The sequence below is a fragment of the Segatella copri genome (assembly GCF_002224675.1).
GTDB classification, from domain to species: domain Bacteria; phylum Bacteroidota; class Bacteroidia; order Bacteroidales; family Bacteroidaceae; genus Prevotella; species Prevotella copri_U.
This window is the reverse complement of the sequence record NZ_NMPZ01000013.1, coordinates 57,672-98,377: the sequence shown is the minus strand read 5'-3', so window position 1 is coordinate 98,377 and position 40,706 is coordinate 57,672. Positions and strand designations below refer to the sequence as shown.

Here is a 40,706-nt window from a genome sequence, read left to right as displayed (position 1 = left end):
AACTAGGTAATGTTATATATTCGTTAGAGCAACGAAATAAAGTAACAAACGGTGGAGGCTTATCAGTAGCCTTCACCGTTTCTTCTAGTTTATGCTTGGTAGAATCGAAAAGTTGGTGGGGTTCATCAGATGAAGGTCACCAAAACTAAATATCTTGAAAACAAAGACTTGCAAAATAGATATTGTGACATATTTCATGAATAAGAGCTGAGTTGCAAGTCGGGAAGTAATCAAATCTTATGATTTTTAACATAGATAATCACAATTATTGTTGTTTAGCCAAAGTTTCCTTCACAAAATTTGTGAATATCGAATTTATATATTATCTTTGCAACATCAAACTATTATAAATAATGTAGTTATGAGCAACGATAAAAAAACAATAAAGGAAATGCGGGCAAACGATATGACTCCGGCTTTTCCTACGCATCCTGGAGATGTTCTGAAGGATGAGATAGAATATCGTGGAATTTCTCAGCGACAGTTGGCTGAGGAAATGGGTATTGCCTATTCTGCTCTGAACGAAATTCTGAATGCACGTCGCCCTGTGACGGAAAAAACAGCTCTACTCTTTGAGGCTGCACTTGGAGTGAATGCTGAGCCTTTGTTGAAAATGCAGATGAGATATAATTTGCAATCTACAAAAAGTGATACTACTTTTATGGCTAGATTGGCTAAGGTAAGGAGGGTGGCAGTAGCCTTGTAAAAAAGCTGAAGAGAAGATATGAATAAGAAACAATCCACACTAAAAGTAGATGGCATACTGGAGTACTACGACAATCCTCAATTCTTTTAATCGATGGAGTCGTCTGGTAAAGGCTACAACGGAACAGTGCCAGAGGTTCTTTCTTAGGCGTTATGGAATTCCTTGGCCTGAACTAGATGAAGATCTTTGTTTCTCAGGTCTGTTTTCTGATGCTGGTCTTTGCAACAGCAAAGATGATGAGAATGCGATTTATTATAGCGCAAACTAATCGGATAGATTTTGTAAGCGTAGCAATAGTGGTATTATTAAAAAGCAGAAGTTATGAATAGTGATAATATTGATTTTGTAACATATTGCATAGGCAACTTATCTCGCAGATTGGGATTGAATGCTCGTGATGTATATCAGCGTCTAAAGACTTCTGGTATACTTACTGATTATATTATCCCAAGCTATGATGTGCTCCATACTTTTAGCAAGGAGTATCTGATGGAAGATCTTGTTGATTTCATGAAAGAGAAAGGAGTGCTCTAGAATGATGAAACTAAGTTTATTGGTTATATCCATGCTTGCTGCTATGGCGTTGCCGGCCTCCTCGCAGGAGGATAGCTGCAAGACTATACACCGCATCGCACTGGATGCGGTGCCATCTACCATCTTCCATACCAACGAGTTTCTGCGTGGAGGAAATGATGAGGCCCGGACGATGAATCACGACATGACTTTTACGCTGAAGTATGCCTTCATGAATAAGGAGGAGGTGAGACCTGGCTCCATCTATCAGGGGGCGTATCAGGGTGTAGGCTTGGCTAGACATGAGTTTAACCAGTGGCTGGCAAATCCGATATCCGTGTATCTGTTTCAGGGGGCACCGATTGTGAACCTATCCCGCAGGGTGTCGCTCAACTATGAGTGGAATCTGGGAATGGCGTTCGGATGGAATGCCTATGACGAGCTGAATAATCCTGAAAACAAGGTGATTGGCTCAAAGGCAACGGCATATATTGATGTTGATGTGTATATGAAGTGGATGCTCTCGAAATATCTCGATCTGAATGCCGGTATTTCGCTGACTCATTTCTCTAATGGCAACACCACTTATCCTAATATGGGACTTAACACAGGCGGCATAAGATTGGGACTGGCTTATTACATCAACCGACAACCATTGGCTGTGCCGAAGGTAGAGCGGGAGAAGTTGCCGGATAGGCGTGGACTTTACACGGATGTGGTATTGTATGGCGCATGGAAGCAGGGTATAGCACATGATGGTGTGTCGAGCTATCTGCTGGATGGCAAGTATGCCGTGATGGGCTTCAATGTCAACCCGATGTACCGGTTGAACCCGTGGCTGAGTTTGGGTGCTTCGCTTGATGGTGTGTACGACCGTTCAGCTAGCAGGGAGAATGATCCTTGGGGCGAGGATGTGAATCATAAGTTTAGTACCCAGGCTGGTCTGGGGCTTTCGGCTCGTGGCGAGTTTGCCATGCCTTATTTCAGCATCAACTTTGGTGCGGGAACCTATCTGCTTGGCAATCGCAACGACTTCAAGGGAGTATATGAGGTGCTTGCCCTGAAGATTCATGTGAGCCGACGTGCCATGCTGCACATCGGCTACAGTCTGGTGGATTTCAAGACTCCTAACAATCTGATGCTAGGCTTGGGATGGCGCTTTGGCGGCAAATAATGCCGCCATCTTCTCCTGCCATTCATTTATGGTATCTTATTTCTTTATTTGAATATATTTTTGATAGCATAAAGCGGATATACCCTGATGTCGTCATAACACGAAAAGTTTTCGAGTGATGTGCGGATTCCGTAGTCGATGCCTTTCTGTTGGAGGAAAATACGCATGCTTTGCATTGATCCTTTTATGCCCGACTTTACTTCAATAGGGCGTATCTTGTCGCCTAGTTGAACCACATAATCCACCTCTGCGTTGCTGCCGCTTTTTTCTCTGTGCCAGCAGTATAATGATCGCGGTTCGTAGCATGGTGATGATTTTATAATCTCATTACCTACAAAGGTTTCTGCAATAGCTCCTCGATTAATTACTTGCATATCAGTGGTAGCGATAAAATCGGCTATATTCAGTTCTAAAACGCTTTGTAGTAAGCCTGTATCTAGAAATATCATGCGGCGGTATTTCTCATTGATTTCTGCGCCTAAAGGAATTCCGTTGGCAGAGGTATGGGTGACTGGATATACAAGACCTGCTAAAATCAGTGTTTCCAGTGCAGTCTTGATTTGCCCACTATTACCATCGCAGTCCACCTTATTGTCTATATGTCTTTTTAGATATTTTTATAATTCGTAATACATTGATAATCTGGTGCAAAGATACTGGTTTTTCTAAAATTAGGGGCTAAGAATGGGTTAAATCTTCTAAAATTAGGGGCTAAGAATGGTATGAAGTGTCTTATACGTGAAACACAATCTTTCACTTTTCAATCTTTTTTGTACCATCAATTGATAAAGAAAAATCTCCTCTCTTGCAAAGACACAAGAGAGGAGAAAGAGTTTCATCCCAAATATTTCTCTATTTACCGCAAATCGAGCGAATCCATCCAAAAAGTTCGTTCAAGGCGTAATCACCTGAGTGAGGACGATTCCAAGGCAGCTTGAAGTTAACATCCTTACCCTTGTTTGCAAGCTTGGTAGCCAAGTTGATAGGAATAGGGAACGCCGTGTCTCTGTCTATGGCTCCATGACGGATGTACCAATGAGGTGCAATGCAAGAACCTTCTTCATCCATCATACACATCGGATTGAGCAACCTTACATTCTCTTCTATTTCCTTGCCAAGAACAGCTTTGGAATTTCCTGTGGCTTTTACCAACGAATAGGTGGTAAAGTTAACAGAACTACCCTTGCTATTGCCAAACTCCTCATTTTCTCCACTGGCCTTACTTCCTGCTACTCCTTTACTATCGAAAGCCGGCACACCTTTTAGGGCTGTCTTATTTGCCACATAAGAAAGATACTTATCCAAGTCAAGACCAGTGATGTATTCTCCCTTTGACTTATTTCTCATTGGCATCATCTTAGGACCATCTTTTGGCACATCCATTGGAAACTTCATTTCTCCCTGCTTCTTGCCACCATTCATAGGAGCAATGAACTTCATGCCTGAAGAGAATGAAAATCCAATACTATCTGGTATATCAGCACCATAATCCTTTGCATCCTGAGCACTTGTCATCAAAAGCTGATTGATATAATCACGATAGTTGTCTGCGTTCAAATCACTTCCGTCCTTTTTCTTTAGTCCCAAACTATTGATGTAAGCAGGAAATTGTGCAGCCAACTCCTTAGAAACAGCAACTTGCTCGCTCGTTACAGGTCGGATCTTTTCATCCACACCTCCATACAACCACTCATACGCCATATCCGCATGGTCAAGATCGATGATAGGGCAAAAACAAACTGCCGCAAAAACATCGTCTCTTGTATCAGCTGCTCCCATGGCTTTGAGCATAGGCTCATAAGAAGGATTATTGCCGGTGGAACCCAATAAAGACGACATAGCTCCACCTGCACTTGTTCCATCGGTAATAATATGCTCGGCATCACCCAGCATATCCCTGTCAAAGAAACGCAGATAGCGAACTGCCGCTTTCAAATCAAGCAGTCCCTTAGGAGCACGACCCGTATAAACTGTCTTTCCCTTCTGTACAATCATAGAGTTTCTACCTCTTGCACCAGGTATAGCTACAACATAGCCTTCTGCTAAAGCTCTACCTGATGCATCACCCTCATCTATCATCCTTGGAGCAGCTGCCATATAGCCACCCACATAATTGGGCATAAAGATAGGAGTGGATTGCGTTGCACCCTCAGGAACAAACACATTCATGTACTGATACGTAGAATCCTCTACATGAGTAACATAATACAAATTTGTGTAAGCAGTATAGTTGACCTTCTTCCCATTAGGAAGGGTAACAGACCCCGCCACGCCTTTCGAAGCATCAAACACCAACTTTGGTGTAGGCTTCTTCGCTGCCTGGGCACATACACAAAGTACCAAGGCCAGCGATGCTACGAAAAACTTCTTCATTGTTACTTGATATATTTGAACGATGCAAAGTTACTTAAAATCCTGAAGAAATAGAACAATTAGCAGTGAAAAATTACGATTTTAATAAATAATAACACTAGTGTTAGGGGCTAAGAATGGGTTAAATCTTCTAAAATTAGGGGCTAAAAATAGGTTGGATGGCGCTTTGGCGGCAAATAATTCTGCCACTTTCTCCAGCCATTCCTTGTCAATGTCATCAAAGGTATTGAGGTGTTCACTGTCAATATCCAGTACGGCGATCACCTCACCGTTTCGGATAACGGGTACAACAATCTCTGAACGGGAGGCGCTGCTGCAGGCAATATGCCCTGGAAATTTCTCAACATCTTTTACCACGATGGTTTCCGCCTTGTCCCAAGCCGTTCCGCAAACTCCCTTGCCCCGTTTGATGCGGGTGCAGGCCAGCGGTCCCTGGAAAGGACCCAGCACAAGAGTTCCGTCGATGACCCGGTAGAAGCCCACCCACCAGAAGTGGAAGGTGTCCATGATGCATGCTGAAATATTCGCCATATTGGCGATGATGTCGTTTTCGCCCTCTACGAGTGACTTGAGCTGTGGGAGGAGCGTAGCGTAAAGTTCCTCCTTCGTTTCTCCTTTTATAATAAGATGTTCTGCCATGATGTCTTTACTTTTCAATTCTGTCTATTATCTGTTTAGATATTCTATCTCTGCAAAAGTAACAAAAATAATTGGAAAACTGTCTTTTTTATAGAAATATTTCTATCCTTTCAATCTTTTTTCGTACTTTTGCACCATCAATTAAGATAAAGAAAAGTCTGATTTTAAATGAAGTAAGAAAATGGCTGATAAAGATATGAAATGGAAGACGCTCTCTCAGAAGTATCTGATAGAGAAGCCTTGGCTCACGGCACGAGTGGATAAGGTAGAATTGCCTACGGGTGCCATCATTGATGAATATTACGTGCTGGAATATCCTGATTGGGTAAATACCATCGCCATTACGAAGGAGGGAGAGTTCGTCTTTGTTCGCCAGTATCGCTATGCAATAGGGAAGACGGTGAATGAACTCTGTGCCGGAGTGATAGAGAAGGGCGAGGATCCGATGGTGGCTGCCAAGCGAGAGCTGATGGAAGAGACTGGATTCGGAGGCGGTAACTGGCAGAAGTGGATGACGATTTCTGCCAACCCAAGCACGCATACCAATCTTACCCATTGTTATCTGGCTACGGATGTGGAGCGCATGGATGTTCAGCATCTTGACCAGGCTGAGGATATCGAGGTTCGCCTCTTCTCCAGGGAAGAAGTGATGGATATGCTGGAGAAGGGAGAAATCTGGCAAAGCCTGATGGCGGCTCCGCTATGGAAGTATTTTGCGAAAGCAAAGTAAGCTGTATGGCTTCATTTATAAAAGCCAAGTAAATATTAGACATTAAACAATAAACATTATAAAGATGGTAATAGATTTCGAAAAGATTGCTGAGGCTCATTTGGAGGGCTTCAAGGGTGGACAGGGTAAACTCGATACTCGTAACTATGTGGATGACAAGGTGAAGATTATGTATTCTACCTTGCGTCCGGGTGCATCAACTGGTCTTCATACTCATGAGGGCAACTGCGAGATTATCTATGTGGTAAGCGGCACTGCTACTTTCCATTATGATGATACCGTGGAGGAGGTTCGCCAGGGACAGGTGCATTACTGCCCGATGAACCATGCTCATTATATGGAGAACCTCACCGACCATGATCTGGTGTATCTCGCCATTGTGCCTGAGCATCATTAATATCCTTGAAACATCATCAGGGAAACGCATCATATTCCTCAAGGAAAACGAAAAAAGAAAGTCCAACTCGGATGCCTCTCTCTCAGAAAGGCTCCAAGCTGGACTTTCGTCATTTATTATCTCTCTCTTATATTGCTATAGTAATCTGTTTTTATCTAAAAGCCAGCTGGCGGGTTATAGTTTTTCGCAGAATTCGATTTTCTCCTTGTTTGGCCCCTCAATGGTGAAGAACTTTACGCCGTTCTCCCAGAAAGGAAGACCATTTACCTGCTGATCCAGCATCTTGAAGGTGCCAGCTTCCTTCACTACCAGAAAGAGATCGTCTATGTTCTTTACATCGATGGCGATGTGGTCAACGGCACCATATTCCATCTTAGCCTGATGGTTCTGATAGGTCTCGATGATGAGATTGTGGAGCTGGAGGAAGGCTACTTCCTCGGTGCCGTTCACTGTGCGGAGGGCTGTTTCGAAGCCCAGGGCATGATAAAACTCAATGGTCTTGTTGATGTCGTTGGTAGGAATGCCGATGTGCTGCACGCCTGTTGTAAAATCTTTAATCTTCATAATGAATTTGTGTTTAGATGATTGTTATGATAAAACTGTCTGTGTTTTTTGAAGATTTAGAAGCGGATGATTTCTGCTCCAATCTGGAAATAGCTCTCGTTGCTCTGCGGATTCCACATGCCCTTGGCGTAAACCGGAACGGTGTAGTTGCCGAGCTTGAGATCGTGGGTGGCTTGCAGTGATACGTGAACGATGCCTGCCGTGGTTCCGAAGAAGTGGGCATCCTCGCCAGCTCTGTTCAGGGCGAAGGCTCCACCTACTCCTGCATCTACCTTCCAGCCATCCTTCTGGTAGATTGGATATTCCGCATAGGCGAAGGTGGAATATTTCTGCTCTGTATTGCTGCTGTTGCGGTCGCGTCCGAAGACTACCGTTGACCAGCTCAGGAGCAGTGGAAACTTTTCTTCCTGGAAACGGTAGCTCAATGTGGCATCGAGGAATCGGCCCGTGGTATGGGCTGAGTAGTTCCAGTATTCCTTATTATTATAGGTGGCACCAGGGGAGAAGTTGTAGGTGTCCCACAGGGCGAATCCCCAACCGCCAGCCTTCAGATTCAGATAATGGTTAAACTCCTTGTAGGAGCCTTCCGAGTTGCAGCCACCCCAAAGTCCCACGGTAACGTGGTCGTTGGCCATCGTATAGCTCAGGTCGGTGAGGAGGACGATGCCGTCGGAAACTTCCATGCCACGCCACAGATGATTATTCTGCACGTTGGCTTTCAGATGGAGCTGTGCCTGGGCATTTCCCAGACACGCTGCCATCATCAAAACAATAACTACAATTCTTTTCATGGTTTAACTACAAAATAAACTTTTTGAACCTAATTAAACTAATAACTTTTTGAACCTTATAAACCTTAACTAAAAATCAAAATTAACGAAACTTTATATTTGTATGAAAATAATCTTCGCAATAACTTTGGGCAAATGTGGCTTTACTTGGTAAATTCATCAGGCAAAACAGGCATGGCTCCATTCTGTGTACAGACGAATGCTGAAACCTTTACTGCCAATTCATGTGCCTCTCTGACGCTCTTGCCCTTCAAGATGCTTGCCACGAATGCACCTGTGAATGAATCGCCTGCACCCACAGTGTCTGCCACTTCTACCTTCGGAGTCTCTATAAACGAAACTTCGCCAGGGGTGAATACGTAGCTGCCGTTTACACCGCAGGTAAGAATGAGCATCTTCAGATTGTACTTGCCCAAGAGGAGCCAGCATTTGTTCTCCAGGTCGATGCCCGGATAGCCGAAGATGCGGCTTACGGTAATCAATTCCTCGTCGTTGATCTTGAGGATGTTGCATCGCTTGATGCTCTCGGTGATAATATCCTTATCATAGAATCCCTGACGGAGATTGATGTCGAAGATCTTGAGGATTCCTTCTCCCTTAGGCATGTGGTCGAGGAAGCGGTAGATGGTGTTACGGGAAACCTCGTTACGCTGAGCCAGCGAACCGAAGCAGGCTGCGGTGCAATTCTTTGCCAACTTCTCCAGGGTTGGCGTGTAGGGGATGTTGTCCCAGGCTGCTCCCTCCTTGATGTCGTAGCAAGGAATGCCGTTGGCATCGAGTGAAACCTGGACGGTGCCTGTAGGGTAGGCTACCTTATCTATCTGATAGTTGAGATGGTGATCGTTGAGTTCCTTCTCCAGTTCCTTGCCCAGCTCATCATCGCCCATTGCGCTGACCGCACAGCTATTGAGTCCGAACTGTGAAACATGGTAAGCAAAGTTGGCAGGAGCGCCACCTAGCTTCTTTCCTTCTGGAAGCACATCGAAGAGTGCCTCACCGATACCTATCACTGATTGTTTCTTTTCCATTGTCATTTTTACTTTAAGAATGTTAGAGATGTTACTTGATTTTTGTTGCAAAGGTAGCATTTTTCAGCTACCTTCGCAAAGAAAAATCATCTAAACTTTCTGCAAACGTTCCCGCAATCGTTTCCAATTTCTGCAATCGTTTGCAGTATGTTTCTTCTCTTCAATCCTTTACTTCTTCTCTCCAGGTTTCTGTTCGAAATCGATGAGAACCTTCATGCTGGTTTCGCGATGAGTGTCGATAAACTTGTAAGCATCATCGTATTCCTCGAAGGCGAAACGGTTGCTTACGAGTGGCTTGAGGTTGACGATGCCCTTGCTTACGTAATCGATGGCTGTGAGATAATCTTCGTGGCGATACATCATTGAACCGATGAGTCTCAACTCATGCTCGCCCAGATAGAACATGCTGAGGGCTGGGTCCTTGGCAAAGACTGCCACAACCACGATGTCGCTACCTTTCTCGATGGTCTCCATCAGCGAACGGATGGAAACTTCTACACCTGCTACCTCGAAACCTACCTGATAGCCTTCCTCACCGAAAAGTTCCTGGGCTGCCTCCTTCAAGGTCTTCTTAGTGATGTTGAGGGTATGCTTGATGCCGCACTCGCGAGCCTTAGCCAGGCGGAGGTCGCTTACATCGGTAATGAGTACATTCTTGGCGCCACGGGCAATGCAGAACTGAGCTATGAGGTTGCCGATGGTTCCTGCACCGCTCACTACTACATTCTTACCCTCCACATCGGTGCGGTTGCTGGCATGGGCACCAACGGCTGAAGGCTCAATCATGGCACCATAGTCGAGGCTCATGCCTTCCGGCAACTTAGCCACGCGGTCGTCATCTACTACAAAGAAATCCTGTGCAGCACCATCTGCCTGGAAAGCCTGAACACGCAGGTGCTCACAAACATTATACTGTCCGCGCTTGCAAGGGTTGCACTTGCCGCAAACCAACTGTGGGCGAGCGGTGATGTGGTCGCCAGGCTTGCAGACGGTAACTTCGCTGCCTACAGCCATAACCACTCCAGAGTACTCATGTCCCTGAACCACTGGGTAGAAGGTGGCTGGGTGAAGACCGTGGTAAGAGTGAATCTCGCTACCGCAGATGCCGATGCGCTTGATGTTGACGAGAACCTGATGAGCAGTTAAGTCTGCTGCCTTTGGTTCTGCTACTTCCTTGAATTCGATATGCTTTGGTTCTACCAATATTGCCTGTCTCATGATTATAATGTTTTAAAAATGTTATTGTTATGTTGGTGGGATAAAAGATCCCGGTTTATCTTTATTTTTTCTTTTTATTTCTTTTTGTTTTCCAAATCTGCCATAATCTGCTTGTATTGCTTCTTGTTGAGCTTGTAGAAGCAGAGGCATCCTGCGGTGATGATCCACAAGACTCCCGGAATGGTGCTGAAGGCGTGGTGCATGATGCTCAATACTTCCGGATTCTGCATGGCATTGCTTACGTATCCTGCGCTGCCCAGGGCAATGGCGAGAAGCGATGTGCCGAGTGCCATTCCTATCTTGTTACCCAGCGAGATGAAGGCGTATTGGAATCCGTCGTTTCTGATGCCCGTCTTCCACTCGCCATACTCCACACAGTCGGGGATGATGGCATAGATGGCTGTATTGAAGCCTGAGAAGAAGAACCACGACAAAGCTGAGAACAGATAGAACATGATGGCGCTGCCGTTAGGGCTGAAGAAGTACAGACCTATCATCGTAATACCGGTGAGGAAAGCGAAGATGGCTGCCGTGAAACCCTTGTTGCCCGTTTTTCTGAATACCAGAGGGAAGCAGGCTGCACCTATGATGCTTGGCACGATGATGGCCATGGAATAGTAAGAGAAGAGCGTTGCCGAACCTTCTACATAAGTGAAATAGTAGAGCATGTCGGCATTGCGTCCGTAGTGGATGAAACCGAAGAGCAACTGTCCTAAGAGGGCAAGCAGATAGGGCTTGTTCTTCATCACGGAGCGAAGCTGCACCTTTAGAGGGAGCTTCTGTCCCACAGGAACTTCTACCACTTCCTTGGTCTTATGGAAGCAGAACAGATGGCAGGCAGCGAAGATGATGCCGTAGAGTACAGCCACAGCCAGATAACCATATTTGGTATCGCCTGCGCCAAACCAGCTGATGAGCGGAACGGTTACGATGTTGATTACTCCGATGGCCATCATGGCGCTCACCGAACGGCTGGTGTTGAGCTTGGCTCTCTCATCGATGTCTTGCGTCATGGCTCCGCAGAGTGTGCCGTAAGGCAGGTTCACGCAGGTATATCCTAGCACCAGGATGCAGTAGGTTACTGCCATATAGATAATCTTGGCGGTCTGGCTCCATTCCGGATGAGCCCAGAAGGTGAGTATCAGTACCAGTGCCGTGATAGGAGCTCCGAAGAGCAGCCATGGGCGGAATCGTCCCCATCGGGTGTGGGTCTTGTCGGTAAGTGTGCCGATGATGGGGTCGTTGATGGCATCCCAGAATCGGGAAACAAGCATCAGGGTTGCTACGGCACCCATGCTGATTCCGAACACATCGGTATAGAAAATCATGAGGAAGTTGCCCACGAACATCCAACTGAAGTTGCAGCCTACATCGCCCATGCCATAGGCGAGCTTACTGATGAAGGGAACCTTTCCCTGTGAATGATTCTCTTGCGAGTTGCTCATTTGTGAAACATTCGCTTGCATATTGTCAGCTTGCGAACTGTTTGCTTGAAATTTAGAATCTTGTTCCATATTCTTTTTCTTAGGTTTGATTGTGATACTTAATGTTGTTTATTCTTTGTCTTGTGAAGGAATAGAGCGATTTGAGAAATCGTTTTTCCTTTTCACGCTGCAAAGATAGAATGTTTTTGCTGGAAAAACAAGAAAAAAATCGGCTGTTTTTTCGCAACCGTTCCCGCAACCGTTCCCATTTTCCGCAACCGTTCCCAAAAAGATTTCTCTGTTTTTTGTTGTGGCTTTCGTAGAAAATAAGTATCTTTGCAAGCACATTCATCAAGAAACGAAAAAGAAATATGGCAAAATATGTAACCATTATGGATATTGCAAGGGAGTTGGGAATTTCCAAGTCCACAGTTTCGCGTGCCCTGTCGGGAGATACGGGTAATGTGAAGGCGGAAACCTTGAAGAAGATATTGGAGACTGCAGGACGGATGGGCTATCATCGCAACGAACTGGCTGTGAACTTTCGCCAGCAGAGTACTCATAACATCGGTATCATCATCCCCGAAATCGTAACAACGTTCTATATGACCTTTATCAATGATGCTCAAGCCATCTTGCGCAAGCAGGGGTATAAGGTGATGATTGCCATCTCTAACGAGAATCCTGAGCAGGAGAGAGAGAACATTCTGATGATGGAGCAGCTGCGTGTGGATGGCATCCTGATGAGTGCATGCGATAAGGAGCATAATGTGGACCTATATAATAAGGTGATAGAAAGAGGCATTCCCATCGTGTTTTTCGATAGAACGGTGGAGAAGGTAAAGGCTTCACAGGTGCACATGGACGATTACATTATGTCGTTTTTCATGGTGGAGGCTTTATTGCGCAAGGGGTATAAGCATATTATTCATATTCCGGGACCTGCTTATATTCGAAACAGCTATGAACGATTGAGGGGCTATAGGGATGCGCTGGAAAAGTTTCATATAGAGTATCAGGCGCAAGATGTCTTGTCGCCAGCCTTGTCGGCTGAAGAGGGTAGTTGGGTGATGGAGCGGTTCCTGGAGAAGGATGTGCCCTTTGATGCGGTCTTTGGCTTTACGGAGACTGCTGTGTTGGGAGCCAAGAGTGCTATCCAGAAGCGTGGCTTGCGCATTCCGGAGGATGTGGCACTTTGCTGCATGTCGGGCACAGCCTTGGCTACCTTGGTTCATCCTCAGTTGACGGTAGTGGAGCAGCCTATTGAGAAAATGGCGCAGGAAAGTTGCCGACTGCTGCTGGAGCATATTGCCGATGGTTATAGAAGGATAGAGGAAATTGCATTGAGAGGTGAAACCGTGATAAGGGAATCTACATAAAAAGCGGGTATGTCATTGTATTTGGATGACACACCCGCTTCTTTTATCTTTTATCTCTAAGTATTAAGAGTTTAATCTTCTTCATTCTCCAGCAAGTCGGTGCCGAGGTGAGTGGTCTGTTCACGCTTTAAACGGTCGCGCACTTCCTTAGGCTTGGTGGCGTAGGTAATCATTCGGATAGAATCGTTATAGCTTACGTACTTCCAGAGCCAGTTGAGCATTACCATTACCTTGTTCTTTACGCCAAGGATAGAGCGGAGGTGAACTACCAGCCACAATACCCAGGCAAAGAAGCCCTGGCTGTGGAACTTGCCAAGCTCTACTACAGCCTTGTGTCTTCCGATGGTAGCCATAGAACCCAGGTTCTTGTAGCGGAAAGGCTTGAGCTGGGAATCAGCGGCTCCCTCTGCGATCTTCTGGATATTCTTAGCCAGGAGTGCTGCCTGCTGAATGGCTACCTGTGCCAATTGTGGATGACCGCCAGGATAAGCTGGGTCTGTGGTCTGGATACACTGGTCGCCGATGGCAAAGAGACCGTCCATGCCAGGGATGCGGTTGAATTCATCTACTACGATTCGGAAACCACGGCCCAGATGGTCGCCATCGATACCTGTGATAGGCTGTGCCTTTACACCTGATACCCAGAGGAATGTACGGGTAGGAATCTCCTGACCGTCCTTCATCAGAACCTTGTGGTCCTTGTAGTCGGTTACCATTTTACCAAACTGTACATCCACACCCATACTGGTAAGGAATTCGTATGCTTTCTTAGAAGAGTCCTGTGACATTCCGGCGAGCAGTCTGTCGCCCGCTTCCAGAAGATAGATGTGCATCAGAGATGAGTCCATATCAGGATAATCATAAGGAATCACGTAGCGCTTCATTTCAGAGAGGGCTCCGGCAATCTCCACACCTGTGGCACCACCGCCTACAATGACCACGTTCAGGAGTTCCTGTCGCTCCTCTTCTGTGGCACAGGTCAATGCACGCTCCAGGTTACTCAGCACAGCGTTGCGCAATCCCATTGCTTCAGAAACGGTCTTCATCGGAATTGCCCATTTCTCGATGTTGGCATTGCCATAGAAATTGGTGGTGGTTCCTGCTGCGAACACCAGGTAATCGTACTCAATCTTACCGATGGAAGTCTGCAGAATCTTCTTGTCTGGGAATACGGCTCTCGCTTCTGCCATGCGGAAGTAGAAGTTCTTGCGCTTGCGGAAAATTTGGCGGAAAGGGAAGGAGATGGAACTTGGGTCGATACCTGCCGAGGCAATCTGATAGATAAGCGGAGGGAACTGATGGAAATTGTTCTTATCGATCAACACCACCTGCAGGTTTGCATTGCAGAGGTCTTCTGCCAAACGAAGACCACCGAGTCCGCCACCTACGATAACAACTCTCTTCAACTGATTTCTCTTGATATTAATACTCATAACTACTGCTGTTTGTTTGGAATTACTAAATACATATATTTGCTGAAAATTCTATTCTTAGAAGGCATATAGCCTAGTCATCGCTGAAAATTCGACTGCAAAGGTACAACTTTTTTATGAGGTGGCAAAGGAAGATGGGTAGAAATATGGGATTGAAGTTGGTTGCAATCGTTCTCATTTTATATTCTTGCAAATGATGTTGCAGAATGTAATATGCAGATAGCATTTTGGTAGTTGTTCTTGTCTTTTTCCAAGAAAAGTTTTTGATTTTGAAGGAAATGTTGTATTTTTGCATCGACAACTTCAATATTCGAACGTTTATCTTATAAAAACATAATAATGAAACATGTAACTATCAAGGATATAGCCCGTTCGCTCTGCATCTCGGTCTCCACTGTTTCCAGAGCGTTGACAGATGACAAGAACATTCGCAAGGAGACGCGCGAGATGGTGGTGGAAGAGGCAAAGCGACTCGGCTACAAGCGCAATCCGGTGGCGATGAACCTGAAGATGGGGCGTACGAATACCATAGGTGTCATCGTGCCGGAGATGCACACCCCTTATGCTTCGCAGGTGATTAACGGAATACAGGAGGTGCTCTACAAGAAGAACCAGAAGGTGATGATTGCCGAGAGCGATGAGAAGCCGGAGCGGGAATTGGAGAACCTGAAGATGATGGAGCAGTTTATGGTGGATGGCCTGATTGTGAGCCTCTGCAGCTATCGCAAGAACATCGAAATGTATCAGCAGTTGGCGGCAGATGGCATGGCGATTGTCTTCTTCGACCGCATTCCGTATGGCTTGAAGATGCCGCAGGTTGTGGTGGATGATAATGTAGATTCTTATTTCATGGTGGAGCATCTGATTCGTCTGGGCAGGAAGCGCATCGTTTATCTGCAGGGACCCGACGACATTTACAATGCCTATCAGCGAGGCTTGGGTTATCGTGAGGCGATGGAGAAATTCCATCTTTTTGATCCTTCGCTGATTGTGAAGACGGGAATGACCTTCAAGGATGGAGCCGATGCCATCGACCGCCTTATATATAATAAGGTGGAATTTGATGCCATCTTCGCCTTTACTGATACTTTGGCGATAGGTGCGCAGAATCGGCTCCGCGCTTTGGGTAATCGGGTACCGGAAGAGATTTTCGTGGCTGGTTTTTCGGGCACCGAACTATCAACCATCGTTTCTCCGCAGATTACTACCATGGAGCCTCCGCTGGAGGAGATGGGCAGAAAGGCGGCAGAACTGGTGATGGAGAAAATCAACAATCCGGAGATGGAGGACAGGCAGGTGGTGCTGAAGACCACGATGCAATGTAGGGAATCTACGGGAGAATAATCAAACTACGTAGCTCCCGGAAATCGCCAGAAAGTATTTAAAACGTTTGCAGAAATTGGGAACGTTTGCGGGAACGTTTGCAAGGTTTTTCGAAAAAAATATCTTTTTATCTCGAAAAAACGAACTATCTTTGCCATCGAAAACGAGAGACAGGCTTGCTGGAGAGACTCATCCTGGTGGCTTGCTTTCGGAAAGAGTAAACAATTAAATAATAACAGCTAACAATAAAAGAATTATGGCAAATTTAGTAAATGCAAACGCAGCAAATGCAACTCAGGTAGTGAAAGGTTATGCTTATAACCGCAGTTTGGTAAAGGCAGGTATCCTGCACTTCGGAGTAGGTAACTTCCATCGTGCTCACCTGGAGTTTATGACCAATATGCTCCTCGAGAACAATACCCAGCAGAACTGGGGTATCTGTGGAGCAATGATTCTCCCGGGTGATGAGCGCCTCTACCACGCCCTGAAGAAGCAGGATGGCGAATACACCCTTACCGTATGTGGACGTGATGACAGCATCGAGGTTTATCAGTTGGGTGCACTTGTAGAACTCTATTGGGGCATTGAGGAGCAGGAGCAGATTCTGGACAAGATTGCGTCTAAGGATATTAAGATCATCACCCTCACTATCACCGAGGGCGGATACAACATCTCTCGTCAGAGTGGCGAATTCATGCTCGACAATGCGCAGGTGGCTCACGATATCCAGAATCCAGCCAAGCCGGTTACTGCCTTTGGATATGTTGCCGAGGGATTGCGTCGCCGCAAGGCAGCAGGCAATGGTCCTATCACCATCCTTTCCTGCGATAATCTGCAGCACAATGGCAATACAGCCCGCAAGGCTTTCATGACTTTCGTGGGAGCTCAGGACAAGGAACTCGCTGCCTGGATGGAGGAGAACGTTACCTTCCCTAACTCTATGGTTGACCGTATTACTCCTGCTACCCGTCCTGCCGACATCGAGCGATTGAATGCTCAGAACGGAACCTGCGATGAGGCTCCTGTTTATTGCGAGGATTTCATCCAGTGGGTAGTAGAGGATAATTTCGCAGCCGGTCGCCCAGCATGGGAAACCGTGGGTGCTCAGATGACTGACGATGTGACTGCCTTCGAGAATATGAAGCTTTCTCTCTTGAATGCTTCTCATACATTGCTCTCTTATCCATCTTTCCTCGGCGGTTATCGCAAGGTGGATGCAGCTATGCACGATGAGAGAATCCGTAAGTTTGTACGTGCCTTCATGGATGAAGACATCACTCCTTACGTGCCAGCTCCAAAGGATACTGATCTGGAGGCATACAAGCAGTGCCTGGTAGAGCGTTTCGGCAACCGCATGGTCAGCGACCAGGTGGCTCGTCTCTGCTTCGATGGTGCCAGCAAGTTCCCTGTTTATGTGATGCCGAATCTGGAGAAGATGATTGCTGATGATGCTTCTGGCAAGCGTCAGGATGTGGAGTTCAAGCGTGTGGCTTACCTCTTTGCTGCTTACCGTCATTATCTGAAGTATCAGGTAGATGACAATGGCGATGCTTTCGAAGTGGCTGATCCATGGCTCACCGTTGATGACCATAAGGCCATCGACAGCGATGATGCGCTCGATTTCCTTGGCATTTCAGCCTTTACAAGCACCGATCTCAAGGCAGCTTCTCATTTTGTAGAGCTTTACCTGAAGATGGTGGAAGACATCAAGGCAAAGGGTGCCATGAAGGTTTTGGAAGAAGAAATCTTGTAATTTATGAAACAATCGATAACACTCAGGAGTGCAGGACCTTTCCTCCTCCTGACATTCATCTATTTTATAGTGGGCTTTCTCACAACCGTCAACGGTCAGTGTCAGGGTCCCTTGAAGATAGCCTTCCTCTCGGAGGTTACCACTACCAGGAACTCCCTGGCTACGATCATCTCCTTCGCTTTCTTCCTGGGCTATCTGCTCAATAGTGCGAAGACAGGACGCTTGCTGAATAAGGTGGGCTATAAGAAGACGCTCATCCGTTCGATGCTGGTCATGGTGCTGGGACTTGCCTTCTATCTTGCTTCGGCGCTGATTGCTGAATATTGGGGTGGGGCAGGTGTGCATATTTCTCAGGATTTTGTACCATTCGGATATTTCATTTTCCTTTTCGGTTCCTATCTGATGGGTACGTCTGCGGCAATGCTTCAAGTGGTTATCAATCCATACATAGCTGCCTATCCTTTGCCGGGCACTCAACCCGTGCAGCGTATGAACTTCACTTGTGCGGTGAATTCATTCGGAACAACCATCGCTCCTTTCTTTGTAACGGGCGTGATGTTTGCCGGCGTTTCCCTGGATCGTGTTTCTGCCGATCAGCTCACCATTCCTTTTCTGGTGATGATGCTCATCATTGCCTTAACAACATGGAGCACTTCCAAGGCGAATCTTCCTGACATTGAGGGTACAAGAGAGGAGACTCAAGATGTGGAATCTGAAGGAAAGACAACTCCTTCTGATGATTCCAGAAATGCGAAGAAACGCAGCATCTGGTCGTTCCGCCATTTGAAATATGGTGTGATTACTATCTTCTTCTATGTGGGAACCGAGGTGGGAATCGGCAACAATATGAATCTTCATGCGATGGATTTGATGGGACATGGTTACGATCTTTCTCCAGCCCTTCTTGCCACACTCTATTGGGGAGGATTCATGATAGGTAGAATGGTTTCTGCCGGTTTGAAGAATGTGGCACCTCGCCCTATGCTCATCACCGTTACGGTGGCGGCAATCGTATTGATGGCCATTTCCATGCTTACCGAAAATCTCTGGTTGATGGCTGCTGTGGGATTATTTCATAGTGTGATGTGGAGTTGCATCTTCACCTTGGCTGTGGATGGCTTGAAGGAATATACTTCCAAGGCTTCGGGTGTGTTTATGATGGGTGTTTTCGGTGGTGCAGTATTCCCTGTGCTTCAGGGGTTGCTTGCCGATTATATCGGTTCATGGCAGTTCACCTGGCTCGTTCCTCTCTTCTGCGAGTTCGTCATCCTCTGGTACGGACTTGTGGGGTATAAGAAGCAGGAGGCATAAAAGACATTAGTAAGACATAAATTAAGAAGGATATCAAAAACTCGGGATGTTTCCTTTTTCGAAGCATTCCGAGTTTTTTATTTTTAAGAGTTATTCCGCAATCAAATGAATCATTCCGCAATCAGATGAATTATTCTGCAATCTGATGAATCACATAGGTAACTACGCCCCAGATCATGAATCGGTTGGTCTCATCTACCCGGATTGGGGAGAAGTTTTTGTTCCATGGGATGAGCCAGCCGAAGGCACCGCTCTCATCCATCTTGAATTGCTTGATGGTGAATTCGCCATCCACGAAGGCGATGACGAAGTTGCCGTTGGAGGGTTCAATCTGTCTATCTACGATGGCTAGGTCACCATCGAGAATGCCTGCATCCTGCATGCTGTCGCCTGAAACACGAACATAGAAAGTGGCCTCACGATGGCGAACCAGAATATCGTTGAGGTCTATCTCTCCCTCCATATAGTCTTGTGCCGGCGAAGGGAAGCCTGCCTTTACGCTTTGCTCTGCCAGCGGAATCGGCATCTTGGCTCCGAATTCCGCAGGGTGAAATGTCAGTCTTATCTTGTTATCGTTATTCTTGTTCATCTTGTTTCCTTATTTATTTTCTTAGTTTATGGAGCCCATTTTTAGAAAGAGGCTCATTCTGAATCTCATTGAGTTTTCACTTTCAGAATCTCATGAATATCCGTGGTAAACCGCTTCGACATATATTCCCGTTTCAAGTCGAATCGGCAACCATTTCCTTGTACAGCTTGACGGATGATTCCATAGCCATTCTTCCGGTTGATGGCATCGATGGCCTCCATCAGCGCTTTTTGCTTGCTTCGGTCGATAGGGTCGAAGAGGTCTTGCTGGCGAGGACTGTCGGGCGAGATTTGCCACAGGATGACGCCTGCTTTCTTGAAATTAAATGACATTCCTGGTCGGTCGGGTCTGCTGTCAGCCATTGGTTTGGGATATCTGGCTCTGAGGATAGTGAGTGCGGCGCCCACGATTTCATCCTGAGCATTGGTGGCGATGGGCAGGGTGAGGGAATCGTGGATGGTGTATTCCGGCACGTTTTCGTTGAATCTTGAAGTCCAGGCAAACACCGTAATTCCCTGGCACACGCTGCCCTGATGTCGCAGCTTTTCGGCGCAGCGCACGGCGAAATTAGCCACGGCTTCTTCTACCACATCCTTATCGCTGATGCCTTCACCGGCAAAGCTCCGGCTGGTGCAGATACTCTTCTTCTGCGGCAGTTCCTCAATGCTGATGCAGCTTTCGCCATTCAGTTCCTTCCACGTTCTCATCGTGGTGATGTTGAAATGACTGCGCACCCAACTCTCTTTTTTATCAGCAAACTGAGCTGCAGTCCGGATACCCATATAATCTAATTTTCGGGCAATCTGTCTTCCGATTCCCCATACATCTTCTATCGGGAACAGCGACAAAGCTTTGTGTCTCCGTTCATCCGTATCAATGAGACAGCAGCCCTGATAGCCCTTGTATTTCTTGGCGAATTTGGAACCGATTTTCGCCAGGGTTTTCGTTTCTGCGATTCCGATGGAGATGGGGATTCCCACGGCTCGTAGCACATCGGCAGAAATCCTGGCGCCGTATTGTTGGAGGAGGGAACCATCTGTGACGGAAGAAAGGTTTTCCACCTCGAAGAAGCTTTCGTCTATGGAGTACTGGTCGATGTGCGGCGAGTAGTGCGAGAGCATCGACATTACCCTGTTGGAGAGTGAGCCATAGAGTGTATAGTTGCTGGAGAAGATAGCCACGCCTTCAGCCTCCAGTTTTTCCTTTACCTGATAGAACGGATCGCCCATCTTATAGCCCAGCGCCTTGGCTTCTTCAGAGCGTGCAATGACGCACCCGTCGTTGTTGCTCAAAACAACCACGGGCTTTCCTATCAGGTCGGGGCGAAACACTCGTTCGCACGAACAGTAGAAGTTATTGCAGTCGGCTAATCCTATCATTCCTTATGTATTCTTTCCTTAATGTATTCTTTTGGTGCTGCAAAAATACAAAAAATATTCGAAACTCTAGTCTCTATCCAAGATTATATTTTTTTCTGTGTTTTTTTAGAGAAAAACTTTGTTATTCCGCGATTTATGCTTACCTTTGCACCCGCAATTGGTTCGCAGTCGCCACGTGCCGCTATAGGAATGGGGGTGGACTGCGATTAAAAGGGAATCGGGTGAGAAGCCCGGACAGTCCCGCTGCTGTAAACATCTTCTTCCGAAATGAGGGGCACGAATGCCACCGGGGAAGAACAGGCAAGCATTTAAAAGGTCACTGACATTTTTTCGGGAAGACCGCTTGTCTGATGGATGTAAGTCAGAAGACCTGCCGTTGCCGTCCTTTCTTATCACTGCGCCCTGCAGCTGATAGGAAGATGATTTCATCCAACCCCGTGGGATGGGTTCGTGATGAAGAAAATAGAAACAACAGAATGAAGAAAAAGAAAAGAATAACGCATGTAGCCCTGATAGGCGCCATGTGGATGAGCGGTTTTTCTACCCTCCAGGCTCAGCATCTTGAACCGGTTCGGGCAGGAAAGCAGGCTCCGGTAAGCGATTCCCTTCGTACTCGCACGCAGCATCTGGATGATGTGGAGGTGAGAGCGAAGAAGCCCCGTAGTGCCCTATCGAGCGTGACTCCTGTACAGACCATCACCAGTTCTGAACTTCAGTTGCTGGGCATTACCTCAGTGGGAGATGCTGCCAAACGAATGGCTGGAGTGCAGGTGCGTGACTATGGTGGAATCGGTGGACTGCAGACGGTGAGTGTGAGAAGTTTGGGCGCCTGCCATACGGCGGTGAGCTACGATGGAATCGTGGTGAGCAATATGCAGGCAGGACAGATTGACGTGTCGAGATATTCGCTTTCCAATATTCGCCAGCTCTCGGTAGCAATCGGGCAGGGTAGCGACCTGATGCAGTCGGCTCGGCATTATGCTTCGGCTGGAATCCTGAGCATCGAAAACCGTGGGATAGACTGGACTTCTCCGCAGCCCTGGCAGCTGAAAGTGAACGCCAAGACAGGCTCCTGGGGCTTGTTCACGCCTTCCCTTCAATATAGTCAGCGGCTTAGCAGTCAGACAGCTCTTACCTTCGACGCCAATATGGTGAGGGCAGATGGAGTCTATCCTTTCACGATTCAGAACGGAAGATACAAGGAGCACCACAAGCGCTATAATTCTGATATCCTGTCGGGGCAGGGAGAGGTGAATCTCTTCCATCGTTGGGATAAAAACGAACTTTCTGCCAAGGTATCCTATTACAATTCCAAACGTGGATTGCCGGGAGTGGTGATTCTCTACAATTCTGATGCTGAAGAGCGGATGTGGGATGAGAGCTGCTTCGCTCAGATGGTCTGGAAATCGCAGCTGGCTCCCCGTCTTGCGCTGAACGCAAGGTTGAAATACGCTCATACGTGGTCGAAATATGAAGATTACAATGTGAAATATCAGGGAGGAAAGCTGACGGATATTGCCCGGCAGAATGAGTATTATGCCTCTGCCACGATAGGTTATGATCTGGGGTGGGGATGGACAACGGCACTTGCCGAAGATTTCTCCATCGGCGATCTTCGCACCAATGTTGTTTCACAGCCTAATCCTACCCGTTACTCATCGCAGACCGCCTGGTCGCTGAGATGGAAATGGCAGAGATGGCAGGTGGATGGGAATCTTGTAGGAACCTACATTTCCGAAAAGGCTTCAAAAGAGGATAAAGGCTCTTCCGGCTCATCCTCTTCAGTAAATGCCCGGATTCCTGCCGACCGAAAGCGGATTTCGCCAAGTGTAGCCATGAACTATCGTCTGCTTGCAGATGAAACGCTCTATCTCAGGGCGATGATGAAGAGCACCTATCGCGTGCCGACTTTCACGGATATGTATTACCTGCACATCGGCAATACGAATCTCAAACCTGAGAATGCTACGGAATGGAACCTCGGTGTAACTTGGGCGCATCAGTTTGGAGGGAAATCGCTGCGAAATCCGGCTCGTGGAATCAGTCTGCAAGCCACTTTCGACACCTATTATAATAAGGTGACGGATAAGATTGTGGCTTTCCCGACTACCTATGTATGGAAGATGGTGAATTTCGGACGAGTAGAAATCAAGGGCGTAGATGCTACACTTTCGCTCGGTGTTCCGATGGGACAGAAGATGGCTTTGGATGTGGATGCTTCCTATACCTATCAGTATGCGGTGGATAAGACGGATAGCAAAAAGAGTTATTACCGCCATCAGTTGCCTTATACGCCTCGCCATTCGGGCAATGTTTCTGCCGTATGGAGCAATCCCTGGGTGTCTGTGGGATGGCAGATGCAGGCTGTGGGCGAGCGATGGAGTATGATACAGTGCACGGATGAATATCGGATGAAAGCGTATCAGGAGCATACTTTCACCTTGTCGAGGGAGTTTTCGCTCGGAAAGAGAAAGAAGAATACTGAGTCGGGAAATGGATCAAGAGAAAATGCTTTTAATGGAAAAGCTTCAGAAGAAAGTGCCCTTTATAGGAATGCTTCAGAAGAAAGTACTCTTAATAGAAATGCTTCAAGAAGGGATTTTCCAAGGGGCAGCGTCCTGAAACTCAGTTTCTCCCTGCTCAATGCCTTCAACAAGCAATATGAGGTAATTAAGTATTATCCGATGCCGGGCAGGAGTTGGCAAGCCACAGCTTCGCTTACCTTGTAGAAAGCCGGATGGGAGGAAAACGGAATAGAAATCTGAATAGAAATCAGAATAGTGATCCGAATAGAAAACTGAAAGTGAGAAAAAATAATATTCAATATAACAAATAGAGAATGAAAATGAAAAAAATGAAATTGAGAAGTTTGTTTATGGCAATCATCTGCGGATTGATGATTGCTGCTGGTTTTACATCATGTAGTGATGATGAGGAGGATAATTCATGGAAGGAGGGATCTAAGGTAGATCTTCCTCAGTATCGTGCCTTCGTTCTGTCAGAGGGTGGCTATGGTAAGAACAATAGCCACCTCTTCTTTGTAGATCCTCAGACTGATCAGCCTTCTGAGAATGATATCTATTTGACTCAGAATGGTCAGGGATTGGGCGATACTGCCAATGATATGATAGAGGAAGATGGTTACATCTATGTGGTAGTAAATGTTTCCAAGAAACTCCTGAAGCTGAATGGTTCTGGTGTTCAGCAGGCAGAGTACAGCTTTGATGAGAAGTTGGGTGAGCCTCGCTACATCTGCGAAGACGATGGTAAGCTCTATGTTTCCAGCTATGGTGGCTATGTAAGCCGTTTCGATGCAAAGACCTTGGCTTTGGAGGCTTCTGTAAAGGTAGATGCTAACCCAGAGGAGCTTGTTGAGGAAGATGATGTAATCTACGTAGTATGTTCTGGTTATGGCGCTGGCAAGACTCTCTGCACCATCAATACCAAGACTTTCGACAAGGCTGAGTCTATTGAAATCGTCAACAATCCTCAGCGTATCGTTGAGAGTGATGATCATATCTACGTTCTTGCTGGCAGCCCATCTTATAATCCTGCCAACTACGATTATTCTACAGCTGTCTATACTTACAATCCTCAGACTAAGAAGTGTGATTATATTGCCAACGCTACCAAGATGATGGCTCATGACGGCAACCTCTACTTCACCAATTCTACATCACCTGATTATGTGACTTACACCACCACCTACAACATCTACGATGCTAAGAGCAAGCAGGTTTCTACCTGGAATCTGAAGAATATCCCAGCTGAAGTAGCTGGTAACACTGTATATATGATTGAGCGCAATCCATACGATGGCAGTTTCTATCTCGCATATACAGACTATGCTAGCAACAGCACCATCTGCCACTTTACTGCTGCAGGTGAGTACAAGAGCAAGTTTGATGCAGGTGGCATTAATGCCAACTCAATGTTGTTCTTGAGATAATCAGCTTGTGAAGAATGAAATCCTATGAAAAGTAGGAAATTCCAGAAAATCATAGGAGGATAAGAAGGAAAATCCCCGAAAGGCTTGGGCTTTTCGGGGATTTTTTGTAATTTTGCCTTATATTAATAAGATAAAAACGAAATGGTATGAAAAATATGTTGGCATTGAGCCAGGAACGTTTCTCGGCTCGCAAGTTTACCTCCGAGGCAGTAAGTCAGGAGGATGTGGATTACATCATGGAGTGTGTGCGACTGGCTCCATCGGCAGTGAACAGACAGCCTTGGCATTGGCTCATCGTCCGCTCGGATGAGGCTAAGGAGAAACTCCAGGAGTGCTACGACCGTGAGTGGTTCAAGACAGCCCCAATGTATGTTGTGGGAATGAAGAACGTGAATGAGAACTGGGTTCGCAGATACGATGAGAAGCCTCATGGAGATATTGACGTGGCAATAGCTGCCGAGCACCTCTGTCTGGCTGCTACAGAAAGAGGACTGGGCACCTGCTGGGTCTGCAATTATGATACAGACAAGATGCAGCAGTTTTTCCCTCGCGAAGGTTTCGAGGCTGTAGTGATCATCCCTCTCGGTCATATTGCTGAGGATTGTCCTCATGCCGAGAAGAAGCGCAAGGAAATGAACGAGATCGTGGAAGAAATCTAAAAAACGAAGCTAATGGAAATGAACGAAGAATCCATCCTGGCATGGAACATCATAGAAAAGACCAGCGCTAACCTCTTCCTTACGGGCAAGGCAGGCACAGGTAAAACAACCTTCTTGAAACAGCTTAAGGAGAAGTCGCCTAAACGAATGGTTGTGCTTGCCCCAACAGGTATTGCCGCCATCAACGCCGGAGGAATGACCATTCATTCGTTCTTCCAGCTTCCTTTTTCGCCATATATTCCGGGTACAACCTTCGGAAGTGGCGAACAGAAACGCTATCAGTTCAGCAAACTCAAGCGAAACATCATCCGAAGCATCGACCTGCTGGTCATCGATGAAATCAGTATGGTACGCAGCGATTTGCTCGACGCCATCGACTCCGTGCTTCGTCAGTACCGCAAGCGTCACGACCTTCCTTTCGGCGGTGTGCAGCTCCTGATGATAGGCGATCTGCAGCAGTTGGCACCAGTGGTTACGGCACAGGAGGAACAGCTTCTGAAAGAGCATTACGATACTCCTTTCTTCTTCAGCAGCAATGCGCTGAAGCAGGTAGGCTATCTTACCGTAGAGCTCAAGAAGGTTTATCGCCAGCAGGACGAGCAGTTTATCTCCCTGCTCAACCAGATCAGGGAGAACAGGGCTTCGGATGCTACCTTGCAGGCATTGAACCAGCGTTTTATCCCTAATTTCGAACCGCCGAAGAACAGTAACTTCATCCGCCTGACCACTCATAATGCGCCAGCCCAGCAGATTAATGAGCAGCAGCTTGCCGCTTTGCCATCCAGGGCTTTTTCCTATACGGCAGAGGTAGAGGATAACTTCCCGGAATCATCTTATCCGGCTGATTTCATGCTCACCCTGAAGCCTGGAGCACAGGTGATGTTTATCAAGAACGACCCGCAGCACCGCTTCTATAATGGTATGATTGGTGAGGTTATCGGTGTGAAACCCGATGAAGAAGGAGATAAGATCATCGTGCGCAGCAAGGATTCTGATGAGGAGTTTGAGCTGGAGAAGATGGAGTGGGTGAATGCGAAATATACGATCAATGAGGAGACCAAGGAGATAGAGGAGACGGTAGAGGGAAAATTCCGACAGTATCCTTTGCGCCTGGCTTGGGCGATTACCATCCACAAGAGTCAGGGCCTTACCTTCGAACACGCCATCATTGATGCTTCCCATTCCTTTACCCATGGTCAGACCTACGTGGCTTTGAGCCGCTGCAAGACTTTGGAGGGAATGGTGCTCAGTCAGCCTCTGTCTCGTGGAGCCATCATCAGCAGTCAGACGGTGGATGCTTTCAATAGTCAACTTGCTGCGCCTACCCAGGAGCAGATCAGCTATCTGGAGCAGCAATACGTGCTTCACTGCATCGGCGAACTTTTTGATTTCTATGCTATTAGCGGAAGTTACGAGCATCTGATGCGCTGTCTGGTAGAATTCTTCAACAGCAAATATCCTCGTGTGGTGAGCGAGTATCAGAAGTTGCAGGTGGTGCTGAAGAGTCTGATAGGTGTTTCTGATAAGTTCCGTCTGCAATATACCCGCATGCTTTCCCAGAATCCTGATATCCTTCAGGCAGAACTGCAGGAGCGTATTCACAAGGGTGCTGAGTATTTCTCTGATAAGATAGGTATTCTGAGCGATTTGATCAGAAAGTCGAATCTCGATACGGATAATAAGGTGGCAAAGAAACAGTTCCAGGACCGCTTCTCAGTCTTTTCTGAGGATGTGAAGTTGAAGGAACGTCTTTTGAAATACGAGCGCAGTGCTGTGTTTACGGTGACTGATTATCTGAAGAAGAAGGCTCAGTTCATGCTGTTGGATGAAATGGGCGAAGGTGCGTCTTCAAGTGCCGGTTATGGTTCTGGTAGAAAAACCAGAAAATCGAAGAAATCGAATGAACCGAAGGAACCGAAGATTCCAACCAAGGAGGTGAGTTTCAATCTTTATCAGCAGGGTATGACTGTGGATCAGATTGCTGCAGAACGTGGCTTTACCAAAGGCACCATCATCGGTCATCTTACCTCATACGTAAAGGAAGGAAAGGTTGGATTGCGTGCGTTGATTTCTAGTGCCCACGAAAAGAAAATCCGTGAATTTATGGAGGCTCATCCCGAGATGGAGCATTTCAGCGAAATCAAGGAAGCACTGGGAGCCGGCATTGATTATTACGAAATCAAACTGGTACGTGATTTAATGGAGGAGGAATAAAGGTCTTCCTCTACCTTATTATAATATAATAGCCGTAACTATGCAGAAGTAGTTACGGCTATTGTTTTCTTAATGATCTAGAATTGTCTTTTCTAGCTGGTCTAGAGTTGGGCTACAGCCTTTTCCAACTGTTGCAAAGCCTGCTTGAGAATGCTTCTAGGGGTTGCAACGTTCAGTCGCATGAAGCCTTCGCCGCCAGGACCGAACATTTCACCATCATTCAGCGCCAGGTGCGCCTTGTCGATGAATAAATCGAGAAGCGCATCGTGGGAGAGATGCAGGTCTCGGCAGTTGAGCCAGACTAGGAAGGAAGCCTGTGGGCGCAACGGACGAATGCCCGGAATATGCTCGCGGCAGTAATCTTCTACGAATCGGATGTTGTCTTCTATGTAGGCAAGCATCTTCTTTCTCCATTCCTCACCCTTGCGGAAAGCAGCGATGGTGGCGATAGGAGCGAAGAGGGTTGGCTCATCCAGTTCGTTGGCACTCAGCCAAGGATAGAATTTCCTGCGGATTTCTTCGTTTGGAACGATGGCGTAGCTGCTTACGATTCCTGCAATGTTGAAGGTCTTGGAAGGAGCCTGGAAGGTGATGCTGATGTTGCGCGCTTTGTCGGAAACCGAAGCAAATGGGATGTGCTTGTGTCCGAACAGAGCCATGTCTGCATGAATCTCATCGCTGATAACGAGCAGATGATGTTCGTAGCAGAAGTCGGCAAGTCGCTGCAGGGTTTCCTTGCTCCAGGTAATACCGCCCGGATTATGAGGATTGCAGAGAATCAGGATCTTGCACTTCTCATCATAGATTTTCTCCAGGTTTTCGAAGTCCATCTCGTAATATCCATCCTCCTTCATCTTCAGCGGATTGAAGACCACCTCTCTGCCGTTGCCCTCTGGAGTGAGGCGGAATGGGTGATAAACGGGTGGCTGGATGATGACTTTCTCATCAGGACGGGTGAAGACATTCACCACGAGTCCGATACCTTTTACAATACCTGGAATGAAGCGGATCCACTCTCGCTTCACATCCCACTGGTGGTGGTCATGCACCCAGTCGATGATGCTGGGCAGATAATCTTCCGGCTCCATGGTGTAGCCGAAAAGAGAGTGTTCCAATCTTGCTTTGAGGGCATCTGTAATGAAAGATGGGGTCTCGAAATCCATATCGGCTACCCAGAGTGGCAGCAGGTCATCTCGTCCCCAGCGGGGCAGCAGGGCGCCATGCTTCAGGTCGTCGCTGCCCGAACGGTCTATAATCTTATCGAAATCGTACATTTTTTTAATCTTTAACTTTAAATACCGGGCAATATACAAAGCTTTTGCCCTTACAGGGCGCCTTACAGATTGCCATTATACCCAGGGCGATGCCCTGGGCTGTAAGCTTTTTGGGCCTTCAGCCCGTACTTAAACCACTTGCGAAACTTGAGTTTACTATAAACTACCAACCGCCTGCTTGATGTCTTCGAAGAGATCATCCACATCCTCCAGACCTACGCTGAGGCGGATGGTGGTATCTTTTACATCCATCGACTTGCGCATATTCTCGGAGAATGCACCGAAGATGGTGCTTGCCGGATGAATGGCGAGCGAACGGTTGTCGAAGAGATTGGTGGCACGATGGATGAGTTTCAGATTGTTGAGGAAACTGAAGCAGGCTTCCTTGCTTTCCAAATCAATGCAGATCATGGCTCCCGCCGTCTTGCCAAACTGGCGCTGCGCCAATTCGTGGTAAGGATTATCCTCCAAACCTACATAGTTTACATACTGAATCTGAGGCAGGGTGCGCAGTTTTTTGGCAAGTTCCAGGGCATTGCTGCTCTGTACACGATAGCGCGCATCGAGTGTTTCGAGTCCGATGGTCTGCATATAGGCAACCTGTGGAGTCATATAGGCGCCGAAGTTGAAGAGCATTTCTCCATAGAGACGCTTGGCGAAATCGCCGTTGTAAGGAGTTCCGTAGTCGATGACCAGACCGCCGAGCGAAGTAGCACCACCACTTACATATTTAGAGCTGGAAACCACCTCAATATCTACTCCCAGATTCTTAGCCGAGAACTGTGTGAACGGAATCACGGTAGAATCCACTACCAGCGGAACATTCTTTTCGTGAGCCACTTCCGAAATGGCTTTCAGATCGGCAACCTCCAACTGTGGGTTGGTCAGGATTTCCAGGAATACGCAGCAGGTGTCATCGTCGATGGCCTCACGTACCTCCTCGATATTGGTTAAATCGCGCAAGCGGACCTTTACGCCAAATCGGCGCAGGGTAGCAACGAGCAGGGCGTAGGTGTTGCCGAAGAGATGCTTCGAGGTAACGATGTTCTTGCCCTGTGCTGCCAAGGACATGAAAGTGTTGCTGATGGCCGCCATTCCTGAATTGAAGGCAGTGGCATGGGCTGCATCGGTAAGGGCTGCCACTCGGCGCTCCAGGTTGGTAACCGTAGGATTCTCCACTCGGGAGTAATCAGGTGCCTTGATTTTGTCGGTGAATGCTTCCGCCATGACGGCAGCATTGTCGAATTCGTAGGCAAGGGTGTTATATACTGGAACGCTCAGCGAATCGTAAGCATCGCGGCGTTCGTATTCCAAATGAATGGCTTGTGTTTGTTTCTTCATTCTTTTATGATTTTATGTGATATTTTGTTTGCAAAAGTACAAAAAAGAAATCAAATAGACAATAGATAGCATAAAAAAACGAGTTGCGAATGTTTTTTTTATGCATTGCAACTCGTTAGAGAGAGAGTATTGGTTATTCTATTCTATGTTTCCGATAGTTCCTGGGTTTGTTAGTTTCCATTCATTCCACCCGTCTGGATTCCCTGCTTTTCTTCCAGGAAATCGTTCTTGATGTTGGATTTCGCCTGCTGGAATTGCTTCTTGGTGTTGCCGAACTTCCAGGTAAGAGTGAGACTGATCTGGCGCAGAGGCACCTTCACCGTCATATTCTGCACATAGTCAGAACCCATGGTCTTCTGCTTGATATTGAGCTTGTCGTCGGTTGGTGTGAGAAACATCAGACTCAGGTCCAGCTTATCCTTGACGATGGATTTGGAGAGGGTGGAGTAGAAGAAAGCCATTCCGCTCTGATAGCCCTGCAGGTTGTGCTGCTTGCTCTGAATGATGCTTCCTACCGTCCATTGTAGTTCCCAAGGCAGAGTCTGTTGCAGATTGATCATCGTACTGCTGTTCCAGCCATGGTTCTTCCATCCCAGGACTTCGCTGCGCAGATCGTTGTAGCTCAGACTTTCGTTCAGCATCAATCTCGTCTTCTTGAACACCAGCCAGTTGGCAAAGACATTCAGACTGGCGTTGCGAGTCTTCGAAACATTGCCGTAGGTGGTGTTGAGCAGGTTGTCTGCATCGATGAATGAATACTGCTCTATCTGGTTGTTGCAGAATCCATAGCCCAGAGTCGTGCTCAGGATGAATCTAGGGTTGTAATAATTGAACACCATATTCAACTGATGCGACTTCACCACGTCGAGGTCTGTATTACCATAGCTGATGGCGGTAGGATTACTGCGATCTACATACGGGTTGAGATAGGTGATTCCCGGACGGGTGATTCTCATGCTGTAGTTCACGCCGAGATTCACTCCTGGAGTGATGCTGTAGGAGAGGCTGGCGCTCGGCACGAAGTTGCCGTAGTTCTTGTCGAAGTTGTCGCCCTTGCCCTGCTCGAATTTCACTTTCTCCCAGGTCTGTTCGTATCGGGTTCCCAGCATGGTTCCTATCTTTCCGAAGTTTCCTTTCCATTCAGCATAGGCAGCCAGGATGTTCTGGGTGTTCTTATACTCCATGCTGTTGGCAGGATTCAGCGTTTCGCTTTTGTCAGCTGCTACGTCGTAGTATCGGGAATCGCTCTTGTTGATGCGGGCAATATACTTGGCTCCGAAGTTCAGGCGCTGGGTGGCGCTGAGCGAATGGGTGAAGTCTGCCTGAAACGTATGCTCCGTTCCGCGTGTCTTGCTCATCGAGAGCAGGTCGTTGAGCTGGAGAGTCGTCACATGACTGATATTGTCGTAGAATGTATAGTCGTCGGTGTGAGAAGGGTTGGTACTGAAGAGATAGCTGAGGATGAGATAGTTCGTACGCTCCTTGTTGAAGAATCGCTGATAATCGAGACTTCCGTTGAAGGAGGTGTTGCCCATATCCTGCTTCATCTCATTGCCGTATTCGAATCCTTCGCCGTAGATTCCGCCTGCCATCTTCGTGAGTGGGTGACCCGTAATCTTCTGGCTGAAGGTGGTCAGACCAGCCGTGGCGCTGATGTTGCTCAGCGAATCGAGTTCGTAGCTCAGACTGATGTTACCCATGGAGAACGGTTGCTTCATATCCGAATTCTGATAATAGTTCATTGTGGTTCCATCCTTCTGGATTCGGTCGAAGGAGATGATGGTTCCATCCATGCGCTGATGATTGTACATTCCGTTGGCACTGTAGGTAAGCTTGCCCTGCTGACCGCTGATGAAGGCGGAGATGCGCTGCGTCTGGTTACCGGCAGCAGCACTGATGTTGCCATTGTAGCCATTGCTGAGATCGCTGCCTCCGCCGCCGTTCACGGCTTGCTTGTTGAGTACGATGTTAAGCACGCCTCCCGTACCTTCAGCATCATACTTGGCTCCCGGATTGGTGATTACCTCAATGTTCTTGACCATGGTAGCCGGCATTGCCTTGAAAATCTGCGAAGGGTTGGCTGAGAACATCGGGTTGGGTTTTCCATCCACATACACCTTGAAGCTGGATGAACCGTTCACGGTAATGTTATCCTGTCCATCCACGGTAACCATCGGTACCTTGCGCAGCATGTCGAGAACGGTAGAAGCCTTGGCGTCAGCATCCTGCTGCACGTTGTAGGTCATCTTGTCGGTCTCCATCTTTACCAGCGGCTTAGATGCAACTACGGTAACAGCGTTGAGATCCACATCTTTCCAGAGGGAATCTGTGACCTCAGCATCGCTCTGTGCGAAACTTTCGAGCGAGCAGACGAGCAGAGTGCTCATCAAAATCATATTTTTCTTATTCATATTCTTCGTGTTTGAATATCCTTGTTTATTGACTATCTTTTTGCCTTTTTGTTTGTTTGACGATGCAAAGATAATAGATTCTTTTGTAAAGACAATGACACCGGGAGGGGTTTAACCCAACAATAACTTTCAGAAAGCCGTCCTTAACATTGAAATAACATAAATTTATCAGAAACCCTGCAAAAAGCATAAAATGTAAGCCATTCATTCGTTTATCTCAACTTTATTTTGTAATTTCGCAGCGAAATAGATAATTCGGAATAAAAATATAAATCAGTTATGATGAAATCAACTAAAATGAGCCTCCGGGCTCTTACGTTTAGTGCAGCACTCTGTGCTTCGCTCGGAACATCGCTTTCTGCCTTTGCCGAGACCATCGAAGTGCAGAAGCTGAAACATACGGGTCCTTATCCTGTAGCTACCCCTTGGATGGCGGATAGCGTGAATGTGAAGGGTGAGAAATTCTCGATGGAGGGTGTGCTCGACTCGCCGCTCTCGTTTACCTTATTGAATAATGGTAAGGAGGTGGCTGCTTCTCAGCTCCTGGCTGATAGCAAGCAGAATGCTCTCCACCTGGCTTCGTTCACCGTATCGAACACCAGCCGTACCAAGGCTACCATCGAGGTGAAGGGATTGAAGCAGTATCGCCTCTTTGTGGATGGTGAGCAGGTGAAAGTGAATGGCGATAAGGCGGAGACTGTCTTGATGCCTTCTACTCATACCGTAGTCATCAAGTACCTCACCGCTTCATCAGCCGATGCTTCCGCTTCTGAAAAGAATGCATCAGAAAAATCATCTTCTTCAGAAAAGAAAGCTGATCAGAATTTCAAGATCAGCATTACTGCGGCAGACGGCAAGCAGCTGAGCGTGGGCGAATCTTCTGCCAGCACCAAGCGTACCTTTAATATATACGATGTAATCTGCATGCCTAACTATGCGAGCGTTCAAATGTCGCCAAACGGCAAGTTCATGATCGTGAGCAAGACTTGGGTAGATCGTCAGGGCAAGAACCATAGCGTCAATGAATTGAGAAACTGTCAGACTAACAAGGTGGTTGCTTCTTTCGAGGAAAGTGTAAGATGGATGCCTCGTACTAACAAACTGTATTTTACCGAGAAGGCGAGCGACAGTTCCATTGCCGGCGAAGGAAAGGCTGATGGCGAAGTTCAGCTGATTACCATCAATCCGATGAATATGGAGCGAGAGGTGTTGGCGGCAAACATTCCGGAGGGATGGTTCCAGTTTACTCCAGATGAGAAATCGCTTATCTATACGCTCTATGAGGAAGGCAGAAAGAAGGATCCTCAGGTGTACGATGTAAAGGAACCAGATGACCGCCAGCCAGGATGGAGAACCCGCAGCTATCTGGCTAAGTATGATCTGGCTTCAGGCATTCTCCAGCCGCTTACCTTCGGCTACCATAATGTTTATCTCAACGATATTTCCGCAGATTCCCGCTATCTGCTCATCGGCAAGAGCGAGGAGCGCCTTACCAAGCGTCCTACTACTCTCAACTCCCTCTATCGTCTCGATCTGAACGATATGAGTGTTGAGGCGCTGGTAGAGAAGGGTGAGTTCCTGAACAGTGCCCAGTTCTCGCCAGACGGCAAGAGCATTCTCGTTACCGGTTCGCCTGAGGCTTTCGATGGAATTGGAAAGAATGTGGAAGAGGGACAGACTCCTAGTATGGTTGACACCCAGCTCTATCTGATGAACCTGGCGGATAAGAAGGTTCGCCCGATGACCAAGAATTTCAATCCTAACGTGCAGAGCGTGGATTGGAGCAAGGCGGATGGCAATATTTACTTCACAGCCGAGGATAAAGACTGCATGCATCTCTTCCAGCTGAACCCGAAGTCGGGTAAGTTTACTTTGCTCAAGACTCCAGAGGAGAACATCAAGAGCTTCTCCATCGCAGCGGCTGCTCCGGAAATGGCGTTCTCAGGACAGAGTGCATCCAATGCTGACCGACTCTACAAGATGAGCACCAAGGCACAGAAGTCGCTGCTCGTAGATGATCTCAGTGCCCGCCTGCTGAAAGACATCGAGCTGGGCGAGTGCAAGGCTTGGAACTTCGTGAATTCCCGTGGCGACACCCTTTGCTGCCGTTACTATCTGCCACCTCATTTCGATGCTTCCAAGAAGTATCCGATGGTGGTGAACTACTATGGCGGTTGCAGTCCTACCACCCGTATGTTCCAGAGCCGCTATCCTCATCATGTCTATGCTGCGATGGGTTATGTGGTCTTGGTCGTGAACCCAAGCGGAGCCACCGGTTTCGGTCAGAAGTTCTCTGCCCGCCACGTGGATACTGCCGGCGAGGGAGTGGCTGAGGATATTATCTCCAGCACCCAGGCTTTCTGCGATGAGCATAGTTTCGTAAACCGCAAGAAGATAGGTTGCATCGGTGCCAGCTATGGTGGCTTTATGACTCAGTATCTTCAGACCAAGACCGATCTCTTTGCCGCAGCTATTTCTCATGCCGGCATCAGCGACCATACCAGCTATTGGGGCGAAGGCTATTGGGGCTACAGCTACAGCGAGGTTTCCATGGCGAACGAGTATCCTTGGACCAACAAGCATCTCTTCGTAGATCAGAGTCCGCTCTACAATGCAGACAAGATTCATACTCCATTGCTCTTCGTGCATGGAACAGCCGATAACAATGTGCCTGTGGGCGAGAGCATCCAGCTCTATACGGCTTTGAAGCTCCTTGGCCGTCCAACGGCGATGGTTCTGGTAGATGGTCAGGATCATCACATCATCGATTATGAAAAGCGCATCAAGTGGCAGAACACCATCTTCGCATGGTTTGCCAAGTGGCTGCAGGATGATGGCAGCTGGTGGAAAGAAATGTATGGAGAGGAGAAAATGTAAAAAGAAGGGTGTGTCATAAGTCCAGATAATGACAACCGAGGACGGGCTGAAAGCCCAAAAGCTCTTAGCCCAGGGCAGCGCCCTGGGTTTTAGAACAAATACAAAAAGTCGCCCTGAAAGGGCAAAAGCTTTCAATTTCAAAGCTTTTGCCCTTTCAGGGCGACTTTGCTTTTTGCCAATATTACCCAGGGTGCTACCCTGGGCTAGGAGCTTCTGCCCTTTCAGGGCGTATTGGATGTGACTTATAATACATCCTCTTTTTCTTATTTCTTATTGCTCAGTGAAATCATCAGGGAGATGAAGGCGAAGGAAATGCCTACGATGCAGACTCCCAGCCAGTCGGCTTGGGTCCACACGTATCCGGCACAGAACGTACCGAGCGAACCACCGATGAAATAGGTCGTCATGAAGATGGTGTTGGCACGGTTGGAAGCCTGCGGAATCTCCTGCAGGCAGCCGCTCTGATTGCTGAGTTGCTGACATTGCAGTCCGATATCTACCAAGATGATGGCTGCGATGAGTCCTGCGTAGGTGTCGCCGAAGAGGAGGGCTATTGCCCAGGCAATGATCTGCATGGCTGCTCCGAAGAGGCTGAACTTGTGGATTCCGAACCTTGGAACCAGCTTTCCTACGCTGCTGGCTGCCACGGCTCCCATGATTCCGCAGAGTCCGAGCATTCCCACCATATCGCTGCCTGCATTGAAAGGAGGCTGGGCAAGATGGAAGGCGAGGCACGACCATATCGCCATCATGCTTCCGAAACCGAAGGCGGCACGGATGGAGTAGATGCGGATGGAAGGGTGGAGGATGAAGATCTCAGCCACGGTAGTCATCAGTCCTCTGTAAGTACCCACATAGTTGCGCTTCATCTCAGGCATCATCAGCATCATGATTCCCATGCAGACCACCATGACGAGGGCGGCGATGAAGAACATCTCCCGCCATCCCAGCCATTCGCCGATGTAACCGCTGATTACCCGCGAGGCAAGAATACCCGTGAGCAGTCCGGAGAGCACAAAGCCCATGTTCCTGCTCTTGTTCTCGGGTGTGGAGAACTGTCCGGCTATCGGGATGAAGAACTGGGGAATCACGGAACAGGCACCTATGAGCAGGGAAGCTCCCCAGAGCATCCATACGTTTTGTGCCACAGCCATCACAATCGCCATCAAGGCTGCAATGGTCATGTTCACGAGGATGAGTTTCTTGCGCGAAAACATGTCTCCCATAGGGATGAGAAAGAACAGTCCCAGCGCATAACCTATCTGGGTAATCACGGTGATGAGGTTGGCGCTCTGCTCGGTAATGCCCAGATCGTGGCGGATCAGTTCGAGAAGCGGCTGGTTGTAGTAGCAGTTGGCTACAGTGAGTCCTGCGATGATAGACATCATCAGGAGAATGCTGCGGGGAATGCCCTGATTTTCTTTTAGCTGTATCATTTTTCTGTTTATCAAAGAATCTTTTTCGAGTGCAAAGTTACAGAAAAGTTTGCTGCCAGCCAAGTTTTGAGGCTCGAATTCTCGGAAAAAGTTTCCCTCTCTGCAGAAAAATCCTCCTTCTCAGCAGAAAAAGTTTCTGCTTTCTTCCTCGCGCGTACCTTATTATATGTATATAGCTCGGCTCAGCCGGGGTGTTGGCGCGCACCTTTGTTACGCTAAAAAACACCGAAAAGTGTTAAAATCGGGCTGTTTTCGGACACACTAAAAACTTTAACTTTCGTTAGCACTTTGTAAATAGTTGAATATCAGTAGATTGTGATTTTGTTACAAAATGCCCCTAAAAAAAAACACAAAAAAAGTTCGCCGTATCAAAAAAATGCTTACCTTTGCATCAGTTTTAATAAACGAATGATTGTTTTACAGATTTAAAAAGCAAAGAAAATGAAGAAATTAGTTTTTATGTTCGTAGCTATCGCAGCTATCTCTTTCGCATCATGTGGTAACAAAACAGCTCAGACAGCAGCTACTGCTGATTCTGACACAGCTGTAGTTGATTCAGCTGCTGATTCAGTTGCTGTTGATACAGCTGCTGCTGCTACAGATTCAGTTAAGTAATTTAGAATTACTTGCGAACGAAAAATGAGAGAAACAACCGCTGGACTTCGGTCTAGCGGCTTTTTCGTTTTATAGAGACTATGTTTCATTTTTTAGGTTGCTGAACTTTCGCCTGTGGTTTAAGTACGGGCTGAAGGCCCAAAAGCTCCTAGCCCAGGGCAACGCCCTGGGTATAATAGCAATTTGCGAGGCGCCCTGTAAGGGCAAAAGCTTTGTTAATTGTCTGATATTTGAAAGCTTTTGCCCTTACAGGGCGACAGGTTTGCGTCCGTAATTACCCAGGGCGCTGCCCTGGGCTAGGAGCTTCTGCCCTTTCAGGGCGTATGGCGCTTACTTGTGAAAGTTCAGTTCGGTTACCTTTTAGAAATATTAGAAAAAGATAAATATATGATAGATTCAAGTGCCTTCCAAGGCAAAAAGGCAGCCTACTATACGCTGGGCTGCAAACTCAATTTCTCGGAAACCTCCACTTTCGGCAAGATGCTCGAAGATATGGGCGTCATTACGGCACAGAAGGGGGAGAAAGCAGACATTTGTCTCATCAATACTTGCTCGGTGACTGAAGTTGCCGATCATAAGTGCCGTCAGGCTATCCATCGCATGGTGCGACAGAATCCTGGTGCCTTCGTCATCGTCACCGGTTGCTACGCGCAGCTGGAGTCGGAGAACGTGAGCAAGATTGAGGGTGTTGACCTGGTGTTGGGCGCCAACGAGAAGGCCCACTTGATTCAGTATCTCAGCGATGCATGGGCCAAGAAGTTTGCCGTAGAAAACGGACTTCCTGTCACCGGCGAGAACCTGGAGTCTTCTGATTCCGCGCTTCATCAGCACCACAGCGTGAAGACCAAGGAGATCAAGACCTTCCAGCCTTCATGCTCCCGTGGTAATCGTACCCGCTACTTCCTGAAGGTGCAGGATGGTTGCAACTACTACTGCACCTATTGCACCATTCCTTTCGCCCGTGGCAATTCCCGCAACCCAAGCATCGAGTCGCTCGTGGCTCAGTGCGAGCAGGCGGCAGCTGAGGGCGGCAAGGAAATCGTGATTACTGGTGTGAACATCGGTGACTTCGGACAGACCACCCATGAGCGGTTCCTCGACCTTGTGAAGGCGATGGACCAGGTGGAAGGCATCAAGCGTTACCGTATCTCCAGTCTGGAGCCGGATCTCTGCGATGATGACCTCATCGCCTACTGTGCCGAGAGCCGTGCCTTCATGCCTCACTTCCATATTCCGCTGCAGAGCGGAAGCGATGAGGTGCTTAAGCTGATGCACCGCCGTTACGACAAGGCGCTCTTCGCCCACAAGGTGAACCTGATCAAGGAGAAGATGCCTGATGCGTTTATCGGCGTAGATGTGATGGTGGGCTGTCGTGGTGAAACTCCGGAGTGCTTCGAGGAGTGCTATGAGTTCCTGAAGAGCCTGCCTGTTACGCAGCTCCACGTGTTCCCATACTCCGAGCGTCCTGGAACAGCAGCCTTGAAGATTCCATACGTGGTAGATGAGAAGGAGAAGAAGCTGCGCTCCAAGCGTCTCCTTGAGTTGAGCGACCAGAAGACTCAGGAGTTCTATGCCCAGTACATCGGTACCGAGGCTGAGGTGCTCTTCGAGAAGGCGCCAAGAGGCAAGGCAATGCATGGTTTCACTAAGAACTATGTTCGTGTGGAACTTTCGCCAGCTCTCGCCAAGGAGGAATACGACAATCAGCTCATCAAGGTTCGTCTGGGTGGTTTCAATCACGACAAGACGGCATTGAAGGCAGAATTGATTTGATAGCTCAAAGTAAAGGCTGATCATAAAGTTCAAAGTTCAAACCTCAAAGTTCAATGTACTACAATGATTTTGGCTCCTGGATCCGGAAGCGGTTTCCTGACTTCCGGGTTCAGAAAATTTCGATAGATGCAGGATTCTCCTGTCCTAACCGGGATGGAAGAATCTCGAGCGGAGGATGCACGTACTGCGACAACCGTACGTTCAATCCCAGCTATTGCGACCGCAGGAAGTCGATTACAGAGCAGTTGGAGGAGGGCAAGGCCTTCTTCAGCAGGAAGTATCCGGACATGAAGTATCTGGCTTATTTCCAGGCTTATACCAATACCTACGCCAAAGTGGAACTTCTCCGTCAGATGTACGAGGAGGCGCTGCAGGTAGAGGATGTGGTAGGAATCGTGATAGGAACCCGTCCTGATTGCGTGAGCGATGAATTGCTGGATTATCTCGAGGCGTTGAACCGGCGCACCTTCGTACTGGTGGAGTATGGCATTGAGAGTGCCAATGATGAGACCCTGAAGCGCATCAACCGCGGTCATGATTTTGCCTGCTGCCGGGATGCGGTGGAGCGAACCCACGCCAGGGGAATCCTCACGGGTGCCCACATCATCATCGGCTTGCCGGGTGAGGATGCGGCAGAGAGTCTCCGTCAGGCGCCCATCATCTCTTCTCTTCCCATCGACATTCTGAAGATTCACCAGATGCAGATCATCAAGGGAACCCGCCTGGCGCAGGAGTATGCAGAGCATCCCTTCCACGTCTATACGGTGGAGGAATACATCGATGTCATCGTAAAATACATCCGGCTCTTGAGAAAGGACCTGGTGCTGGAGCGGTTCGTCAGCCAGTCGCCTAAGGAACTGCTTGTCGCACCGAAATGGGGACTCAAGAACTATGAGTTTACCAATCTCCTGAATAATAAGTTAAAGAGTTTACAGTAAAATATGGCTAAAGTTGCAATCGTAATATTAAACTGGAATGGGCAGAAGATGCTTGCCAAGTATCTGCCTAATGTCGTGGAATATTCACGGCAGGATGCTGAGATATGGGTGGCTGACAACAATTCGTCAGACCAGTCAATGCTTCTTCTGGAGACTCAGTTTCCCCATGTCAAGACCATCGTGCTGGAGCAGAACTTCGGCTTTGCCGAGGGCTACAACCGTGCGCTGGAGCAGATAGAGGCAGAGTATTATGTTCTCCTGAACAGCGATGTGGAGGTGGCTCATCACTGGCTCACTCCGCTCATCGAGTTCATGGATTCCCATCCCCAAGTGGCAGCCTGCCAGCCTAAGCTCCTGGCGGAATACGACAAGGATATGTTTGAGTATGCGGGAGCCTGCGGCGGTTTCCTCGACAAGTTCGGCTATCCGTTCTGCCGCGGCCGCATCTTCGAGACCGTGGAACGCGACAACGGGCAGTATGATTACCAGCAGGAG

Annotated in this window: 33 protein-coding genes, 1 pseudogene and 1 riboswitch (1 of these 35 only partly in view); of the genes and pseudogenes, 19 read left to right on the top strand and 15 right to left on the bottom strand. The window is 47.7% G+C overall.

Annotated elements, in window-relative coordinates; translation table 11 throughout:
• Window positions 1-391: 391 nt before the first annotated feature.
• The 4 genes from CFT61_RS09500 to CFT61_RS09490 are packed head-to-tail and all read left to right on the top strand — an operon-like array spanning window position 392 to window position 2,393.
• Window positions 392-706 (top strand): HigA family addiction module antitoxin, encoded by a 315-nt coding sequence (locus tag CFT61_RS09500; protein ID WP_254918922.1) that lies wholly within the window; start codon window positions 392-394, stop codon window positions 704-706.
• A gap of 49 nt (window positions 707-755) precedes the next feature.
• Window positions 756-974: a DUF2442 domain-containing protein gene (locus CFT61_RS17420; protein WP_367379338.1), complete on the top strand. Its 219-nt coding sequence runs from the start codon at window positions 756-758 to the stop codon at window positions 972-974.
• 53 nt (window positions 975-1,027) lie between these two features.
• The gene (locus CFT61_RS09495; RefSeq protein ID WP_089544196.1) at window positions 1,028-1,240 is read left to right on the top strand and encodes a DUF3791 domain-containing protein; all 213 of its coding nucleotides are present in this window, start codon (window positions 1,028-1,030) and stop codon (window positions 1,238-1,240) included.
• A gap of 1 nt (window position 1,241) precedes the next feature.
• Window positions 1,242-2,393 carry an acyloxyacyl hydrolase gene (locus CFT61_RS09490; RefSeq protein WP_089544195.1) on the top strand — a complete coding sequence of 384 codons (1,152 nt, stop codon included), beginning with the start codon at window positions 1,242-1,244 and terminating at the stop codon, window positions 2,391-2,393.
• A 44-nt stretch (window positions 2,394-2,437) separates the two neighbouring features.
• Here the strand turns inward: CFT61_RS09490 and CFT61_RS09485 are convergent, their stop codons facing one another.
• The 3 genes and pseudogenes from CFT61_RS09485 to CFT61_RS09475 all read right to left on the bottom strand — a co-directional run.
• Window positions 2,438-2,980, bottom strand: coding sequence for a DUF4143 domain-containing protein (locus tag CFT61_RS09485; protein WP_176425565.1), 543 nt, complete (start codon window positions 2,978-2,980; stop codon window positions 2,438-2,440).
• A 265-nt stretch (window positions 2,981-3,245) separates the two neighbouring features.
• Window positions 3,246-4,766 (bottom strand): alpha/beta hydrolase, encoded by a 1,521-nt coding sequence (locus tag CFT61_RS09480; protein WP_089544193.1) that lies wholly within the window; start codon window positions 4,764-4,766, stop codon window positions 3,246-3,248.
• A gap of 177 nt (window positions 4,767-4,943) precedes the next feature.
• Window positions 4,944-5,405: pseudogene (locus CFT61_RS09475) on the bottom strand (GAF domain-containing protein); the annotation flags it as partial.
• 181 nt (window positions 5,406-5,586) lie between these two features.
• Between CFT61_RS09475 and CFT61_RS09470 the strand changes: the two are divergent.
• The gene (locus CFT61_RS09470; protein WP_089544192.1) at window positions 5,587-6,135 is read left to right on the top strand and encodes an NUDIX hydrolase; all 549 of its coding nucleotides are present in this window, start codon (window positions 5,587-5,589) and stop codon (window positions 6,133-6,135) included.
• Between the two features lie 64 nt (window positions 6,136-6,199).
• Window positions 6,200-6,532, top strand: a complete 333-nt coding sequence (locus tag CFT61_RS09465) for a cupin domain-containing protein (protein ID WP_022122055.1) — start codon at window positions 6,200-6,202, stop codon at window positions 6,530-6,532.
• A gap of 174 nt (window positions 6,533-6,706) precedes the next feature.
• On the opposite strand, the gene CFT61_RS09460 is transcribed toward CFT61_RS09465, so the two are convergent.
• The 5 genes from CFT61_RS09460 to CFT61_RS09440 all read right to left on the bottom strand — a co-directional run bounded on the left by CFT61_RS09460 (window position 6,707) and on the right by CFT61_RS09440 (window position 11,647).
• A complete protein-coding gene (locus tag CFT61_RS09460; RefSeq protein ID WP_089544191.1) occupies window positions 6,707-7,096 on the bottom strand; it encodes a VOC family protein in 390 nt (129 codons plus the stop codon).
• Between the two features lie 56 nt (window positions 7,097-7,152).
• On the bottom strand, window positions 7,153-7,887 hold the full coding sequence (locus tag CFT61_RS09455; RefSeq protein ID WP_089544190.1) for a hypothetical protein: 735 nt from the start codon (window positions 7,885-7,887) through the stop codon (window positions 7,153-7,155).
• Window positions 7,888-8,030: 143 nt separating this feature from the next.
• Complete coding sequence (locus CFT61_RS09450) at window positions 8,031-8,915, bottom strand: carbohydrate kinase family protein (protein WP_089544189.1); 885 nt, start codon at window positions 8,913-8,915, stop codon at window positions 8,031-8,033.
• A gap of 168 nt (window positions 8,916-9,083) precedes the next feature.
• The gene (locus CFT61_RS09445; RefSeq protein WP_089544188.1) at window positions 9,084-10,133 is read right to left on the bottom strand and encodes a zinc-dependent alcohol dehydrogenase; all 1,050 of its coding nucleotides are present in this window, start codon (window positions 10,131-10,133) and stop codon (window positions 9,084-9,086) included.
• A 74-nt stretch (window positions 10,134-10,207) separates the two neighbouring features.
• On the bottom strand, window positions 10,208-11,647 hold the full coding sequence (locus CFT61_RS09440) for an MFS transporter (protein ID WP_254918921.1): 1,440 nt from the start codon (window positions 11,645-11,647) through the stop codon (window positions 10,208-10,210).
• A 236-nt stretch (window positions 11,648-11,883) separates the two neighbouring features.
• Here CFT61_RS09440 and CFT61_RS09430 point away from each other — a divergent pair, with 236 nt between their 5' ends.
• Complete coding sequence (locus tag CFT61_RS09430; RefSeq protein WP_367379339.1) at window positions 11,884-12,936, top strand: LacI family DNA-binding transcriptional regulator; 1,053 nt, start codon at window positions 11,884-11,886, stop codon at window positions 12,934-12,936.
• 71 nt (window positions 12,937-13,007) lie between these two features.
• Here the strand turns inward: CFT61_RS09430 and CFT61_RS09425 are convergent, their stop codons facing one another.
• Complete coding sequence (locus CFT61_RS09425) at window positions 13,008-14,369, bottom strand: NAD(P)/FAD-dependent oxidoreductase (protein WP_089544184.1); 1,362 nt, start codon at window positions 14,367-14,369, stop codon at window positions 13,008-13,010.
• Between the two features lie 339 nt (window positions 14,370-14,708).
• Between CFT61_RS09425 and CFT61_RS09420 the strand changes: the two genes are divergently transcribed.
• From CFT61_RS09420 to CFT61_RS09410, 3 genes are all read left to right on the top strand, one after another.
• Window positions 14,709-15,713, top strand: coding sequence for a LacI family DNA-binding transcriptional regulator (locus CFT61_RS09420; RefSeq protein WP_089544183.1), 1,005 nt, complete (start codon window positions 14,709-14,711; stop codon window positions 15,711-15,713).
• Between the two features lie 280 nt (window positions 15,714-15,993).
• Complete coding sequence (locus tag CFT61_RS09415; protein ID WP_176425567.1) at window positions 15,994-17,445, top strand: mannitol dehydrogenase family protein; 1,452 nt, start codon at window positions 15,994-15,996, stop codon at window positions 17,443-17,445.
• A 3-nt stretch (window positions 17,446-17,448) separates the two neighbouring features.
• Window positions 17,449-18,756, top strand: a complete 1,308-nt coding sequence (locus tag CFT61_RS09410) for an MFS transporter (RefSeq protein ID WP_089544181.1) — start codon at window positions 17,449-17,451, stop codon at window positions 18,754-18,756.
• Between the two features lie 130 nt (window positions 18,757-18,886).
• Here CFT61_RS09410 and CFT61_RS09405 read toward each other — a convergent pair whose 3' ends face one another.
• Both CFT61_RS09405 and CFT61_RS09400 read right to left on the bottom strand, forming a co-directional pair.
• Entirely contained in the window at window positions 18,887-19,345 is a 459-nt protein-coding gene (locus tag CFT61_RS09405) for a LexA family protein (protein ID WP_176425564.1), read from the bottom strand.
• 65 nt (window positions 19,346-19,410) lie between these two features.
• Complete coding sequence (locus CFT61_RS09400) at window positions 19,411-20,724, bottom strand: Y-family DNA polymerase (RefSeq protein WP_089544180.1); 1,314 nt, start codon at window positions 20,722-20,724, stop codon at window positions 19,411-19,413.
• Window positions 20,725-20,865: 141 nt separating this feature from the next.
• Window positions 20,866-21,115: riboswitch (cobalamin riboswitch) on the top strand.
• On the opposite strand from CFT61_RS09400, the gene CFT61_RS09395 reads away from it, so the two are divergent.
• The 4 genes from CFT61_RS09395 to CFT61_RS09380 all read left to right on the top strand — a co-directional run bounded on the left by CFT61_RS09395 (window position 21,075) and on the right by CFT61_RS09380 (window position 27,546).
• A complete protein-coding gene (locus tag CFT61_RS09395) occupies window positions 21,075-23,453 on the top strand; it encodes a TonB-dependent receptor plug domain-containing protein (protein ID WP_176425563.1) in 2,379 nt (792 codons plus the stop codon). It overlaps the preceding riboswitch by 41 nt.
• Window positions 23,454-23,569: 116 nt before the next feature.
• Entirely contained in the window at window positions 23,570-24,673 is a 1,104-nt protein-coding gene (locus CFT61_RS09390) for a YncE family protein (RefSeq protein ID WP_142990604.1), read from the top strand.
• Window positions 24,674-24,819: 146 nt separating this feature from the next.
• On the top strand, window positions 24,820-25,332 hold the full coding sequence (locus tag CFT61_RS09385; protein WP_089544177.1) for a nitroreductase family protein: 513 nt from the start codon (window positions 24,820-24,822) through the stop codon (window positions 25,330-25,332).
• A gap of 12 nt (window positions 25,333-25,344) precedes the next feature.
• On the top strand, window positions 25,345-27,546 hold the full coding sequence (locus CFT61_RS09380) for a helix-turn-helix domain-containing protein (protein WP_089544176.1): 2,202 nt from the start codon (window positions 25,345-25,347) through the stop codon (window positions 27,544-27,546).
• Between the two features lie 101 nt (window positions 27,547-27,647).
• Here the strand turns inward: CFT61_RS09380 and CFT61_RS09375 are convergent, their stop codons facing one another.
• From CFT61_RS09375 to CFT61_RS09365, 3 genes are all read right to left on the bottom strand, one after another.
• Window positions 27,648-28,829, bottom strand: coding sequence for a MalY/PatB family protein (locus tag CFT61_RS09375; protein WP_089544203.1), 1,182 nt, complete (start codon window positions 28,827-28,829; stop codon window positions 27,648-27,650).
• Between the two features lie 147 nt (window positions 28,830-28,976).
• On the bottom strand, window positions 28,977-30,161 hold the full coding sequence (locus CFT61_RS09370) for an aminotransferase class V-fold PLP-dependent enzyme (protein WP_089544175.1): 1,185 nt from the start codon (window positions 30,159-30,161) through the stop codon (window positions 28,977-28,979).
• Window positions 30,162-30,331: 170 nt separating this feature from the next.
• Window positions 30,332-32,572: an outer membrane beta-barrel family protein gene (locus tag CFT61_RS09365; RefSeq protein ID WP_089544174.1), complete on the bottom strand. Its 2,241-nt coding sequence runs from the start codon at window positions 32,570-32,572 to the stop codon at window positions 30,332-30,334.
• 279 nt (window positions 32,573-32,851) lie between these two features.
• On the opposite strand from CFT61_RS09365, the gene CFT61_RS09360 reads away from it, so the two are divergent.
• Window positions 32,852-35,449, top strand: coding sequence for a S9 family peptidase (locus CFT61_RS09360; protein ID WP_254918920.1), 2,598 nt, complete (start codon window positions 32,852-32,854; stop codon window positions 35,447-35,449).
• 263 nt (window positions 35,450-35,712) lie between these two features.
• Here CFT61_RS09360 and CFT61_RS09355 read toward each other — a convergent pair whose 3' ends face one another.
• Window positions 35,713-36,885 carry an MFS transporter gene (locus CFT61_RS09355; protein WP_089544173.1) on the bottom strand — a complete coding sequence of 391 codons (1,173 nt, stop codon included), beginning with the start codon at window positions 36,883-36,885 and terminating at the stop codon, window positions 35,713-35,715.
• 441 nt (window positions 36,886-37,326) lie between these two features.
• Between CFT61_RS09355 and CFT61_RS16965 the strand changes: the two genes are divergently transcribed.
• From CFT61_RS16965 to CFT61_RS09340, 4 genes are all read left to right on the top strand, one after another.
• Complete coding sequence (locus tag CFT61_RS16965) at window positions 37,327-37,500, top strand: PG1828 family lipoprotein (RefSeq protein ID WP_176425561.1); 174 nt, start codon at window positions 37,327-37,329, stop codon at window positions 37,498-37,500.
• Between the two features lie 387 nt (window positions 37,501-37,887).
• Entirely contained in the window at window positions 37,888-39,273 is a 1,386-nt protein-coding gene (gene mtaB / locus CFT61_RS09350) for a tRNA (N(6)-L-threonylcarbamoyladenosine(37)-C(2))-methylthiotransferase MtaB (protein ID WP_089544172.1), read from the top strand.
• Window positions 39,274-39,326: 53 nt separating this feature from the next.
• The gene (locus CFT61_RS09345; RefSeq protein WP_089544171.1) at window positions 39,327-40,211 is read left to right on the top strand and encodes a TIGR01212 family radical SAM protein; all 885 of its coding nucleotides are present in this window, start codon (window positions 39,327-39,329) and stop codon (window positions 40,209-40,211) included.
• A gap of 3 nt (window positions 40,212-40,214) precedes the next feature.
• Window positions 40,215-40,706 carry the 5' portion of a glycosyltransferase family 2 protein gene (locus CFT61_RS09340; protein ID WP_089544170.1) on the top strand. Its footprint extends 534 nt past the window's final position, so 492 of the gene's 1,026 nt are visible here — the first part of the coding sequence; its start codon is at window positions 40,215-40,217; its stop codon lies beyond the right edge, outside the window.

What these genes read in the sequence shown, in the direction of transcription:
- CFT61_RS09480 (WP_089544193.1), bottom strand. Translation starts at nt 4,766, where the DNA reads ATGAAGAAGTTTTTCGTAGCATCGCTGGCCTTGGTACTTTGTGTATGT.
- CFT61_RS16965 (WP_176425561.1), top strand. Translation starts at nt 37,327, where the DNA reads ATGAAGAAATTAGTTTTTATGTTCGTAGCTATCGCAGCTATCTCTTTC.
- CFT61_RS09345 (WP_089544171.1), top strand. Translation starts at nt 39,327, where the DNA reads ATGTACTACAATGATTTTGGCTCCTGGATCCGGAAGCGGTTTCCTGAC.
- CFT61_RS09455 (WP_089544190.1), bottom strand. Translation starts at nt 7,887, where the DNA reads ATGAAAAGAATTGTAGTTATTGTTTTGATGATGGCAGCGTGTCTGGGA.
- CFT61_RS09355 (WP_089544173.1), bottom strand. Translation starts at nt 36,885, where the DNA reads ATGATACAGCTAAAAGAAAATCAGGGCATTCCCCGCAGCATTCTCCTG.
- CFT61_RS09425 (WP_089544184.1), bottom strand. Translation starts at nt 14,369, where the DNA reads ATGAGTATTAATATCAAGAGAAATCAGTTGAAGAGAGTTGTTATCGTA.
- CFT61_RS09400 (WP_089544180.1), bottom strand. Translation starts at nt 20,724, where the DNA reads ATGATAGGATTAGCCGACTGCAATAACTTCTACTGTTCGTGCGAACGA.
- CFT61_RS09410 (WP_089544181.1), top strand. Translation starts at nt 17,449, where the DNA reads ATGAAACAATCGATAACACTCAGGAGTGCAGGACCTTTCCTCCTCCTG.
- CFT61_RS09440 (WP_254918921.1), bottom strand. Translation starts at nt 11,647, where the DNA reads ATGGAACAAGATTCTAAATTTCAAGCAAACAGTTCGCAAGCTGACAAT.
- CFT61_RS09385 (WP_089544177.1), top strand. Translation starts at nt 24,820, where the DNA reads ATGAAAAATATGTTGGCATTGAGCCAGGAACGTTTCTCGGCTCGCAAG.
- CFT61_RS09445 (WP_089544188.1), bottom strand. Translation starts at nt 10,133, where the DNA reads ATGAGACAGGCAATATTGGTAGAACCAAAGCATATCGAATTCAAGGAA.
- CFT61_RS09470 (WP_089544192.1), top strand. Translation starts at nt 5,587, where the DNA reads ATGGCTGATAAAGATATGAAATGGAAGACGCTCTCTCAGAAGTATCTG.
- CFT61_RS09370 (WP_089544175.1), bottom strand. Translation starts at nt 30,161, where the DNA reads ATGAAGAAACAAACACAAGCCATTCATTTGGAATACGAACGCCGCGAT.
- CFT61_RS09420 (WP_089544183.1), top strand. Translation starts at nt 14,709, where the DNA reads ATGAAACATGTAACTATCAAGGATATAGCCCGTTCGCTCTGCATCTCG.
- CFT61_RS09495 (WP_089544196.1), top strand. Translation starts at nt 1,028, where the DNA reads ATGAATAGTGATAATATTGATTTTGTAACATATTGCATAGGCAACTTA.
- CFT61_RS09500 (WP_254918922.1), top strand. Translation starts at nt 392, where the DNA reads ATGCGGGCAAACGATATGACTCCGGCTTTTCCTACGCATCCTGGAGAT.
- CFT61_RS09460 (WP_089544191.1), bottom strand. Translation starts at nt 7,096, where the DNA reads ATGAAGATTAAAGATTTTACAACAGGCGTGCAGCACATCGGCATTCCT.
- CFT61_RS09360 (WP_254918920.1), top strand. Translation starts at nt 32,852, where the DNA reads ATGATGAAATCAACTAAAATGAGCCTCCGGGCTCTTACGTTTAGTGCA.
- CFT61_RS09395 (WP_176425563.1), top strand. Translation starts at nt 21,075, where the DNA reads ATGGATGTAAGTCAGAAGACCTGCCGTTGCCGTCCTTTCTTATCACTG.
- CFT61_RS09380 (WP_089544176.1), top strand. Translation starts at nt 25,345, where the DNA reads ATGGAAATGAACGAAGAATCCATCCTGGCATGGAACATCATAGAAAAG.
- CFT61_RS09450 (WP_089544189.1), bottom strand. Translation starts at nt 8,915, where the DNA reads ATGGAAAAGAAACAATCAGTGATAGGTATCGGTGAGGCACTCTTCGAT.
- CFT61_RS09365 (WP_089544174.1), bottom strand. Translation starts at nt 32,572, where the DNA reads ATGAATAAGAAAAATATGATTTTGATGAGCACTCTGCTCGTCTGCTCG.
- mtaB (WP_089544172.1), top strand. Translation starts at nt 37,888, where the DNA reads ATGATAGATTCAAGTGCCTTCCAAGGCAAAAAGGCAGCCTACTATACG.
- CFT61_RS09390 (WP_142990604.1), top strand. Translation starts at nt 23,570, where the DNA reads ATGAAAAAAATGAAATTGAGAAGTTTGTTTATGGCAATCATCTGCGGA.
- CFT61_RS17420 (WP_367379338.1), top strand. Translation starts at nt 756, where the DNA reads ATGGCATACTGGAGTACTACGACAATCCTCAATTCTTTTAATCGATGG.
- CFT61_RS09465 (WP_022122055.1), top strand. Translation starts at nt 6,200, where the DNA reads ATGGTAATAGATTTCGAAAAGATTGCTGAGGCTCATTTGGAGGGCTTC.
- CFT61_RS09405 (WP_176425564.1), bottom strand. Translation starts at nt 19,345, where the DNA reads ATGAACAAGAATAACGATAACAAGATAAGACTGACATTTCACCCTGCG.
- CFT61_RS09490 (WP_089544195.1), top strand. Translation starts at nt 1,242, where the DNA reads ATGATGAAACTAAGTTTATTGGTTATATCCATGCTTGCTGCTATGGCG.